The following is a 57,671-nucleotide window of genomic DNA, read 5'->3' on the forward strand; positions in this document are numbered from 1 at the left end:
ATATCAACACATCTTTCATATATAAAGATAGGTCTGATATGCATAGCTTTATTTCTTTCGCATATTTTTAAGGATAAGTATATAGAATATATTGGCGATGGAGACGTTGATCTATATATTTTGCTTTTTATGATATTTTCATTTCAAAAGTATTTAATTTTAATAATAGTTTCTACCATAAGTGCAATAATTGTAAATCTTATTAAAAATTATATCAATAAGAAAAACGATAGAGCAGTTAGACTTGTTCCATATATAAGTTTTGCGTTTTTAATTATTATGCTCTTTGATTTATTTAAGGAGAAGATCCTATGAAAAATATTATGTATATTGATTCATCGTATATTTTACTAAATAATAATAAAATTAAAATTGCAGAAAAAATTAACTATGATGATACTGATAAAAAAGCTAGCCTTAAGTATTTGTTTAAAAAATTTAAAGACAATAAATATTTGAACAAGGACACATCTTTATTAAAAATCAATGATTATGATGAAGATTTATCTGAATATATTAGCAGCTTAAATAAAATCGATTTATTAGCATTAAATTTGAAAGATTATAAAATTTCGAAAATCATCACAGATGAGGCTCTTTACAAGTATGATGAGATAAGTGCTTCTTATGAAAGAACAAGTTTTGATATTAATTTATATAATTTAGATAAGGAGCAGCTTGAGAATTATTTATTAAATCAAGCAAATAATACAGATGGCAAGGTTCTTGTACTTTTAAAGACAAAAAAATTAGAAGAAGCAGAAAATCTTGGATATCTTAGAGATTTATTTGAATTAATAAGCCCAAAATATAAGAGCAAGTTTAATTCATCTTTAATTATAAATATTGCGCTAGATATCATTATTCTAGCTTTAATTTTATTGTTAATTTTGAGGTTTATTAGATGAGAAAGTACATAAATAAAGGCATAATTATAACATTACTGATAATAGCAAATTTATTTTTACCTATAAATAAAGAAAAGCCTAATTATAAGAAAAGTGAGATTAAGAAGAGATTTACTCTTGCTAGCGAAAAGAACGAATCACATCTTAAAAGAGCTAAAAAAATAAATATTGCAAAGCATGATGGCGCGCTAAATAATATAAGCAAAAATGAAATAATTAATAAGGTCTTAATGTCTACAAGCACTAACTTTATTCCAAACTATCAAGATTATGACGAAGATCCTTTTGATTTAATGGATGAGGGTAGCATATTTACTGATGATATAGATGAAAATGATTCTGAGGCTATAGTACTAGATACAGGTAAGGAAAATTCATTAAAAGATAAGTGGTCATACACCAATGCTAGTCTTTATTATGAAGATGAAAAGAATATTATTTATTATAATAATGACGGTTCTAATATAATTTTAAGTCCTAAAGGCTCATCTGTTATAAATAAAGAATATGTTAAAATTGATTTTAATGGCTGCAGCGATGCAAAATTAAAAGTTATTAAGGATGGGCAAATAAAAGAAATAAACTTAAGCGGCGCATCAGATTTTAAATATTTTTATATTGGAGATGATCTTAAGGGTTCAAGCATTGTATCAATTGAATTTATTAGCAATGCCAAGAAAGCCTTTTATCTATCGATAGGTGATATTAATTATGAATAAAAAAGGGTTTACATACATCGATACAGTTATTTCTATATGCGTAGCAGCTGTAGTCATATCGATGTTTATACTTGCTTATTCACATTTTACAAACTATAGTGAACTAGCTGAGATGAAAAGTATTGTTCAAATCATCAAAAAATCAAGACTTAGTGCAATAATGCAATCGTCAGAAATTGATCTAAGTTTGGACGATGACAAAATAATTATTTTGGATACAAATGATATTAAAAAAGAATATAAGCTAAAGCACCTTAAATTTAAGACTAAAGAACATTTTGTTTTTACAAGCGAAGGCGGAACAAAGAGTTTTATGGATAAATACTATGTAATTATATTGTCTAATAAATCTAAGAAGCAATATAAGATTGTGCTTGCTGCAGTTGGAGGACAGGTTAGATATGAAGAAATATAAAAAAGCGCTTACAATGTTAGATATTGTGGTTTCCTTTGCTATACTTTCTTGCTTCATACTTTTTCTGTCTATTTTTTTGAAAAATTTTATGGGGCTAGAAGCAGACAATAAAAAACTTAGACAAGCTGATAATTTTGCAAGTAATGCTATGGAGATACTTAGATCAGATGAAAGTAACGATGTCTACGCTATAAGTGAGAAGATAAAAACAAATTTAGGCGAAGAAACTAAATTTAATCTTGTTAAAGAGGCATACACAGGCGGCTTATATACATTTACTTTATACATTAATGATAAAGAAGGAAATACTTATGAAGAATGTCAGATTATCAAATAAAAAAGCTGAGTCATTAATCGAGCTAGTGATGGCACTATTTCTTTTATCACTAGTGCTTTTTGAGTCAAGTTCACTTTTAAAAAATTTTACAAGTTTTTCTCAAAGATATGAAAAAAATCTTGAGAGCGAAGATGATATTAATCTATTCTTTTCATTTATGGAAAATGATTTTACTTTATATAGCAGGGTAAGTGTAAAGAGTGACTCAATATATTTTGAAAATAAAGATAAAAGCAAATTAAAGTCTTGTGATTATTATTTAAGTGATTCTAGAGTAAAAAGAATTGCAGGCGGTCAATTAACAGGTATAACATATTTTTTAAATGATGTTAAAGATTTTTCATTTGAGTATAAGAAAGACGATGGAATTATCATTATGAATATAAAGCTCAATGAAAAAGAGTACAAAAAGATATTTAGCACTAATGACGTAGAGGTGATAGAATGAAGAAGGGCAGCGCAAGTTTAGTAGTTTTGTCTATAATGTTTCTAATTACAGCTCTTTTAATTTATCTTTTTGAATACGTCAGTATTGAAAGAATGATGTATGTCAATAGAATAAATATGAAGCAATTTGAATACAATAGCGAATCGCTAGAAAATATAATTGCTAAAGATATAGAGGCAACTTATTTAAACGGCGGCGACATCAATGAGATTGCTGCTAAAGATTATCAAGTATTTGAAGGACAAAAAGTAAGAATATATTATAATGGCATAGCAAAAAAGAACGCAATAAAAATACATTATGCTGAGCTTATGAATAACGAAAAGGAAAGAACAAAAGATACAGAATTTTCGCTTTTAAATAGAATATTTTTAAAAGACCAGATTGGAAGTAAAGAGAAAGAAGATTTTTTAAATTTAATTAAAGAAAATCAAGTTCAAGAATTTACTATAGAAGAGATAAATAATTATTTCTTAGATGCAAAGGATGGCGAAAAGACCTTTGATTTTGGCAATGCCATAGTCAAAATTAATAAAGATGCTAATATGAATGATATTAAGGCAAATATTAATGGCTCTGGAATATTAATTATAGATGGCGATATTACTATTCATGGTGAAATTGATTTTTCTGGTTTAATTATCATAGATGGTGAGTTAAAGATTGAAGGATCAAGCGATATATATGGAACTGTTATTGATATTAAAAACAAATCAAGAATAAATTATACAAAATCACTTCACACAATGTATGCAATGTGTAAAAATTACAAAGGAATAATTAAATTAAGTAAGTCGAACTATTAATGCTTCGACTTTTTTATATAAAAATATTAATATTATTAAAAAAATACTTGTTAAATTACAAAATTACTGATATAATAGACTTAGATTATTATATAGGAGGAAATATATGTTATCAGCAAGTGATTTTAGAAATGGCGCCACATTCGAATGGGATGGAGACGTTTATCAAGTTTTGGAATTCCAACATGTAAAGCCAGGAAAAGGAGCAGCTTTTGTTAGAGCAACTATCAGAAGCGTTCTTAGTGGTGCTACAAAGGAACTTACATTTAACCCAACTGAAAAATTTAACGACGCACAATTAGAAACAAAGGAAATGCAATATCTTTACAATGATGATGCACTTTACTATTTTATGGACAATGAAACATATGAGCAACTTCCACTAAACAAGGACGAAGTTAGTGAAGCAATTCAATTCTTAAGAGAAAATGATACAGCAGTTATCAGATTCTACAAGGGAAAAGCATTTTCAGTTCAAGCACCAAACTTTGTTGAACTAGAAGTTACTCAAACAGAACCTGGTGTTAAAGGTAACACTACTACTGGAGCAACTAAACCAGCTACTGTAGAAACAGGCTTTACATTAAATGTACCACTATTTGTTAATATTGGTGATAGAATTAAAATTGACACAAGAAGTGGAGAATATTTATCAAGAGTTTAAGGAGGTAGAAAAATGTACGAACTATCAAAGAGAGTTTCTTATTTAAAGGGACTTGCAGAAGGCTTAGGCTTGAATGAAGAAAGCAAAGAAGAAAAGATTTTAAGTGAGATCATTGACATACTAGATGAGATGGCTGAAACAGTTTGCGACAACGAAGTTGCAATTGAAGACCTAGAAGACTACATCTTCGAAGTTGATGAAGATCTTTCATACTTAGAAGATGATGTATATGGCGATGATTACGAAGATTATGATGATGAAGATGACTACGATTTCGATGATGATTATGACTTCGATTATGATGACAATGATTATTTCGAATATCCAGATGAAGATGAGGAGGAAGACTCTAAGTAGAGTAAGATATGGAAAATAACAATATTGGAAAGATTAATATTTCTGATGATGTTATAGCAACTATAGCTAGCAAGGCAACTTGCGAAGTTGAACATGTTTGCTCATTATCAGCAGGTATTGGATCGAACATTACTGATTTATTAGGAGTAAAAAATTTTAATAAACCAATTAAAATTGAAAGCAGTGAAGAAGGATGCATAATTGACATATATGTTGACATCGAATACGGCTCAAAGATTGACAAGGTTGGATACGATATTCAATCAAGTGTTAAAACAGCTGTTGAAGAGATGACTGACATACATGTAATACAAGTTAACGTTTATGTAAAAGGCGTTAAAGAAGCACCAAAGGCTAATAAATAATTTGATTAAACTCCAGTAATTGCGCTGGAGTTTTTTTAAAGACTAAGTGAGGGATAATATGTCATACGACAAGACAAGATTAAACTTAATGAATTCAATATATCAACTTGATCTTAATAAATACAGCTCGGTTAATGATTTAGATGGATTTTTTGAAACGCTTGAGATAAGTGATGAGAATAAAATCAAATTAGCAAAGAGAGTAGAAAGCTTTATTGATAATAAAGAAAAAATCGATACAGAGTTAAAGAGTGTTCTAAAAGATGCTAAGCTTGAAAGACTATCATACATTGACAGAAGCTTATTAAGGCTTGCCATCTTTGAAATTATTATAGAACAAGATATTGCTTATCAAATTATTATTAACGATATAGTTGAAATAGCTAAAAATTTCTCAGACGATAACTCATATAAATTTATAAATGCAATTTTAGGCGACTACGTAAGGAATTATTATAATGAATAAATTCACTGTAACTGGCCTTAACGACTACATAAAGGACGTTTTAGCAAATGATTTTCTTTTGCAGGAGATATATGTCGAAGGGGAAGTAGCTGATTATAAGAAAAACAATTCGGGGCACTTATATTTTTTGATTAAAGATGAGAGCTCTAAGATTAAATGTGCATTTTATTGTTATAAAAATGAAGAAGAGATTACGCTTGAAAATGGCATGAAGGTCTTTATCAAGGGAAAGATTTCGACTTACGACCAAAACAGCACTTATCAGATCAATGTTGACTACGTGGAAGAGCTTGGCATAGGTAAACTTAAAAGAGAGTTTAGAAAAACGCTTGAAAAGCTTGAGAAAGAAGGTCTCTTCGATGAAGAGCATAAAAAAGAAATACCAAAGTATCCAAGAAGGCTTGGTCTCATCGCTTCATCAACTAGTGCTGGCTTTAGAGATATAGTAAAGGTGCTAAGACGAAGGACTAATATGATTGACATAATTTTATATGATTCCTTCGTTCAAGGGGATATGGCTGTAGCTAATATCAATAGCGGACTTGATTATTTCAACCAAAAGAATGATGTGGATCTTATTCTTATTGCAAGAGGAGGCGGCAGTTACGAAGAGCTAGCAGTTTTTAACGATGAGAGCATGGCAAGAAAGATATTCGCATCAAAAATTCCTGTCATGACAGCTGTTGGCCACCAGATAGATAGTTTTATAGCAGACCTTGTCGCAGATAAAAGATGCGCAACACCATCAGAAGCAGCTGAAATTATATCAAAGTACTACTATGAACTACCAGATTTACTAGATCAAAGCATAATACAGATAAGTTTTTTAATGAATCACTATATTTCAAGTGAAGAAAGCAATTTAAAAAACAAAAGAGATTTGATTAATAGCTTGAATACCAAGACTCTAATTGATAATTTTTATTCAAAAACAAATAATCTTATGATATTAATTAAAAAAGAGATGGATAAGTACATTTATTCAAAAGAGAAAAAAGTCGATATGCTCGCTTCAAGACTAATTTATTCATCAGTAAGCAAAAGGATAGACGAAGCGAATAACACTATTGACAAGAGGATTACAAGTATAAATCAAGCTATGAACAATAAGCTGAGCGCTATGACAGAGGATTTACAAAAGTTTAAGCTAAGGCTTACCATAAACGATATTTACAAGACTTTAAGAAGAGGTTACTTCTTAGTAAGCGATTTAGATAATAAAACCATAAAAGATGCTAATGAGATAAAGATAGGCTCGGATATATTAATTAAGTCATACAATAGCAGCATTAAAGCTCATGTTTTGGAGGTAAATAATGACATTAAATTATGAAAAAACATTAGATAACTTAGACGATATTCTTGAGAAATTACAAAGTCAAGAGCTAAGTTTAGATGAAAGCATAGATGAATTTGAAAAAGCGGTTAAACTTTACAAAGAATTGAATAAAAAATTAAGTGAAGCCAAGATGAAGATCAAAAAGATCGAGATTGACGACTTAAATCTATCAAAAGAGATTGATTATGACGTTGAAGACAATGACTTTGAAACTATAGACTCATTCAAAGACTTTGGCGAAGTTCATGACGACGGTTTGGACTATGACGATGATGAATATTAATACATTCAAAGAAGGCTTTGACAAGAGGCTTCCTTTGGAGTTAAAGCCTTACCTTAATGATGACGTCATCTCAGAAGCCATCGAATACGCTTCATACGATGCAGGCAAGAGACTTAGACCATTTATACTGTATAGCCTTGGAAGAGAATTGGAGCTTGATAAGAAGCTAGTAAACGCTTTCGCGATAGCACTTGAGTTAATACACAATTATTCTTTAGTTCACGATGATTTGCCAGCTATGGACAATGATGAGTATAGACGCGGCAAATTTACAGTTCACAAGAAATATGGCGAAGCAAACGCAATTTTGTGTGGCGATGCACTTTTGAACTTGTCTATGGAGTATCTAGCTCACAAGCTTAGAGACAATGATAATAAAAACATATTAAAAGCAATGAGCTACATGTATAGATCCTCAGGCGTTAAAGGCATGATACTTGGCCAGTCAGAAGACATTCGTATGGAAAGTGGCGAGACAGGTAAATATACTTATGATGAGTACAAGGCGATGATACTTAATAAGACGGGAAGACTTTTTAATATAGCATTTCTAGTTCCATGTATATTAGCTGATAAAGATGAAGACACAATGAAAAATGCTTTAATCTTTTCAAGACTATTTGCAATGAGCTTTCAAATAAAAGATGATTTAGACGATTTGAAAGAAAATAAAGAGATAGATGGCAACAATATACTTAAGTTTCATTCACTTGAAGAGGCAAAAGAGATACTTGATGAGAATCTTAAGAAGATGAAGACGCTTCAAGCAAAGCTTAATTATGAAACAACAAAGTACTCATTAGAATTAATTAAATAATTATATCTAAAGACATAATAATTTAAAATTACTATGTCTTTTTTTATGATATAAGTTGATTATTAATCAGTATGTGATATAATGATTATAGATATAAGTTGCGTGGAAGGGGATATAAATCATGAAAAAGAATGCTATCATATCATTTTGTCTTATAATGCTATTATTAATAGTATCAATTTTTTCTTACAATTTCTATATTAACACTAAGACTAATGACATAAGGACAATAAATTTAAAAGACTTGGAATATAAAGAATTTAATTTAAGTAAAGAGGATTACATAGAAGATTTTAATTTCGCGTACAATACTTTGAAAGAGCACTATCCATTTTTCGAAGTTAATAAAATATTATATGGTATTGACTGGCTAAATAATAAAGAAAAGTATGAAGCATATATTGCAGACTCAAAAGATGATGCAGACTTTTTTACTAGAATGACTTATGTTTTAGCTGAACTTCACAATGGACATACTCATTTAATGCCAGAAGATTTTGCAATGCATATGTATATGACTTATTATCCTATGCCAAAGAATTCTTGGAGACATGATATTGCTAAAATGTATGAGAAAGATAATGTTAGAAGAAGATACAATATCAATAATGAAACAGTAAAGAAATATGTTGCTGAAAATATGAAGAGTGATGATGAAGTAAATAAGACTTATTCTAAAAATCTTATGACTAAGAATATAATTAAAGATAAACTTGCTTATATCAGAATTAGCTCACTTATAGGTATGGAATACATCAATCAAGATAAAGATATTGTTATTAATTATCTTAATGAAATAAAAGATTATCCATTCTTGATAATCGATATAAGGGGTAATGGTGGAGGTGATAGCAGATATTGGCAAAATTTTTTACTTCCTAAAATAATAGATAAAAAATACGAAACAAAAGATTATCTTTTTATTAAATCAGGAGAATTATATAAAAAAATCTTTGAACAAATGCATTTTAATAAAGACGTAAAAACATTTTTAGATAATTCTTCATTTAGTAGTGATGTGAAAGATATTCTTAAAGATTTTGACGGATATTCAGACGGTGGTAGCATAATAGAGCCAAGTGATGACTCTATTAACTTCAAAGGAAAGATATATCTTTTAGTAGATAATGGAGTCTACTCTTCAGCTGAGATGCTTGCCTCGTTTTGCAAAGAAACTAAACTGGCTACCTTAGTTGGAAGTAGAACTGCTGGTGACGGTATTGGCGTTGACCCAGTTCAAGTAGACCTTCCTAATACGGCTTTTGTTATGAGATTCTCAAATGTAATGGGCGTAACAGAGTCTGGTTCTATAAATGAATTAGATCAAACAGTACCAGATATAATTGTTCAAGAGAGTGAAGAGGACAAGACAGGCTATCTAGAAAATCAAAAGATTATAAAAGCAGTAATGAGAGATGCTGGTCTTAGTAAATAGATAAAAAGCAAGATATAATCTTTATTATAAGAAAATTTATAAAAAATTATAAAAAATACTTGAAATATTGATGCTTATATGATATAATCTAGTGGTTAATGTGATAAGAGAGGTGAAAAAAATGAAAAAGGACATACATCCAGAATTTAAAGAAGTAACTGTTACATGCGCATGTGGCAACACATTTGTTACAGGATCAACAAGAGACGAGTTAAAAGTAGAAGTTTGCTCTGAATGTCACCCATTCTTTACAGGTAAACAAAAGTTTACTGAACGTGGTGGCCGTGTAGAGAAATTCAAGAAGAGATACAAAAAAGACGAAAATTAGCAGACTTTTTTCTGCTAATTTTTCATTATATAGGTGAAAAAATGAAAAAGAATTTTAAAACAAGTATAGGTGGACAAGCTTTAATCGAAGGTATACTTATGAAGGGACCTGAAAAAACTTCTGTTGCAGTCAGAAAACCTGATGGCAAGATAGAGGTAAGTGTTAAAGATGATAGCAAGAAAAACAATAAGCTCATCTTTAAAATACCATTCATAAGAGGTATATCTAAGCTAGTGGACTCAATGTCTGAAGGCACTAAAGCTCTCTATTATTCTGCCTCTTTTTATGACGATGAAGAGGATAAAAAAGAAACTAGTAAATTTAAAGATACTTTGTTTAATATTTTTACTTTTGTTTTTTCTTTTTTTATAGCTATAGCACTTTTTGTTGTAATTCCAACATTCATAGCTAACTTCTTAAAGGATAAAATCAATAATATATTCTTACTAAACTTTGTTGAAGGCTTGATAAGGATATCTATATTTTTAGTATATATAAGTTTAATATCGAATCAAAAAGATTTAAAGAGAGTATTCATGTACCACGGCGCTGAGCATAAAACCATCTTTGCTTATGAGAATGGTCTTGACTTAACTGTAGAAAATGTTCAAAAGATGAATAAGTATCACCCAAGATGCGGAACAAGCTTCTTGTTTATGGTTATGCTTGTATCAATTATTGTTCTATCGTTCTTTGGATGGCCATCGCCACTAATGAGGATAGTATCAAGAATTATTGCTCTACCAATTATAGCAGCAATATCTTATGAGATCAATAGATTCATAGGTAGGTACGATAATGTTGGCGTTTGCAGATTGGTTGCTAAACCAGGACTTTGGCTTCAAAAGATAGCTACAGTTAAAGAGCCTGATGACAGTATGGTCGAAGTAGCGATAGCAGCGGTTAAAGAAGTAATACCTAGTGAAGAAGGTTTAGACGCTTGGTAGTTAAAGATATTATAAGGAAAGCTTTAGCTGATATTGAAGCATCAGGGAAAAATATTCCTAATCCTATGGGCGAGATATATATGCTTTTAGAGCATGTAAGTGGCAAAGATAAGCTATTTTTAACTTTGAACAAAGATTTTGACATGAACGAAGAAGATTTTTTCAATCTACTTAATAAAAGGTTAAATGACACGCCCATGGCCTATATCATAGGCAATAAGCATTTTAGAGATATTATTATAAAAACTGATGAAAGAGCATTGATACCAAGATTCTGCACAGAGAATTAATTGACATTGTTAATGGATTTATAAAGCCAAATGATAGTATATTAGATATGTGCACTGGAACAGGAGCCATAGCTCTTGCTATTAAGGAAGAAAATCCTCTAATTCATGTAGCTTGCTCAGATGTTTCTGAAGATGCACTAAATTTAGCAAAAGAAAATGCTAAATTAAATAATTTATCAATAAATTTCATTTTATCGGATTTATTTGAGAATATTAATGAAACTTATGATATACTTATATCAAATCCCCCATATATTTCAAGTGAAGAATATATGGGACTAGATAAGGATTTATTTAAAGAACCAAAGCTTGCCTTAGTAGGCGGAACTTTGGGCTATGAATACTACGAGAAAATCATTAAACAGGCTAGAGAAAAGATTAAACGCATGATATTTTTTGAGATTGGATACGATCAAGGAAATATTGTAAAAGAAATATTAGAAAAGTATAAATATAAAGATATTAAAATCTATAAAGACCTTGAAGGTTTTGATAGATTTGTTTCTGCCTGCATTTAGGAGATGAGAAAATGTTAGAAAAATTAAATTTTATTGAAGACAAGTACAAAGAACTTGGCGAAAAAGTTATGGATCCAGATCTTTTGAAGGACATGAAAGAATATCAAAAGACTATGAAGGAATACGCTGACTTAAAGCCAATTGTTGATAGATATAAAGAGTATCAAACTTATTTAAGTGAGCTTAAGGATACAGAAGAGATGCTTGGCGAAAACCTTGATGACGAGATGAGGGAGCTTGCTAAGGAAGATTTAAAGAATTTACAAGAAAATATTGAAAAGGCTGAAGAAGACCTTAAGATAATGCTTATACCGAAGGACCCTAATGATGAAAGAAACGTTATTATGGAAATAAGAGGCGGTATTGGCGGTGAAGAGGCTGCACTATTTGCTGGTGACTTATTCAGAATGTATTCGATGTACGCTGACAAGAGAGGCTACAGAACTGAAATTATGAGTACAAACGAAACGGGCATAGGCGGCTTTAAAGAAGTTATCTTCATGATAACTGGTAAAGGCGCTTATTCAAGACTTAAGCACGAATCAGGTGTACACAGAGTTCAAAGAGTTCCTGAAACAGAGGCATCAGGTCGTATACACACATCAGCAGCAACTGTAGCTGTTATGCCAGAAGCAGATGACGTTGAGATTGAAATCAATGAAAACGATATAAAGACAGATGTTTATAGAGCAAGTGGACACGGTGGACAATGCGTTAATACTACTGACTCAGCAGTTAGACTAACACATATACCTACAGGACTTGTTGTTACTTGTCAGGATGAAAAATCACAATTAAAGAACAAAGAAAAAGCAATGAAGGTTCTTAAATCGAGACTATATGATAAGATGCTACAAGAACAAAACGATGAATTAGCAAAACTTAAGAAAGGACAAGTAGGTTCAGGAGACAGATCTGAAAGAATTAGAACATATAACTTCCCACAAGGAAGAGTAACTGATCATAGAATCAACTTAACATTATATAGATTGGAAGACTTTTTGAACGGGGATTTAGATGAGATGATAGACGCTCTACTAACTCACGAACAAGCAGAAAAATTAAAAGAATTGGAGGCATAAGATGAAAGCATCTCTTAGTATTAAGAAATCGATTTTGGCTTTACAACACTTGATTGCTATGTTTGGAGCTACAGTTTTAGTTCCTATACTTACAGGACTTGATCCATCTGTTGCACTTTTCAGTGCTGGCTGCGGTACACTTATATTTCACTATTGCACAAAGAAAAAAGTACCAGTATTTTTAGGATCATCATTTGCATTTATACCAGTTATAGTGCAAGTAGCATCAAAGTATGGCGATCTTAGATACGCTCAAGGCGGTATGTTGGTTGCTGGTTTGGTATATGTATTATTTTCATTCTTTATCAGGGGTATAGGTATAGAAAAAATACAAAAGATACTACCACCACAAGTAATTGGACCTATGATTATAGTTATAGGCTTCAATCTATTACCAACAGCATTTAATATGGCAAAGACATCTTATATAGTAGCTGGACTTACTCTAGCTCTTGCTATAGCTTGGCCATATCTAGTAAAAGGTTTCTTAAAGCAAATATCAATACTCGTTGCAGTTATATTTGGCTATGTACTATCAGTTGCTTTTAAACTAGTTGACTTCACAGCGATAAATAACGCTCAATATTTTGCAGTGCCAAACTTTACTTTGCCACTATTTGATATTGAAGCAATTATAATTATAGTTCCTATAATATTCGCAGTATTTATGGAACACTTAGGAGACATAACTACTAACGGAGCAGTAGTTGGACAAAATTTCATAGAAGATCCAGGCCTTAACAGAACTTTACTTGGCGATGGCCTTGCAACAGTATTCGCTTCACTTATAGGCGGACCAGCTAATACAACTTATGGCGAAAACACAGGAGTTTTAGCGATTACAAAGAATTATGACCCATCAATATTAAGACTTGCAGCAGTATTTGCAATCATCTTAGGTTTTGTTGGTAAGCTTGGCGGCTTCTTAAGAACTATACCACAAGCAGTTATGGGTGGTATATCAATTATGCTATTCTCAATGATAGGTTTCATTGGAATTAGAAATATTAGAGATAATCATGTTAAATTTAATATTAAAAATATAATAGTTATGGGATCGATTCTTTTTATAGGATTCTCAGGCGGTTTATTTAAAGAACTATTTGGTTTTTCTATAGAGCTTCCAATAACAGCTAATATCAGCCTTAACGGTCTTAGCTTAGCAGCTATAGTTGGTATTTTATTAAACGCAATTTTAAACGGAGTAAAGAGGGATGCTTGATATTGATCTTCTAGTAGAAGAGGTAAAAAGATCAAAGCACATGGTATTCTTTGGAGGTGCAGGTGTATCGACAGAGAGCGGTATACCTGACTTTAGAGGATCTGGTGGTCTTTATACAGAAAGACTTTACGAAGGATATGAACCAGAAGTAGTTTTAAGCAATAAATTTTATCATGCACATCCAGATATATTTTTTGACTTCGTTAGGGATAAAGTTATTTATGAAAATGTTAAGCCGAACGAAGGTCACAAGGCGCTTGCTAGACTTGAAGAGATGGGTATACTTAAGGCAATCATCACTCAAAACATAGATAATCTTCATCAAGATGCTGGCAGTAAGAGAGTTATTGAGCTTCATGGCAATATCAACAGATCTTATTGCACACATTGCCATAAAGAGTTTGATGCAATGTATATCAAGCATTCAAAAGGTGCTTGCACTTGTGATGAGTGCGGTGCATTGATTAAGCCTGATGTAGTTTTATATGGAGAGGCTCTAGATAATAATGTTATGGCTGAGGCTATAAGCGAAATATCTAAGGCAGATTTACTTTTAGTCGCTGGAACATCACTTAAGGTATATCCAGCAGCTGGTTTGATTAGATATTTTAATTCAGATAATCTAGTAATTATAAATAAAGATAAAACATCTTATGATAGATATGCAAAGCTTGTGTTTAATGAAGGCTTTGGAAAGATATTAAAAGAAGTGGTGGATAGAATTGATATATGATGCTATAGTCATAGGAGCAGGTGCAGCGGCACTATTTTTTGGCGCTCTTAATAAGGATAAATTAAATATACTTATGCTTGAGAGAAACGATAGAGTCGGCAAAAAGCTTCTAACAACTGGCAATGGTAGATGCAATTATACTAATACTAAGCTTAATGAAAATCCATACAACGATAAAGATTTTACTTTATATATGATAGAAAAGTATGGTTATGAAGCTATAAAAAATAAATTCCAAGTCATGGGTATATATCCTTATATGGAAGAAGATAGAGTTTATCCCATGTCATTGCAAGCATCGAGTGTTCTTGATGTTCTTAGATATGAAAACGAAAGAAACAATGTCAATATAAAAACTGATGTATTTGTAAAAAGTTTTCATAAAGATGGTGATATATTTATAATTAAGGATCAAAACGCAAATATTTATAAGTCAAAGAGCCTTGTAATTGCATGCGGAGGCGCGGCTATGCCAAAATTTGGCTCGGACGCAAATTTATTTAAGCAAATAAAAGAGCTAGGTATATCAGTAATTGATACAAAGCCAGCTTTAGTTCCATATGAGTGTGATTATAAATATTTAAAACACCTAGACGGGCTTAGAGTAAAAGCAAAATTAAGCTTAAAAAAAGCAGGTAAAATTATAAAAGATGATGTGGACGATGTTTTATTCACAAAATATGGCCTATCTGGTCCAACAGTTTTTCAATTATCTAGATATATTAGTGGGAAAGAAAGTGCTTACAAATTTAGCGTAGACTTTTTTTATACTTTTAATGAAGATGAATTATTTTCAATTTTAAGCGATAGAAGAAAAGATATGGGATATAAAAGTCTAGATGATTTTTTCATTGGCTTAATTCACAAAAGACTTATAATTCCTGTACTTGATAGACTTGGATTTGTAAAAGAAACTAACGCAAAAAACTTAAGCGATATAGATTTACATAAAATAATAAATATTTTAAAAGATTTTGAATTAGATATTATAAAGAATAAGGGCTATGGAATTGGTCAGATAAGCCTTGGCGGAGTAGCTACTAAAGAGATAAATGCTAAGACTATGGAATCAAAGAAAATTAATGGCTTGTACTTTATTGGAGAAGTTATTGATATTGATGGCCCATGCGGTGGCTATAATCTAAGCTTTGCTTGGCTATCAGCTATGGCAGCTTATGACGATATAAAATTGAGGTGTAAGGCTTGATAAATTATCAAAAGAAGTTTTATGAATATAAAGAAAAAGGTAAAAAGATAAACGTTTCCTTACTAGGAGCAGGCTTCATGGGCAAGGCACTAGTGAGTCAATATATACAAAGCAAAGTTTTAAATCCTTTACTAATATCATCAAGACACATAGAAGATGCGATTGATGCTTATCTTGCAGCGGGTATTGCTAGAGAAGATATAATTAAAATTACAAATGCTGATGAAATAAAAGATTTAAATAAATATTATATATGTGAAGACAAAGAGCTTTTATACAAATCAGAGCACATTGATTATGTAATTGATGCGACAGGAGAGCCAATAGTCGGCACAGAAATAAGTTACAATGCTTTAATGAATGGTAAAAATGTAATTACATTTAACTTAGAGAGCGATGTTTGTGTTGGAACCATACTTTCAAAGATTGCTGAAGAAAAAGGACTTATATATACAGGCATAGATGGCGATGAGCCAGGAACGGTTCTTGAGCTTTATAATGAAGCTAAAATTATGGGCTTTGATGTTCTAGCCATTGGCAAGGGAAAGAATAATGAAGTCGATTTAGAAGCTAATCCAGACACGGTTAGTGAATCTGCTAAACAGAAGGGCATTAAAAAAGAGATGCTTGCAAGCTTTGTAGATGGCACTAAGACCATGGTTGAGATGGCGACTATGAGTAATGCAACTGGATTTAGAGTAGATGTCGATGGCGGACACGGAATTAAATCTGATATCAAAACCCTAGACAAAAAACTTTGTCTTAAATCAGAAGGCGGCGTGCTTAATTCGTACGGAATTGTAGATTATGTCAATGGTATTGCTCCAGGCGTCTTCGTCATAGTAAAGAGCGATTTAAAAAAGATTGATCACCTAATGAGATTTTTAAAGATGGGTGACGGACCAAACTATGTTTTGTATAGACCATATCACTTAACTAGCATAGAGACTATAAACACAGTATTAAAAGCGCACTTCGACAAGCTTGAAGCAATAAAGCCTATCTCTGATTTACCTTATTCAGATGTAGTAGCAATTGCTAAGAAAGATATGAAGAAGGGCGATAAACTTGATTATATCGGAGGATACACTTTTTATGGAAGCTGTATAGACTTTGAAAAATCAAGAGAAAAGAATTTAGTGCCTATATCTGTAATTAACGAAGGTGCAATCCTTAATAGAGATATAAAAAAAGGCGAAAGTATTGATTATGATAGCGTAGAACTTGATGAGACAACGCTTGTATATAAACTTAGAAAAGAAATAGAAGCAAAATACGAAGCTTCAAGGAGGTAATTATGGACTTAAAAGCTTTATCAAATGATCGCGTAGCCGATAGAGAACACAAAATATCTGAATATTGGAACAGTATTGATTTGCTTAAACTAACTAACGAAAAAAGAGATAAAGACAATAGATATGTTTTCTTTGAAGGACCACCAACAGCTAATGGTAAACCTGGTATTCACCATGTCAGTGGTAGAACTTTAAAGGACTCTGTCTGCAGATATAAGGTTATGCAAGGCTATTATGTAAACAGAAAAGCTGGTTGGGACACACACGGACTACCAGTAGAAATAGAAGCAGAAAAACAATTAGGACTTCATAACAAACAAGATATAGAAAAGTATGGCGTAAAAGAATTTAATGAAAAATGTAAAGAGTCAGTATTTAAGTACGAGTCATTATGGAGAAAGATGACTGAAAAGATGGCTTATCTTATAGACCTTGACAATCCATATATAACTCTTGACAATGATTACATTGAATCAACTTGGCACATTCTTGATAAGATGTTTAAAGATGGACTTATATACGAAGGCCATAAGATTATGCCTTACTGCCCAAGATGCGGTACTGGACTTGCTTCACATGAAGTTGCTCAAGGCTATGAAATGATAAAAACTGAATCAGCCTATGTTAAGTTCAAAAAGAAAGGCACTGATAATGAATATTATCTTGCATGGACAACAACACCATGGACACTACCTTCAAATGTAAGTTTAACAGTTAATAAAGATTTTGATTATATTAAGATAAAACATAAAGAAACAGGCGAGATACTTTATCTAGCTAAGTCACTTCTTAAACAAGCACTTGAAAAAGACGCTGAAAATTATGAAATTATTGCCGAAATGAAAGGCTCAGACCTAGTTGGTGAAGAATACGAACAATTACTACCATATTTACCATGTGATAAAAAAGCTTTCTATATAACAGAAGCTGACTATGTTACTATGGAAGACGGTACTGGTATAGTTCACACAGCACCTGCTTTTGGTGAAGATGACTACAATACATCAAGAAGATATGATTTACCAGTTCTTAACCCAGTTGATGAAGAAGGTAAATACACTGATACACCTTGGAAGGGCATGTGGGTTATGGATGCTGATCCATTGATTATTGAAGAGCTTAAAAAAGAAAATAAATTATATAGAAAACAAAAAATTGAACACAATTATCCACATTGCTGGAGATGTCACACACCACTACTATATTATGCAAAACCATCTTGGTATATAGAAGTAACTAAGTTTAAAGATAAAATTGTTGAAAATAATAAAACAGTTAATTGGTATCCAGACTATGTTGGTGAAAAAAGATTTGGTAACTGGCTTGATAATCTAAAAGATTGGGCTTTATCTAGATCAAGATATTGGGGAACACCACTACCAATTTGGAAGTGCGAAGAATGCGGCCACATGGAAAGCGTTGGCTCAAGAAAAGAGCTTAAAGAAAGAGCAATTGAAGATATCGATGAAAATATCGAGCTTCACAGACCATATGTTGACGATGTTCATCTAGAGTGCCCACATTGCCATGGCAAGATGACTAGAGAAAAAGATGTTATTGACGTTTGGTTCGACTCAGGCGCAATGCCATTTAGCCAATGGCACTATCCATTCGAACACACTGAAGACTTTGATCACAAGTTCCCAGCAGATTTCATCTGTGAAGGTATAGACCAAACAAGAGGCTGGTTCTACAGTTTACTTGCTATATCAACATATATGACAGGAAAGTCACCATATAAGAACGTACTTGTTAATAACTTAGTACTTGATAAGTATGGCAAAAAGATGAGTAAGAGTAGGGGCAATACTATTGACCCATTCGAATTATTCGAAGAATATGGCGCAGATGCTGTAAGATGGTATCTATTATATGTTTCACCAGCTTGGACAACTAAGAAGGTCGACGTTGATGGACTTAAGGATATTAGCTCGAAATTCTTCAACACATTAAGAAATGTATATAATTTCTTCTATATGTATTTACAAACTGATGGCATTGATCCAAAAACTTTAGATGTGCCATATGAAAAGAGAAGCGATATTGATAAATGGATACTTGCTAAGTATAATAAGCTTCTTGAAAGAATTGAAGAAGAGATGGATAAGTTCGAGCTAACAAATGTTGTTAGAATGATACAAGACTTTGTAGTTGAAGATATATCTAACTGGTATATAAGACGTTCAAGAAGAAGATTCTGGGCTACAGAGCTTGATGATGATAAAAAAGCAGTACTACAAACAACTTATGAAATACTTCTTGGGGTTTCTAAGATCATAGCACCATTTGCTCCATATACAGCTGAAGAATTTTATCAAAGACTAGGCGATTTGGAATCAGTTCATATAGACTATTATCCAAAGGCAAATAAAGATTTAATCGATGAAAAACTTATATTCAAGATGGATCTTGTTCGTACACTTGTTAAACTTGGCAGATCATCAAGAGAAAATGCTAAGATTAAGGTAAGGATACCTCTTAACGAAATAGTTATAGACGGTAAGTACAAAGAAGACCTTAAGGATTTAACTGATTTAATCAAAGAAGAGCTTAATGTTAAGAACGTTTATTACGAACATGATTTGAAGAAGTATATGAACTTTAGCTTAAAGCCAAACTTCAAAGTTGCTGGTTCAATACTTGGTGCAAAGATAAAAGATTTTACAAAATATCTATTAAATGTTAATAGCATGGACTTTGTAGACAAACTTGATCACGCTGATCAACATGTTGAGCTAAACGGAGAAGATACTGAAATTAAAAAAGATTATGTTGATGTAAGAATCGAATCAAAAGAAGGCTTTAACGTTGAAATGGAAAATGGTGTATTCATCATACTTGATACTAAATTAACTAAAGATCTTCTTGATGAAGGTTATTTAAGAGAATTTATATCAAAGGTACAACAATTAAGAAAGCAAAATGATTTTGATGTTCTTGATAAGATAAAAATTTCTGTTGAAGCAAATGATGATTTAAAAGAAATTTTTGATAAATTCAAAGACTTTATATTGAAAGAAACTGTTGCTGATAGTATTGAGTACAAGAAACTTGGTATTGAAGATACAGACTTAAACGACAAAACTATAAAGATATTTGTTGAAAGAATATAAATATTAAGACTAGGGCAGATGCTCTAGTCTTATTTTATGCATGAAAAAGCCAGGGCAAATGCTCTGGCTAATTTTTATATGCGGGCATTATTATAAAGATATTATAATAATTTTTCAATAAAACGAAATATTTATGCAAAAATTATTGACAATTTAAAGCTTCAGTTGTATAATAACATCAGTTAGCATATGCTAACTATATCTATTTTCAAAAGTTGTCAAGAAGAATTTATAGAAAAACAATCGGAAATCTCATAAATCCCATCTATAATCTTTTATTATTGTTTATTGTCAACAAACAAATTCTTCCGCTTACAACAATACTAGCCTTAAAATTTTTTGACAAAATTATATAGATATTCTTCATTAATAAAATAAAGATTTTATATTATAATTATACATACAATAATTATTGCTATTAAGAAAGGAGAAAAAAATGGAAAAAAATAAAATTGTTTTTGGACATGATTTTTTAAAGATGCTTGGAAGAACAAGACTCAGACCAGGCGGCGGTCTTATGACTGATTGGTTACTTGATCAGGTACAGATTGATAAAGATATGCAAGTTTTGGAAGTTGCTTGCAATAGAGGAGATAATCTTATAAGAGTTTATACTAAATATAAATGCAAAATAATAGGCATAGACAATGACCAAGTTGTCATAGATCAAGCTTTGGAGAATATAAAGCTTTTAGGTCTAGACAAAGAAATTGAAGTTATGAATATGGATGCCTTAAAGTTGGATTTCGAGGATGAAACATTTGATTTAATAATTAATGAAGCAATGCTTACTATGCTTCCAAATGAAGAAAAAGCAAAGGCTCTTAAAAATTATCACAGAGCTTTAAAAAAAGGCGGTTATTTATTAACTCATGATGTGGCAGTGGAAAATGAAAGTGAAGATATAAGAAGACAACTTTCAAGATTTACAAACATGAATGTATATCCTCTAACCGTAGAAAATTGGAACAAACTGTTTATAGAAAATTCTTTTAGACCTTTTTCACAAAGGACTGGCAAGATGATTCTCTTAGACAGGGATACAATCATAAAAGATGAGGGACCAGTAGGGGCTGCAAATTTTTATAAAAAAGCTTATGCAGAAGAAAATAGGGAAAGATTTGTAAAAATGTTAGAGAACTCTAAAAATGCAAAAAATTCTTATATAGTTTTAGCAAGTAAAAAGGAGGATTAGATGAAAGCTATTAAAAAAATATCATTAATTTTATGCTTGACAGTGCTTGCCTTAACAGGTATGACTGCTTGTGGCAATAAAAAAACTGGACAAAATTTAGAAAGTAAGGAAGTAGCTCAAACCGAGAAAAAGGAAGAAAAGACAGAAAAGACAGAAGAAACTAATGATGAAAATAAAAAAACAAGGACAATCACAGACCACGCAGGTAACACGATAGAGGTTCCTGAGAAAATTGAAAGAATAGTAATAGACCAGATTCCTATTTTATCTACTTATATGGCTTATCACCATGGAAAGGCTCCGTATATTGTTGGTTATGCGGGTTCTCTTAAGCAAGTAATCTCAAATACAGTTTTAAAAGATATAGCTCCAGAGCTTCTTGATAGCCAAAATACAGTTCAAAGTCAATCTGATATAAATATTGAAGAAATAATGAAGCTTAAACCAGATGTTATTTTTTACAATGCTTCGAATAAAGAACACTATGAAACTCTTAAAAAGACAGGGATTCCGTGTGTAGGATTTGCTACAGTTGGTACAAATGGGCCAGCTGACCCAATAGATAGGTACGCACAATGGTTAAAGCTCTTAGAAGATGTATTTGGCGAAAACGGAAAGACAGATGATTTTATAAAAGCAGGTCAAGATATTGTAAAAGATGTTGAAGATAGAATTTCAAAAATAGATGATAGTAAAAAACCAACTGGGGTAATTTTATGGAAGTATGTTCAAGGTGTACCAATGGTTGCTGGCAAAGGCGTTTTTGGGGATTTCTGGCTAAATAGAATTGGTGTTAAAAATTTAGCTAATGAAACAAAAGGGTTCGCCAAAGTTTCTATTGAACAATTTTATCAATGGAATCCAGATATACTTTATCTTGATGGACCTGGCCTTCTTGATATTACAACAAAAGATGTATTTGAAAATTCAGTAGAAGGTATCAATTTTTCAAACATGAAAGCTGTTAAGGATAAAAAAGTATATAATACTAAGCTTGGTATGTGGAATTGGTTCACACCAAATCCAGACGGACCACTTGTACTAGCTTGGCTTGCAAAATCAACTTACCCAGAAGAATTTAAAGACTATGATCTAAAAGCAATGATTAAAGATTACTATAAAACATGGTATGATTATGAATTAACAAATGAACAAATTGAGGATATGTTTGATATATGATTAAAGAAATCTTTATCAAAGATAAAAAGATAACAGCAAGCTCATATGTGATACTAATTAGTCTACCTATATTGATCTGCGTTTTGGCACTTGCTATTGGGAGAATGCCTCTAAGCATCAGACAGATTGTAGATTTTTTCAATGCTTATTTAAGCGGGAGGGATTATGACCCTATGCTTGAATCAGTAATAATAAATGTGAGATTACCAAGAATTATTACTGGTCTAATAGTGGGAGCTGGTCTTTCCACAGCTGGTCTTGCCTTTCAAGGGGTTTTTTCAAACCCCTTGGCAACTCCTGATATATTGGGCGTAAGTTCAGCTGCAAGTCTTGGAGCTGTAATTGGTATACTTTTATCGCTTTCAACCTTATCTATTCAAGTCTTTGCTTTAGCTTTTGGATTAATTGGAGTAGTTTTAACCCTTTATATTGGCAAGAGTAGAACTAGATCATCAACGATAATGCTTATACTAGCAGGTCTTGTAGTTTCATCATTATCAAATGCTCTAGCGTCTCTTCTAAAATATACAGCAGACCCGACAGATAAGTTGCCAGCCATCAGTTATTGGCTTATGGGTTCTTTTGCAAGATCATCTTATAAAAACTTGATGTTATCTGCGCCCCTAATAATTTTGGGAGTCATCATAATAAGACTATTGATATTTAGGCTAAATATCATGAGCCTATCAGAAGATGAAGCAAAAAGTCTAGGAGTTAATGTAAAAAAAACCAGGCTTATTTTTATATTTGCATCAACACTTATTACAGCTTCATCTATATCAATGTGTGGTCAGGTCGGATGGATTGGCTTGATAATTCCTCACATGGCAAGGATGATGGTAGGAGCCAACAACACTCACACCCTACCTTTTAGTATATCCTTAGGAGCAAGTCTTATGGTACTAATAGAAGCTTTATCAAGAACGGTTTCTGTAATAGAGTTGCCGATATCGGTTCTTACAGCAATAATTGGAGCTCCCATTTTTATAAGTTTAATTAGAAAAACCGGGGGTGGTTTCAATTAAGTTAGAAGTAAAAGATGTAGGATTTTATTATGACGAAAATAATGTATTATTTAAGAATTTGTCATTTTGTCTTAATCAAGGTGAAGTTTTTTCCATTTTAGGCCCTAATGGAGTTGGCAAGACTAGCCTTATAAGATGTATATGTGATTTTGAAAAATGGAAACTAGGAAATAGTTTTATGGATGGAAAAGATATTTCAAGTTTTAATAGAAGAGATTTATGGTCTAAGATATCATATGTTCCTCAAAAAAGATCATTTTCTTTTGAATATTCTGGAATTGATATGGTAGTGTTAGGGCTTTCTAGTAAACTTGGGCCATTTGCAAAACCTGGTGCAAGAGAATATGAAAAGGCAGAAAATCTTATGAAAAGCTTAGCTATAGAAAATCTTAAAGATAAGTCATGTTCAGTGATGAGTGGAGGAGAACTTCAGATGGTTCTCATAGCCAGAGCCTTAATTTCAGATCCAAGCTTAATCATATTAGATGAGCCAGAAAGTGGCCTTGATTTTAAAAATCAGCTAAAAATAATTTCATTAATCAAAAAACTATCCAAAATAGACAATATCAGTGTTATTATAAATACTCATTACCCGGCACATGCTCTTGAAATAGCGGATAAATGCTTGATGTTAATGGAAAATGCTAGACATAAAATAGGCAAAACGTCTGATATTATATGTAAGGAAAATATGAAAGACGCCTTTGGGGTAGAGGTTATACTCGAAAAAATAAAAAAACATGATAAAGAATATGAGGCTGTAATACCAATTAGAATTGTAGGAGATTAAAATGAAAAATATTATCAAGGGAAAAATATTGACACCAGAAGAGGTCATACCCATAAAAGAAAATCAAACTATAAGCAAGAAACTCTTAGATTTATGCGATCGTCATATCTTACTTATGGGTCTTGACCAAAACACGGACATTTCCCCAGAATTCTATGCTGAAGAAAGAATATATTTTATTTTAAAAGGCGAGATTAACTTTAATAATGAAAAACTTATAAATAATGAATTAATAATTTTTGAAAAAAACAAACTTTTTGACATAAAGACAAATAAAAAAAGTATATTTTTAGAAATCGCCATTAACTTAGAGGAGGATGAAATGAAAAATATTGAAAAAGGAAAGAAAATCAAATTAATTAACTGTTTAGATTATGTAGAGGGAGCAATCGTAAATATTGACCTTGTATCTAAAGACGAGTTTAAGGTATTTTTAATGGCTTTTGATGCAGGAGAAGGTCTAAAACCTCACAAGGCTCCTGGAGATGCTCTTGTCATGGCACTTGAGGGCAAGGCAAAGCTTCTTGTTGGAGACAAAGAAATCGAGATTGAATCTGGAGAACAAATAGTATTTCCAGCAAATGTAATCCACAATGTAACTGCAATTACAAGATTTAAAATGTTATTAGTCTTATCTATAGATAAATAAAATAACGAATGAGTTTTTATATGTACCCTCTTTACTGGACAAATTACTAAGGAGGGTACATATCATTGTGCTCTGGACAATTTTATCTTAATTATAATTTTTTCTTCAAAGTATTCATTATGTCTCTTGCAACAGTTTTACCTATTTGATAAGTAAAAGCGCTGAAAACTCTTTTTATGACTTTATCAGCCATGCCTTCATTTCTTTTCTTTTGATTTTGTTTTGTTCTATATTCTTTTTGAGCTTCTTTTTCAGCTTTTTCTGCTTCCATCTCTTTATTAATTTGAATATATCTTTCACTAAGTATTTCGTAAGCAGATTCTCTGTCTATCGGTTCTTTATATTTTTTATTAAAATCAGAATTATTTACAATATCATTAAACACAGCACTATCAATCATACCAATCTTTGACATAGGTGGTCTTATAAGAGTTATCTCAGCCATACTTGGTTCGCCATCCTCATTAAGTGTTGATACTAAAGCTTCACCAGTTTTTAAATTTAATATAGCTTTTTCACTGTCAAAATTTGGATTCTTTCTAAAACTATCTGCAGCGTATTTAACATTTTTAATTTCGTTTGGAGTGTAGGCTCTTAAAGCATGTTCAATCCTATTTGATAATTGACTTAAAACTTCTTCTGGTATATCCTTAGGATTTTGTGTAACGAAGAAGATGCCAACACCCTTTGATCTTATAAGCTTGATTATAGTAACGATATTTTCAAGCATCTTTTTATTTAAGTCCTTAAAAATTAAATGAGCTTCATCTAAAAATAGTACTAATCTAGGTTTATCAAGGTCGCCAACCTCATCAAGACTAGTAAATATTTGACTAAGTAGATATATTACAACCGATTGATACATCTTTGAGTTAAGGTAAAGCTCAGTACAATTTAGTATATTAGCTGTACCTTTTTCACCATTTTTAAGAAGTAAATCATCAACATCAAAGGATGGTTCACCAAAGAAATCTATCGCACCTTCATTTTCGAACCTAATTAGATTTCTTTGTATAGCGTTTATACTTTGCTTAGCCACATTGCCATATTTATTTGAAATATCACTAGAGAAGTCTGCCATATATTTAAGCATAATCTTCAAATCTTTAAAATCAATAAGCTTAAGACCATTCTCATCGGCAATTTTATACATAACATCTATGACGCCGCTTTGTACTTCGTTAAGACCAAGCATTTTTGATAAAAGTACTGGACCTATATCAGTAACAGATGCTCTAAGCGGAACACCTTTTTTATATATATCAAAAATTTCAACAGGGAAGCTATCAACTAGATAATCATCTAAGCCAAGTTTTTCGATTCTTTCGTCAATTTTGTCGTTTCTCTCGCCATTTTCAGCAAGACTCATAATATCGCCCTTAACATCAGTAATAAATGTATTTATGCCGTCATTATTAAGCATTTCACTAATTACCTTTAGAGTTATAGTCTTGCCAGTACCAGTGGCTCCAGCTATAATTCCGTGTCTATTTAACATCTTTGAATGTAAATAAACTTTTTCATTTTCTCCACCTAGTAAATACTTCATAAAATCACCTCTCATAACTATTATAACACATTTACAAGAATAAAAATAGTCTTGCAAAATAACAATTTATATGATAATATAAATATGTGGAAGATTATAATTTAAGGAGGATATTTTGGAAATAAATAAAGAGATTGTCGCTAAAGTTTGCGGCAAAGAAATTAAAAAAGAAGATGTTGTTAACTTTGCAAATATGCTTGGACCACAACTAACTATGCAGTTCCAATCAAAGGATGGAGTTAAAAAACTAGTTGAAGAGATGGTTAATCAAGCTATGTTATATAATCAAGCTATTAATGAAAAGCTAGATGAGAGCGAAGAGTATAAGAGAGAAATTACCAAAGCTAAAGAAAATATCTTAACTAATATGGCATTTAAAAAAGCTCTTGAATGCGATGAAGCAACAGATGAAGAGCTTAAGAACTATTATGAAGAGTTTAAAAATGAATTTTCTGAGCCTGAATCAAGATCAGCAAGCCACATCTTAGTTGATGATGAAGCTAAGGCTAAAGATATCAAGGCTAAGATTGACAAGGGTGAAGACTTTGCAAGTCTTGCTAAAGAACACTCTGCTTGTCCATCAAAGGCTAATGGCGGCGATTTAGGAACATTCCATAGAGGACAAATGGTTAAGGAATTTGACGATAAAGTTTTCTCAATGAATATTGGAGAAATTTCTGAACCAGTTAAAACTCAATTTGGATATCATATAATCAAGCTTAATAAGATTAATGAAGCAAAAAATAAATCATTTGACGAGGTTAAAGATGAAGTGCGTGCTCATGTTATGCAAATTAAACAAATGAACGCATTTAAAAAAGTTATAGACAGTTTAAAGGATAAATACAAACCAGAAATATTTGTTTAATGAAAGGATATGAGAGCTGATGAGGCTTGAATTATTTGATTTTATAGATGACACTATAGATTTACTAGAAAAGAATAACGATAAACTAGAAGAAATATTAGAGATTTTAGAAAACTTTTTTGCTAATACCTTCTGTGCTAAGGACCACTTTCTTACTGCAAGAGGAAGAGTAAAAGAAGCTACATCACTTAGAGAGAAGATACTTAGAAATAATCTCTACACTATGTATAAGACGCCTGAGAATCTTATGGAAAATATCTCAGATATCATCGGTGTTAGAATTGAGTGTAGATTTATTGATGATGAAAAAAAGATTTACAGAGATTTATTAAATTTATTCAATTATAAAGAGGACAGAGGATACTACTCTAGTCATATCAATAAAAAGATATTTCTAAAGTTATCCGAAGAGCAGCCACAACTTCAAAAGAATGGTTTTGAGATCTACAAGATTGACGGCAAGTATGTTGATGATGACGGCAAGAAAATTCATTTTGAGCTTCAAATTAAATCACTTGTTAATGTGTTCTGGGGAGATATAGACCACAAAGTCTTGTATAAGAATTATAACTATGTTCTTACAGAAGATTTCTTTATTGACATCATGGCGACTATCAAAGATAACTTAACTATGGTTGATAGACAGCTTATGAGTGTTTACAATCACTTGAATAGGACTGACTCTACTGTACAGGTAAATAAGAAGAAACAGCTTGTAAAGCTTGTATCTAAGTCTATTCACGATATATTTAAATCTAAAGTAAAGAGCGATTTAGGATATATAATTGATTACAAAGACTCTTGCGACATGATAAGCGAATACTTGTTTATGAAAGCAAGAAAAAAATCAGCCAAAGATATATCTCAGGAATTTGTTGATTTAGTGGGAAGACTATCTGATATACAAGAAAATCTTGGACCACTAACTAATTATATTGAGTTTGAGAGAAAACCTATATTTAATGATACATTTACACAAAGTTTAGGTAACGAGATACTTAGTCTTATTAATACAGATTTTAAGTGGAACCTATTCTTTAGAATAATATTTATTATCGAAAAGGGAACAAATGTTGAAGATTTTGAAGGCTTTATTATATTCTTAAGATATAAATTCTATGAATCAGTTGCTTTAAGCGTTAGAAATAAGGATATGTCTAAGGAAGAGAAGGAGTTTTTGATTAATTACTACCTTGATCAAATTTCTTATGATTTTAAGAAAAATCCTCAGCTTTCCTTTATAACTGATGAAAATATAAATGAAATTAATAAAAATATAAGTTTGGAATTGGTAAATATATCTAATTTTGAAGACTTTTCCGAACAAATTTTAGAAAGAGGAGATAAAGATGAGTAAAGATAAAGATTTTATCGATGAACATGATTGCTGCTGCCACGATGAAGGCTGCGGCTGTGGACATGACCACGACCATGACCATGATGATTGTGACTGTGAAGACACAATGATCATCACTTTAGATGACGGAACAGAGCTTGAATGCGCTGTACTTGATCTATTTAATTACAAAGGAGATGACTATATATTCTTATTTCCACTAGATGTGGAAGAGGAAGAAGAGTATGTTTATCCATATAAGTACATTGAAAATGAAAATGGTGTAGATGTTGAACTAGAAGTGGTTGACGACGCTATCGTAGATGAACTTATGGAAGAATTTTACAAGAAAAATGAGGTAGATGAGTAATATTATTAGCTTTGAGGATGAGAAAAAACTCTATAGAGTCTACTCAGAATACTTAAGGAATAAATTTCACACTAAAGTTTATAAATTACCTATCAGTCTAAATATAACTTGTCCGAATAGAGATGGTTCAAAGGCTTATGGCGGCTGCATCTTTTGTACAGCAGAAGGCGGCAGCTTTGAGAATTTATCTAATAAACTATCTGTCAAAGAGCAGATTGAGCAAAATAAGATAAATATCACAAAAAATCATAAGGCAACGAAGTTCATAGCGTATTTCCAAAACTTTTCTAATACTTATATGCCACTAGATAAATTCAAGGAAAATATAATTAACGCTATAGAAGAAGATGTTGTGGGTATAAATATATCAACGAGACCAGATCTTATTTTTGATGATTACATGAAATTTTTAAAAGATGTTAAGGACGAGTATAATCTTGAGCTAACAGTTGAGCTAGGCTTACAAAGCTCAAACGATGAGACGCTTAAGATATTAAATAGATGTCACACAACTAAGGACTATATAGACGCGTGTGAAACATTATCTAAGTATGGCATAAGAAAAGCAGCTCACTTGATACTTGATTTACCGTGGGATAGTCTTGATGATGTTTACAATGATGCTAAACTCATTAACATGACAAAGACTGATGAGGTAAAGCTACATAGTTTATATATCATGGAAGGAACTAAGATAGCCAAGATGTATAAAGCTGGCGAGTTTAAACTATTAAACAGAGAAGATTATGTAGACAGAGTAGAAATTTTCTTAACTCATATTAAAGATGATATAATTATACAAAGATTGGTCGGCAGATCTGATGAAGAGGGAACTATTCATTGCAACTGGGGCGAATCTTGGTGGAGAATAAAAGATTCCATATTGGAACAGATGAAAAGAAAATCAAATTACCAAGGTAAATATTTTAAGGAGGATGATTTTTATGGTTAAATTAATCTTAGGAGCAAAAGGCGCAGGAAAAACTAAGTGGTTAATCAATGGTGCTAACGATGACATTAAGTCAGGTAACGGCAACATTACGTTCTTAGATGTTGAGGACGAACACATATTTTCTTTAGATACTAATGTTAGACTTATTAACTTAAGCGACTATAGTATAAATACTATTGAAAAGTTCTACGGCTTCTTGCTTGGCATGCTATCAATGGACTTCGACCTAGAAAAGATCTATATAGACAGTGTTTATAAGATTATTGATATTAAGAAAGAAGATTTAAAATGCTTAGTAAAGAATTTGGAAGAAATTTCTGAAAAGCATGATGTAGACATACTTATCAACGTTAACTACTTAGCTGAAGATGTAGATAGTGACTTAAGGAGCTACGTAGAAGAAGTTAAATAATTAGAAAGTGGTATTTAATGCTTTATGTAAAGAGGAAGAATCTTTTTGAGGTGTTTTTTGAGAAGAGACATTCTTTGATTATACAGTTCAATAACGGTGACTTGACAAAGAAAGAATTTCTTAAAGAAAATTTTAATTTTATTACTAGCTTAAACATCAAACCTTTTATTAAGATTGATTCATTTGAAAAGGGCATGTTTAACTACCAATACTACAATTCACTTGCTAAGTATTATTTAATGCTTGCAAATGAGATAAAAAATACAAATAAACACAGAAAGTATTTTGTTGAATACAAAAATACTGGATTAAGTTTGTACCATCAAAAAGATTTAACAACTATAAGCATACTAAGGCTGGTTGACTTTGAGAATGTTGACGCATACTACGTTAAAACGAATTCAAAGTTCTTAAATGGTAAGCTTTATGAGATAGTCTTAAGTGATTACAAAGAAGCGATATTTCATTCGAAAGCTTTGTGGCTTATAGATATTTTGAGAGAGAAGAACGTATTTAGTGAAAAGAAGAAAGAGTCGGTAATAGATTCGTATATAAATAAACTCTACTAGTTTTAGTAGAGTTTGTTTTTTTATTAAAATAATATTTGCTCTCTCTTATTAAAAAAAGCTTTATAAGCAAGCGATGTAAATATACTTGTAGTTATACCAACAGTTCCGACTATGGCTATCATTATCGTTATTTGATAAAGTATAGCGGACATCGGATCTGTGCCTGATAGTATCTGACCTGTCATCATACCGGGCAATAGTACTATGCCCATGCCAAGCATTGAGTTAAGCGTTGGTAGTATGGCAGAACTAAAGGCTTCTCTAGAAATTTTTGAAACGGCATCTTTTGGTTTAGCACCAAGCATCAGCGCTGCTTCGATTTTATCTCTTTGATCATGAAGTGCATTTTTATATGAATTGATAGCAAGGCTCATACCTGTCATGGTATTACCTATAAGCATTCCGCATATTGTGATAAAGTATCTCGGATCGTACCAAGGCTTAACGGCAAGTACAATTATTATGTAATAAAAAATTGAGACAAGGCTCGAGCCGATAAAACAAATTGCAACAATCTGTTTAAGCTTATTTTTATTTACCTTGCTTCTCTTATATACATTAAATATTGCAAATGCTTCCATTATTACTAGTATCAATAGAGTTATCCATGGACTATCACTCTTTAGTATGTACTGAAGAAGATAGCCTGTTATTAGTAGCTGTACTGTCATTCTTAGCGAAGCAATTATGATTAAGACTTGATTTGACAAACCTTTTAACTTTGATATTATTAATAAAACTAATATAAAGGCAAAGGATAAAATTAATTGTGTTGTTGAAATATCTCTTAACATACTAAGACTCCTTGATAGATGCTGTATTATTATTTATTTCTATAACTTGCTCAGCAAGGGAAAATAGTTTTTCTGAGTGCGATACCATAACTATCTTTTTATTTTTTCTTTTAGATATTGAATCACTTTATTTATAAGATTAAATTCAGTTTCATCATCAAGAGACGATGTTGGCTCATCAAATAGATAGACTTCAGCATCTATCGCTAAAACTCTAGCAATTGAAAGCCTTGTTTTTTCTCCGCCAGAAAAATCTTTTGGCTCGTCATCAAGTTTTTTATCTAGTAAAACTATATTAAGCAGTTCTTTTAGATTTTCGTCATCAAGAGGAGATAATCCGCTGAATTTTCTCGCTATATTTAAATTAACTCTTACATTTCCTTCAAAGATGGCAGGGAATTGCGATTGCATAATAATTTTTCTTCTTAGCTCATGCGCTTTATATGAACCAATATTATCACCTTTATATAAAATCTCGCCGCTATCAGGACTAATTATATCATCAAGCATTTTAAGAAGAGTTGATTTACCGCTGCCGCTCGGTCCTATAATCATAGTAAGCCCACTATCATTAATAATTAAGTTATCTATATTAAGAATATTTTTAAATTGTACATTTTTTAGCTCAAACATCTTATTCCTCCATATAAATAAGCTCTTCGTATAAGGAGTCAAGCTTTTCATCAATCTCAGTGAGCTTAAAATTCAAATCGTTAACTCTGTCTATGTCATCGTAAATATCAGGGTTTGCTAGCTCATTATGAATATCGTTTTTATGTTTTTCAAGTTCAGAAATTTCTTTTTCAATAGCATCCTTAGCTTGTTTTCTTTTTTTAATCTTTCTTTTTCTTCTCTCTCACGCTTTTTATTAAGTTTTGCTTGAGTCTTTGTGATTTCTTCAGGTTCTTCTAGAAAGGCTTCTTCTTCACGCATACGCTTTTTCTTTTCTAGATAATAATCATAATTACCTAAAAATTCGTGAATACCATCAGCTTTAAGCTCAAGTAGTTTATTTACAACTTTATTTAGAAAATATCTATCGTGGCTAATTACAAGCAAAGTTCCTTCGTATGAGTTAAGAGCCTCTTCCAAAACTTCTTTTGACTCAATATCCAAGTGATTAGTAGGTTCGTCTAAAACAAGGAAGTTTACATCAGAAAGCATTATTTTACATAGAGAAACTCTAGCTTTTTCTCCTCCAGATAGCTCATCTATCATTTTATATATATCGTCATCAATAAATAAAAATTTAGCAAGAGCCTTTCTTAGTTCAAAATAAGTAAGTCGAGGGAAGCTATCCCATATCTCTTCGGCAATGGATTTATTCACATCGAGCTTTTCTAGCTCTTGATCAAAGTAGCCGACATTGACATTAGTTCCAAAGCGTATTTCGCCAGAGTCATGACTTTCTTCACCAAGAATTATTTTAAATAGAGTTGACTTTCCAATGCCATTAGCACCTATGATGCCTACGTGTTCACGCTTATATATATTAAAGTTTATATCGTTTAAAAGTTTAAAATCGCCAAAGCTTTTATTGATATTTTCAACAGACAAAACATCGTTACCAGACTCTACCTTCATTCTAAACTTGAAATTAATCTCACTATCATCATTAACATCGCTTAATAGCTCAATCTTAGCAAGCATCTTTTCACGAGATTTTGCCTTTATAATGCTCTTTTCAGTAGCGTAGGACCTATATCTTCTGATAATTTCTTTTTGTCTCTCAATCTCTTTTTGCTGATTGATGTAAGCTTTCTCTTGAATCGCTTCATTTATCTTTCTTTGCTTGATATATAGTTCATAGCCCATATTATATTCGTGAGTACTGTGATCCTTTATAAGTATTACCTTATTGCAAGTAGCGTTTAAAAAATATCTATCGTGGCTGACCATAACAACGGTTTTTGAGAATGAATTGATGTAGTCTTGAAGGAATTCCATTGAGTCAATATCAAGATGGTTAGTCGGCTCGTCCAAAAAAAGTATGTCAGACTCTTGTATAAGAGCCTTAGCAAGCATTAGCTTAGACTTTTGTCCACCGCTTAGAGAGTTAAATGCCTGATCAAATTGATCTTCGCCAAAGCCAAGACCAGTTAAAACCTTTTTTATCTCAGCATCGTATGTATATCCGCCTTTCTTTTCAAAGTCTTCAAGTAAAAAGGCGTATCTATCCATATTCTCTTGACTAGGGTCCTTGGCAATGATATCTTCAAAATTTCTAAGCTCCTCTTCAAGATCAGTCAAGTGCTTCATGGACTTTTTCATCTCATCGTAAACACTTAGAGAGCTCCTGATAGTTGTATTTTGTTCAAGATAGGCGATTTTTGTATCTTTGGAAATAAATATATCGCCTTCATCATAATTAAGCATACCAGATAATATGTTAAGCAGTGTTGACTTGCCAGTACCATTCATACCAACTATAGCAACTTTTTCGCCTTCATTTATATTAATAGAAACGTTTTCAAAAATTAATTTGTCTATAAAAAATTTTTTTATATTATTACACGCTAGTATAGTCATAAAAACACCTCGTTTATATTATAACATAAAAGAAAAAAATATTGCTAAGAAAATCTCTATATGTTATACTATATTTGTTCTGATAATGAAAGGTGTGGACATATGGCTCGTGATATTACAATTAATGCAATTAAAAGATTACCTATCTACTATGTGATTTTTGAAGATCTATACGCAAGGGGCGTACATAGGGCCTCTTCGAGTGAGCTATCAGCGTACACTAAATTTACCGCCTCTCAGATAAGAGCTGACTTAAACACTTTCGGCGCTGAGGGCAGACAAGGTTATGGTTATCACGTTGAGACCATATACATGGACTTAAAAGGCGTTCTAGGTCTTGATTATAAGAAAAACTTAATTTTAACTGGTGTTGGCAATATTGGTCAAGCGATAATACAGTCTCGTGAGTTTGAATCAAGCGGCTTTAAATTTATTGGCCTATTTGATAGCAATCCTAATATGATTGGCCTTAGCTTTAATGGTATCAAGGTTAGAAATATTTCTGAGCTTGAAGATTTTGCTAAAAACAATACTATCGATATAGGTGTAATTGCTGTTACAAGTAATAGTGCGAGGGACGTTGCTAGAACTTATGAAAAAATTGGTATAAAAGCGATTTGGAACTTTGCTCCAACTGTGCTTGATTTAGATACGGACATCATAGTTGAGAATGTACCTTTATCAGAGAGTTTATTCACGCTAAACTATTTACTTAAATGCAAAAATGACGGTACTTTTACAAGTGATGACTATGTCAATAGAGCAAAAAATATTGTTTATGATAAAAAATTAGGACTATACAGGGAGTCAAAAAAGAGGGGCAGACCCAGAAAGGAGGATAATTAATGAAACTTGAATTAATTGATATTAAAAAATCCTTCGCTGGAAAAGAAGTTTTACATGGAATTAACTTAGAGACAAGTTCCGGTAGTTCAACTGCTTTTTTAGGAAGGAACGGTGCTGGTAAGACGACTACCATAAGGATACTTATGGATGTATTTAAAGCTGATAGCGGAGAGATACTGATTGATGGCTCGCCAATTGACAGAAAAGAGATTAAACTTGGATATTTACCTGAAGAGAGGGGCATGTACGCAAAAACTGCCATACTTGATCAGCTTATTTACTTTGGCAGAATAAAAGGACTTTCTAAAAAAGAAAGCCATGACAATGCTATAGAGCTGCTTGAAAAAGTTAAGCTAAGTGAATATAAGGCAAAAAATCTTGATACCTTATCAAAGGGTAATCAACAAAAAATACAAATCATACAAACATTTATAAACAAGCCAGACATCATTATTCTTGATGAGCCATTTTCTGGTCTTGACCCAGTTAACTCACAAATACTTATTGATTTAATCAAAGAGGCCGTTAATGAAGGTACTTTACTAATATTCTCATCTCATCAAATGAGTCATGTAGAAAATTTCTGTGACAATATTGCTCTTATTAAAGATGGCAGCAATGTTTTGACTGGTAATCTTAAGGAAATCAAGAAAAATATGGGTGAGGGAAGATTAAGACTAAGTTTTTACAATGATGCTGTAAATTATTTACAAGATATTTTTGATATGGTCGGACAAGATAATGTCAAGATTACTGACAATGACATAATTGTAAGAACTTCTGATAAAGCTAGTGAACTAGCTAATTACGCTATAAATAAAGATAATTTTAGAGCTATAGCTAAATACGAGCCAAGTCTTGAAGAGATATTTATAGAAGCGGTAGGTGATAACGATGTTAAATAAGATAAAACTAATAAGTTCATTTGAGTTTAAACAGCTTATAAAAAATAAATCATATAAAATAACTACTGCTATATTCTTTGCTTTAGCCTTGCTTGCAGCTTTTGCACCAAGACTTATTCAAGGTAATTTATTCAAATCCATCACTGAAGAATTAAATAAGACTCAAAAGCTAGGTATAATTATAGATGATGATAATATTGACGAAAGTGAATTAAAATCATTTTTAAGTAATTATGAAGTTCATTTATATACTGATGAAGAAAAGCTAAAAGATGATGTATTAAGTAAAGAACTTGATAGAGGGGCAATTATCGATGCTGACTCAATTCAAAAATTTGTATTAAACTCTAAACTTACTGATATGGGCGATAGCTTAGATGGGGCTTTAAATGAATACAGATATAAAAAACTTATTGAATCAGAAGGAATTGATTATACAAAGCTTAAATCAATAGAGGCAAATCAATACCAAATAAATGAAGTAGTGCTAGGAAAGGACTCAAAGCAAAACTATTTTATAATTTATATCTTGTTATTCTTATTATATATGATTATATTAACTTATGGTCAAATAACAGCAACATCTGTAGCTAAAGAAAAGAATGACAGAACTATGGAGCTTTTAATCACGTCAACTAAACCAAAGTACTTGATACTAAGCAAGGTTTTAGCAACAGTATTTAGCGCTGTACTACAAGTTTCAGCTATATTTATAGGTTTTGCTGTAGGATACTTATTTAATAAAGAATACTGGTCTGATATATTTAGCATTACAAGTGCACCTATACAATTGGTTGTAACATTCATCTTGTTTATGATAGCGGGCTTCTTCTTATACTTGTTTATATTTGCAACACTTGGAGCACTAGTTAATAAGATAGAAGAAGTTAGTCAATCAATATCATCGGCGACTATTTTGATAGTACTTGCTTATTTTGGAGCTATATTTGCATTAACTACTGGATCAGAATCAAGCTTTGTTACATTCTTATCATACTTCCCACTAACATCACCATTTGTCATGTTTATTAGGGCAGGTATGCTAAATATATCAATCGCTGAGGTAGCTCTATCATTTGCAATACTAGTAATATCAGCATATTTAATTTATAAATTAGCTTGTGACATATATAGATTAGGTACACTTCAATACGGAAACAGAATGACACTAAAGCAAGCGTTTAAAGCATTAAGAGAGGATAAGAAGAATAAAAATAATGAATAAGATAATATTAAAGGGACAGACTAGCTTTGTCCCTTCTCATATATTTGAGTGCGGCCAAGCATTCAGATGGAAAAAGCTAGATGACGAGGCATATAGGTTTATATTTAGGGGCATGGTTTTGGAAGCGCATGCTATAGATGATAGTATCGAGATAGTTGGCGATTTTTCAGACAAAAACGAAATTTTAAATTATTTTGACTTAAATACTAATTATGATGCGATAAAAACAAAACTATCTCTTAACGACGAAGTAATAAGCAAGGCAATTGACTTTGGCGGAGGTATGAGGATACTTAAGCAAGATCCATTTGAAACATACATATCCTTTATAATAAGTGCTAATAATCAAATTAAGAATATAAAAAACACAATAAAAAAACTTTCACAGATGTATGGTGAGAAACTGAATAATCCTTTTGATGATGAGGAGTACTATGCCTTTCCGACTCCACTTGCACTTTCTAACGCTAAACCTGAAGACATAAAAGAGTACGCAAGAGCTGGCTTTAGATCAGAAAGAATTGTAATTGCTTCAAAGATGGTTCAAGAGGGTATAATTAATTTCGATGAGCTGAAAGAAAAAAGTATTGATGATATTAGAAAGACCTTATTAGAAGTGCCTGGCATAGGCGAAAAAGTATTTCAATGCATTTTGCTCTTTGGTTTAGGCAGAACTGATTCATTCCCAGTAGATGTTTGGGTAAAAAGGGTCATGGAAGAGCTTTACTATGGTGGAGAAGAGAGAAATAAGAAACTTATACAAGAAGATGGCTTAAGAAGATTTGGCGATTTATCTGGCTATGCTCAGCAATATCTCTTCTATTACATGAGAGAAAATTTCAAAAAGATGAAAAAAGAAGAGAAAAACGTAGATAATAAATAAAAGTATTAAATAAAAGCATTTAAATTAAATTATATTATCTTGTATATTTACTATATATTGACTACAATATAATTGTTAGCACTCAATAGTGACGAGTGCTAACAAGAAAATGATAGATATATATTTAAGGAGGAATAGATTATGAAATTAAGACCATTATCCGATAGGATAGTTATCAAAAAACTAGAAGCAGAAGAAAAGACTAAATCAGGCATAGTACTACCAAGCGCTTCAAAGGAAGCACCTGTTATGGCTGAAGTTATAGCTATAGGCGCTGACATTACAAATGACGAGAAAAAAGCTAAAGAAATTAAAGTAGGAGATAAGGTTATATTCTCAACTTATGCAGGAACAAACGCAAAAATCGACGGAGTAGAATATACTGTACTAAAATTTGCTGACATCGTAGCAGTAGTTGAAGACTAGGAGGTATTAATATGGCAAAAGAAATAAAATTCAATGCAGAAGCAAGACATAAAATGGAAGAAGGTATTAACATTCTTGCTAATACTGTAAAAGTAACACTTGGACCAAAAGGAAGAAACGTTGTTCTTGACAAGTCTTTTGGCTCACCATTAATCACAAACGATGGTGTTACTATTGCTAAAGAAATAGAACTTGAAGATAAATTTGAAAACATGGGAGCACAATTATTAAAAGAAGTTGCTACTAAGACAAATGATATCGCAGGTGACGGTACTACAACAGCAACACTTCTTGCTCAAGCAATAATTAGAGAAGGACTTAAGAATATCGCTGCAGGTGCTAACCCAATGATATTACAAAATGGTATCAGAAAAGCTGTTGAAAAAACTGTTGAAAGCATCAAATCATATTCAAAGAAAGTTGAATCATCTGATGCTATCGCACAAGTTGCTTCAATTTCAGCTGGAGACAAGGAAATAGGTAAGCTTATTGCAGATGCTATGGATAAAGTTGGTAACGACGGCGTTATAACTGTTGAAGAATCAAAATCTATGGGCACAACACTTGAAGTTGTTGAAGGAATGCAATTTGACAGAGGATACGTTTCAAGCTACATGGTAACTGATACAGATAAGATGGTAGCTGAACTTGACAATCCTTACATTTTAATCACAGATAAGAAAATTACTAATATACAAGAAGTACTTCCTGTACTTGAAGAAATTGTTAAACAATCAAAACCATTATTAATAATTGCTGAAGACATTGAAGGCGATGCAATGGCAACACTTGTTGTTAACAAGCTTAGAGGTACATTCAACTGCGTTGCAGTTAAGGCACCAGGCTTTGGCGACAGAAGAAAAGAAATGCTACAAGATATAGCTATATTAACAGGAGCTAAAGTTATTTCTGAAGAACTTGGTTATGATCTAAAAGAAGCTACAATCGATATGCTAGGAACTGCTCAAAAAGTTAAAGTTGACAAAGAAACAACTGTTATCGTTAACGGAGCAGGAAGCAAAGATGAAATTGAAGCAAGAGTAAAACAAATCAAGACTCAATACGAAGCATCTGACTCTGACTTCGATAGAGAAAAACTACAAGAAAGATTAGCTAAATTAACTGGCGGCGTAGCAGTTGTTCAAGTTGGTGCGGCTAGTGAAATTGAATTAAAAGAAAGAAAATTAAGAATAGAAGATGCTCTATCAGCTACAAGAGCAGCTGTTGAAGAAGGTATAGTACCAGGAGGTGGAACTGTACTTGCTGACTCAATCAAAGCACTAGAAGCTATAGTTGATGACTTTGAAGGAGACGAAAAGACAGGCGTTAAGATTATATTAAGAGCACTTCAAGAACCAGTAAGACAAATCGCTGAAAATGCAGGTCTAGAAGGATCAGTTGTAGTTGAAAACGTTATGAACGAAAAACCTGGCGTTGGTTTTGACGCACTTAACAACAAATACGTTGATATGATTAAATCAGGTATAGTTGACCCAACAAAGGTAACTAGATCAGCTCTTCAAAACGCAGCATCAGTAGCATCAATGATACTAACTACTGAAGCAGCAGTAGCAGACATCCCTAAGGATGATGCCCCTATGGCTGGCGGCATGCCTGGCGGAATGCCAATGATGTAGAATAAATAAATAAATTATAAAATAACTCATAAAATAACTCATGGCATTGACTGTGAGTTATTTTTATGTGCAAACTTTCAAAACATTAAAAAGTTAAAATAAATAATTTTTCATTTTGCTTTAGCACTGTTATTTGAATGCACCTAACAGCACTAACAATAATACTTTACAACGTTACAAAATGCTAAAAATATATTTACTTTACTTAAGAGATATAGTATAATATCTATGGTAATGGAGGGATAAACGTGAAAAGAAAACAAATCATTGACACTATGGTAGTAGGTTTTGCATTATTCGCAATGTTTTTAGGTGCTGGAAATTTAATTTTTCCACCAACATTAGGAGCCATATCCGGAGATAAATGGTACTTAGCGATGATAGGATTTATGATGACAGGTATAGGCTTGCCAATACTTGGTGTAGTTGCAGCGGCTAAAGCAGGAGGAAGACTTGAAGACGTTGCGGGTAAGGTAAATAAAACATTCTCGATTCTATTTGGTTCATTAATAATGATATGTATAGGACCATTACTTGCTATACCAAGAACATGTGCCACTACATACGAAATAGCGATTCAACCATTATTTGGAAACATTAGTCCAATACTTGTTTCAATAATTTTCTTTGGTATCACGCTATTCTTTACATTAAATCAATCAAAAGTAGTTGATAAGATCGGTTCAATTCTTACGCCAATACTACTAGTTATATTATTTACTATAATAGTATCATCTATAGTTAAGCCTATAGGCACACCAAGAAATACAGGCGTCGCACTTAATTTTGTTAACGGCTTTAAAGAAGGTTATCAAACAATGGATGCCATCGGCTCTATAATCATGGCGACTATAGTAATCAGCAGTGTTAAGAAAAGAGGTTATACAAGCCAAAAAGACATGTTTAAGATGACGGTCATATCTGGTATTATAGCTGCATGCTGCCTAGCTTTTGTTTATGGCGGACTAGTTTATATCGGAGGAACTGGCAGCGAATATCTTAATATAGATGTAGAAAATCCAAATAGAGTTGCTAATTTAATATTTATGGTTGATAAGATCATGGGTCAATATGGAACTGTGGCTCTAGCCTTAACAGTTGCTTTAGCCTGCTTAACTACATCCATAGGCTTAACTGCAACAGCTGGAGAATTTTTCTCAGATTTAACTCATGGCAAATTAACATATAAGTCCATAGTTATATTTACATGTCTTTTCAGTGCAATAGTCGCAACAAATGGCGTAGACTCAATTATAACATTCTCGGGTCCAATACTTTCAGTTTTATATCCAGTTGCTATAGTAATAATCTTATTAAATATATTTGACCATAAGATTAAATATAAGGCAATATATAAAGGAGCTACACTTGGAGCTTTCATGGCAAGTTTATTAGATACAATTGCAAATATTGGTAAGTTTGAGCAAATCAGAAGCTTTCTTGACAGAATTCCTCTTGGATCAGAAGGTTTTGCTTGGGTAATACCAGCAGTAGTATTTGGTTTTGCCTTTATAGTGCTTGAGATGGCTCTTAACAATAGTTATCAAGATGGTGTTCTTTAGTGAAAAAGTTTAAAAAATTTTTAGATCCAATATATTCCTTAGAAAATTGGCTTAATAAACAAGGCGAGGAAAATTATAAATTAACTAGCCTAAGAGGTTCGTTTTTTGAATTTGATAAAACAGAAGCAAAATATGAATATAAAGTTTATTATTTTAAAGGACCTGAAAAAGATGTTAGATCATTTTTAACTTATGCCAGAAAAAATGATATAGAAATTTTTCAGTACCCAATAAGTGCTTCTCAAATATCATTATTTTCTTTCATGGCTGCTACATTTGACAGTAATTCACAAGATATTAATTATAAGGCAAGCTTATTTGCAACACATATCTATGTACTTATGAAACCAAAGGTGGCTGAGAGCATTGAAGAAATTTTAGGCGAGGATGATAATCTTTATTATTATAAAAGACAGATGGAAAATAAACTAATACTTGCAATAATACTAATGATACCATTGTTACTATCTTATTTTAGACTGCTTGGAGGAAGTTTTGAACAAAATAAATTTTTTGTTCAAGTTATGATAGCGGTTGAAGCATTGATTTTATTGTTTATATTATTTTTAAACTTCAAGAGGAATATATATATTAAAAGTAAAAAAGCTAAATAAAATAATAAAAAAATTAGGCTCATAAACATGGGCCTATTTGCTTTTAAATATTGAAAATTTAATTGTTTTGTGATATTATATACTTATATTTAAGTACTTAAATTTATTTTTAGGAGGGATTTAAAGTGTACGAAATTATTGAAAAAAAAGATATTGCTTTAAATACATTTCTTATGTACATAAAAGCTCCAGATATTGCTAGAAAAGCAGAACCTGGACAATTTTTAATTATTATTATTGACGAAAAGTCAGAAAGGCTGCCTCTTACTATTTGTGATAGTAATCCAGAAGAAGGCACAGTTATGATAGCTGTACAAATGATTGGTTCAACTACAAAAAAGCTTGGAGCGCTTAATGTAGGTGACTCACTAAAGGATGTTTCTGGTCCACTTGGTAGACCTAGTGATTTTATAAATATTCCACTAGAAGATCTTAAAAAAGAATCAATCATATTTTTAGCAGGCGGTTTAGGAACTGCAGCTGTTTATCCACAAGTTAAGTGGATGCATGACCATGGTGTTGATGTTGATGTTATAATCGCTGCAAGAAATAAGGATTTGATCATACTTGAAGATGAGATGAAAAAAGTTGCTAAGAACGTTTATGTAGCAACAGATGACGGAACTTATGGCTTTAGCGGACTTATTACAGACTGCCTTGAAGATTTAATTACAAATAAAGGCAAAAAATATACTTATGCGATTGTTGTTGGTCCTATGATAATGATGAAGTTTGCTTGTTTAAAGACTAAGGAGCATAATATTAAAACTATTGTATCAATGAATACAATTATGGTTGACGGAAGCGGTATGTGCGGTGCATGTAGATTGACTGTTGATGGCAAGACTGTATTCGCTTGCGTTGATGGACCTGAATTTGATGGTCATTTGATTGACTGGAACGAAGCTTTAAGAAGATCTAGACAATATTCTAAGATAGAAAAGGAAGGTAAACACTTCTGTAATTTGATAGGGGGATTGAGATAATGGATAGATTTAAAAGAACTGAAATTAAATATCAAGATCCTAATGAAAGAATCAATAATTTTAACGAGGTATGCTATGGCTACACTGAAGAAGAATGCATTATAGAAGCAAAAAGATGTCTTCAATGCAAGAATCCTCAATGTGTTAAGATGTGCCCGGTAAATATTGATATACCAGCCTTTATACATAAACTTGCTGATAATAATCCAAAGGAAGCCGCAGAAGAATTATTTAAGTACACTACATTGCCAGCAGTATGTGGAAGAGTTTGTCCTCAAGAGAGTCAATGCGAAATGACATGTATTCTTGGAAGAAAGGGTGAACCTATTGCTATAGGTAAACTAGAGAGATATGCTGGAGATTATGCTTTGAAAAATGGCATTAGACTTACAAAGAATGCTAAAAATAATGGCAAAAAGGTAGCTGTAGTAGGTAGCGGCCCTTCTGGAATCACTTGTTCAGCCGATTTAGCTAAACTTGGCTATGATGTGACTATGCTAGAATCTCTTCATGAAGCAGGAGGAGTATTAACTTATGGAATCCCTGAGTTTAGATTACCTAAAGATGCAGTTGTTAAGAGAGAGATAGAAAATATTAAGTCCTTAGGCGTTAAGATTAAACTAAATACTATAGTTGGAAGAACAGTAACAGTTGATGAATTATTAGATGAATACGACGCTGTATTTATCGGCACAGGAGCTGGACTTCCAGTATTTATGAACATTCCAGGTGAAAACTATAACGGAGTTTTCTCTGCGAACGAGTATTTAACCAGAACAAATCTAATGAAGGCGTATTTAGAAGATACAGCTACACCTATAAGAGTAGGTGTTAACACAGTTGTAGTTGGTGCAGGTAACGTTGCGATGGACGCTGCTAGAACAGCTAGACGTTTTGGCTCAAATGTAACTGTTGTCTACAGAAGAGAAGATAAAGACATGCCTGCTCGTAGAGAAGAGATTGAAAATGCTAAAGAAGAGGGCATCAATTTCATGTTCTTAACTAATCCAGTAGAAATTTTGGCTGATGAAAACGGTGATGTTAATAAAGTAAGATGCATTAAGATGGAGCTAGGAGAACCTGATGCCTCTGGTAGACAAAGACCAGTTAAGATTGAAGGATCAGAATTTGAAATAGAAGCAGACGTTGTAATTATGGCGCTAGGCACAAGACCTAATCCGCTTATTAAAGAAACAAGTACTGGAATTAAATTTAACGAAAAAGGTGGCATCATAGTTAATGGAGAAGAAAAAACTTCTCGTGACTATGTATATGCTGGCGGAGACGTAGTAACAGGTAGTGCTACAGTTATTGAAGCCATGGGTGCTGGTAAAAAAGCTGCTAAAGCTATTGACGAGGCACTTTCAAAATAATTATTTAAGGTAGTGGTGAGAAAATGTTTGTAGATGTAAAACACATGTATAAGAGATATAAGATGGGTGATAGCGTTATTGTTGCTAATAATGACATCAATTTTTCATTCAATAAAGGTGAATTAGTTGTTATAGTTGGTCCATCAGGAGCTGGTAAATCAACTCTATTAAATATTATCGGAGGTATGGATACAGCTGATGAAGGGGAAATTATAATTGATGGCAAAGACATACAAAAATACAACGAAAAAGAACTTACCACTTACAGAAGATATGATATAGGCTTTGTATTTCAATTTTATAACTTAGTTCAAAATTTAACTTGCCTTGAAAATGTTGAACTAGCTAGTCAAATAGTTAAGGACGCAATTGATCCAATGCAAGTATTGAGAGACGTTGGTCTAGAGGATAGAGCAAATAACTTCCCATCGCAAATATCAGGTGGTGAGCAACAAAGGGTTGCCATAGCAAGAGCTATTGCTAAAAATCCGAAACTATTGTTATGCGATGAGCCTACTGGAGCGCTAGATTATCATACAGGTAAAAAGATATTAAAATTATTACAAAGAAGAAGCTTGGAAGATGGCAATACTGTAGTTATAATAACTCACAATAAAGCCATCACTCCAATAGCTAACAGAGTTATAGAGATAAATGACTCAAAAGTAAGAAATATGTATGTGAATGAGAATATTCAATCTATAGATGAGATAGAATGGTAGTGATTTTATGAAGAAAAAAGCATTATGGAAAGATATATTTAGAGAGATAAAAAATTCTACTGGTAGATTCATTTCTATAGTCCTTTTAATCACTCTAGGCGTTTTTGTTTATACTGGATTAAAATCTGTTGGACCTCTTATGAGAAAAACAGCAGATACTTTTATAGACGAGTCGAATCTTGCGGATATTTATTTAAATTCACAATTTTCTCTAGAAGATAAGGATAAGGATATAATAAAGTCTGAAGCTGATATTAAAGACATTGAATATGTTTATAGCGAGGACGTACTTGAAAAAGGCAGCGAAGCTATAATAAATCTTGAATCACTTCCTGAAAAAATTTCTATGCCTAAACTTATTGAGGGCAGAATGCCAGAAAATAATGAAGAGATAGTTGTTGATGCCTATCCTATAAAAAACGCTTTTAATATAGGCGATGTAATTGAATTTGATAGCAAAAAGTCAAAATTTGATTTTGAAAGCAAAAAAATTCTAAAAAATTATAAATTTAAAGTAGTTGGTAAAGTTGTTTCTGCTGAGAATATGTCAACTGTCATGAAAGGTACAAGCAAAAATGGCTTAGGCGACTACGATTCGTTTGCCTATGTACTTAAGAGCGCTTTCAATGATACTGATGAGAGCAAAGCAAGAATCATTTTAAATGGTTTAGATGGTTTAAAGACAACAGATAGAAAATATAAAGACATTGTTAGTAAAAACAGAAGAAGCTTAATAAGCGCTTTTAATGAAAGATCTATAGAAAAATTTGAAAGCATTAAGGCTGACATCAGAGAAAAAATTGATGACGCTGATGAGAAGATAGCAGATGCTGATAAAAAACTTGCTGATGCTAAGAAAGAGCTTGACGATGCTAAAGTAAAACTTGCTGACGCAAAAAAATCATACAACGATGGCAAAAAGAAATATAATGACTCCATTAGTGAAGCCGAAAAAACATTATCTGACAATAAAAAGACTTTAGATGAGAGCAAAGAAACACTTGATAAAAATAAAGCTGATTTAGACGACGCAAAGATAAAATTAGATGAATTAAAATCTAAATTAGATGAACTAAAAGAAACTTATGAAAGCTCTATGGCTGAGTATACAGCTAAAAAAGAAGAGATGGACAAGGCATTAGAAGCTATGTCTGAATTACCTCAATCTAGCATCCCTGCTGATAAGGCCGAAGAGTTCAAGAAGGGCAAAGAAGAGCTTGAAAAAGCAAAAGCTCAATTAGACGAATTAAAAGAAACAGTAGATAACCTTGAAATAACTTATATACAAAACAAAGCAAAATATGATGAAGGCATAATTAAGTTAAATGAAGGTTATGATAAATATAACGATGGACTCGAAAAATATAATACTGGTCTTAAAGAGTTCGAAGATAAAAAATTATCAGGATTAAAAGAATTAAATGATGCTAAGAAGAAAATTTCTGATGGTCAAAAAGAATATGACGATGGCGTAGAAAAATATGATTCAGAAAAAATTAAAGCTGATAAAAAGATAAAAGATGCTAAGAACGATTTAGATGAAGCTAAAAGAGTTCTTAAAAACATGAAGAGACCAACCTTCAATATTATAGACAGAGAAAATATTGAAGGCCTTCAATTGTTCTACGATTCAGGATATAGAATGGATATACTTGCCTTAGTATTCCCAGCGTTTTTCTTTCTTATCGCATCAATCGTTGCTTTAACAGCGCTTATGCGTATGGCAGAAGAAAGAAGAACTCAAATTGGTACTTTTAAGGCACTTGGTTACAATAATTTTGATATTTATAAAAAATATCTATTCTATGGTTTTGTAGCGACTACCATAGGCGTAATCATAGGTATTGCTCTAGGACAAAATATATTAACTAAGATGGTATTTAGAACGTATTCCGCATCGTTTACGCTAAAAAAACCAATTCCATATTTTAATATCAAATTCCCATTGATAAGCGTTTTTATATCATATTTCTCAATAGTGGTTCCTGTGAGCATAGTTTTATCTAAATATTTAAAACAAAACTCAAGTGAACTTATGAGACCAAAGGCACCTAAAGCTGGATCAAAGATATTCTTAGAAAAAATTCCATTCTTCTGGAAGAGATTAAGCTTTTTATATAAGGTTACATTTAGAAACACATTTAGATACAAGTCAAGAATGTTCATGACACTTCTTGGCGTTGCTGGATGCATGAGTTTGTTGTTCTTTGGCTTTGCCATACAAGGAGCTGTTGCTCAAGTAATTGATAGACAATATGGACGCGTATTTAATTATGACCTAATCGTTAACTATGATAAAGATTTTTCTAAGCATCAGCTAAAAGAATATACAAATTTTATTGATGGCAATGAAGATATCAAAGATAGAATGACACTTAGAACAGAAAATTTGGTTGCTGATACAGTTGATATGCCAGATCAAAATGTAGTTGTCATGGTTATCGAAGATGAAAAGAAATTTGAAAATTATGTTCATTTATTAAATAAAAATAAAAAGATTGATCTACCTAAAGAAGGTATAGTAATAAACAGAAAATTATTAGACTCAGTTCACAAAGAACCTGGCGATGATATAGAGCTAAGAGATGCTTATAATAAATATTACTCAATGAAGGTTATAGATACAAATGAAAACTATTTAGGTCACTATGCCTACATGAGCAAAGATTATTATGAAAAAATATTTAATAAAAAATATGAAGATAACTCAGATATAATAAAATTAAGCTCAGATAGTAAAGAGGCGAAAGATACTTTTATTAAAGAATTAAATAGAATTGACAGCGTTATGTATGTCTTTGATGTATCCAAGACCATAAGCGTTGCAAACGATTGGTTATCTAATCTAAATTATGTAATTATCTTGATTATATTAACATCGGCTACACTTGCTTTTGTAGTTTTATATAATCTAAATAATGTTAACATATCTGAAAGAATTAGAGAGGTAGCTACACTTAGAGTTTTAGGCTTCTACCCAAGAGAGCTAACAAGTTATATTTATAGAGAGACGATACTTTTATCAACATTAGGTATTTTGCTTGGATATGCAGGTGGTGTTGGTTTAACACATCTTATACTTAAATACATTACACCAAGTAATATACAGTTAGTATCGAATATCCAATGGTATAACTATATAGTTTCAGCCGTTTTAACTTATTTATTTATATTCATGGTTATGATTATAGTTCATAAAAAGTTAAAAGGCACAGACATGGTTGGAGCACTAAAAGCATACGAATAAGGAGAAATTATGATAGAAAAACTAAAACCTTTAGCCTTAGTTGGTCAAATTGGCATAGACATAGTATCGAGTATAGTTATTTCCTATCTAGTTGGCTATGGATTGGACAAATTATTTAAGACAAATGGAGTTTTTTCTATAATTTTTATCATCATAGGAGTATTGGCAGGTTTTTATAATTTTTACAGAAGTGTTAAATATTATTTTAAGAAGAAAGACAATAAAAAGTCTGAGATAGATAAAAATGAAAAAAGATAAAGATTTTACGTATAAGTATATAAGAGTAGCTATAATTTTAGCTATACTTTCTAGCCTTATTATTGTAATTTTTTTCGGATTCAAGAAGGATTTATTATTAGGCTTGTACTTAGGAACACTTGTAAGTGTCTTGTTTTTCAGGCTTATGTATAGAAATGCTATAAAGGCTGTAGAAAAAGATGCCAACGCTAGTAAAAGATTTACTTCAAATAATTATTATCTAAGACTATTATTATATGGTATAATACTATATGCGGCATATAAAAATCCGAATTTTAATTTTTATACTACTGCAATCGGTTTTACCATGATCAAATTTTCAATAATCATAGTTGAAGTATTTGGCATAGGTAAATAAATTCACAAATCAATCGATTTGAATATAAAAGAAGGGGGTAATAAGATGGAATTGTCGATAAGCTTTCAGATAGGTAAGAATGTGTATTCACTAACACCTAGTGTTATCAACTCAGTTATAGCTGTTTTTGCTTTAGTCATATTTATCTTTATTTGCTATAGTAAGATAAAAAAGACAGATTACAAAGCAAGACCAAGTGGCTTAGTTAATGTTTTAGAAATTTTAGTCACTTCAATTGATTCACTAATCGAACAGACTATGGGCAAGAACAGAGAAGGCTTTGCACCATACATTCTTAGCTTGATGATGTTTTTATTGACAGCGAATCTGATGGGATTATTTGGCTTTAAACCACCAACATCAGATCTTAATGTTACACTCACATTAGCGCTAATCACTTTTGTCTTGATTCATTACAATAAGATAAAAGTTAACGGCTTAAAAGATTCCATAAAAGGTTATTTTGAACCAATCTTTATACTATTCCCAATAAACATCATAGGCGATATTGCTCTTCCAATATCACTTTCATTCCGTTTATTTGGTAATATAGTAAGTGGTTCATTAATCATGGCACTTGTATATGCTGCGCTAGGCTTTGTAAGTAATTTACTTACACCAATAGTTGCACCATGGTTTCACATCTACTTCGATGTATTCTCAGGTGTACTGCAAACATTCATATTCGCAATGATAACAATGATCTACATTGCAATGGGTATGGGACAAGAAGAAAATTAAATTTGAAAGGAGAAATTTTAAATGCAAGGAATTTCAGGTCACGATTTTATTTTAGGTATGTCAGCTTTAGGAGCTGGTATAGCAATGATAGCAGGTTTAGGCCCTGGTATTGGTCAAGGTATTGCAGCTAGTAAAGGAGCTGAAGCAGTTGGTAGACAACCAGAAGCTAAAGGCGATATCATTCAAACAATGATTTTAGGACAAGCTGTTGCCGAAACAACAGGTATTTATTCACTAGTTATTGCCCTAATTCTTATCTTAGTTAAACCTTTAGTATAGTTTATATGGAAGGCTTAAATGTAAGCGTTGACTTTAATTTAGTCAATATGCTTGTTCAGCTTACAGCCACTCTCGTATTGTATTTTATTTTACGTAAATTTTTATATTTTCCTATAAAAGATTTATTAAATAAAAGACAAGACTATATAATGAAGAATGTTGAAGATAGCGAGAAAAATAATTTGAAATCTCAAGTAGCACTAAGAGACTACGAGCTTAAATTAAAAGAAGCTAAAAAAGAAGCAAACGAAATCGTTGATCAAGCGAAGAAGAGAGCTGACGATATCGTTAATAAGTCTGTTAGCGATGCTAAAGAAGAGTCAAGAAAAATTATGGAAAAAGCTGACAAAGAACTTGCTAATAAAAAGTCAATGGCAATGGACGAAATGAAAGGCGATATGGTTAATATTGCCATTTTAGCTGCTGAAAAACTAATTGGTGAAAATATTAGCACAAAGAAAGACAAAGAAATCATAGAAAAATCTATTGAAGAAGTAGGTAAAGAACAATGGAAGAACTAGCTACTACTTTATATGCAAAGTCTATGTTTGATGCATCTAAAGAAGATGATTGTCTTAAATTAGTTTATGAAGAGCTAAATTTAGTAAAAGAAACTATCGATTCAAATCCTAGGCTTATGGAAGTATTTAAACATCCATTGTTATCAAACAATGATAAGAAAAATGCAATTAAAGATATCTATGAAAAAAACTTAAGAAAATTAACAATGAACTTTTTATATGTTTTAATTGATGCTAAAAGATTTGACATGATATCATCTATTATTGATGAATTTAATAATTTATATGATATTGATAATAATATTTTGAATGGAACAATAATTACTAAAAATAGCCTAAGCGATGATGAAATTAGTAAATATGAAGAAAAATTGACTGTGTCTTTAAAATCTCATGTAAAGCTAAAAAATGTTTTAGATGATACTATTATAGGCGGCGCAATTGTTAAGATCGGTGATAAACTTATCGACTCAACACTAAAAGGTCAATTAAACGAATTAAGAAAAGAATTAATAAATAATAGTGAGGTGAGTATCTAAATGGGGTTAAAACCAGAAGAAATTAGCTCAGTTATAAAAGATTTAATAAAAAATTATGACAAAAAATTAGATACGGTTGAAGTTGGATCTATTATTGAAGTTGGAGACGGTATAGCTAGAGTTTATGGACTTGACAATGCTATGGCTGGTGAACTACTTGAACTACCTGGCGGCGTTTACGCTATGGCACTAAACCTTGAACAAGATAATATAGGTTGTGTACTTTTAGGTAGTGATAAGAACTTAAAAGAAGGAGACCCAGTTAAAAGAACTGGTAGAATCGTTGAAGTTCCAGTAGGTGAAGCACTTATTGGTAGAGTAGTTAACTCACTAGGACAAGCTATCGATGGCAAAGGTAAAATTGAAAGCAATAAGTACAGACCTATCGAAGCTAATGCGCCAGGCATTATTGACAGAAAGTCTGTTTCTGAACCGTTACAAACTGGTATCAAGACTATTGACTCCATCATCCCTATAGGTAGGGGCCAAAGAGAGTTAATTATAGGTGATAGACAAACAGGTAAGACAGCCATCGCCATAGATACAATAATAAATCAAAAGGATCAAGACGTAATATGTATATATGTTGCCATTGGTCAAAAGAATTCAACTGTAGCTCAACTAGTTAATGTACTAGAAGAGCATGGTGCGATGGACTACACTATAGTAGTAAGTTCATCAGCAAGTGAGCTTGCACCATTACAATACATTGCTCCATACGCTGGAACAGCTATGGCTGAAGAATTTATGTACGCAGGTAAAGATGTACTTATAATCTATGATGACTTATCAAAACATGCGGTTGCTTATCGTTCAATGTCTTTACTACTTAGAAGACCACCAGGACGTGAAGCTTACCCAGGAGACGTTTTCTATCTACATTCAAGACTACTTGAAAGATCAGCAAAACTTTCTGATAAATTAGGCGGAGGATCAATAACAGCTCTTCCTATCATAGAAACACAAGCTGGAGATATTTCAGCTTATATACCAACTAACGTAATATCAATTACTGATGGACAAATTTTCCTTGAAGGACAATTATTCTTCTCAGGACAAAGACCAGCTGTTAACGCAGGTCTATCAGTATCACGTGTTGGTGGAGCTGCACAAATTAAGGCTATGAAGAAGGTTTCAAGCGGTATTAAACTAGAACTTGCTCAATATAGAGAATTATTAGCATTTGCTCAATTTGGTTCTGAGCTTGATAAAGATACTGCTGACAAGCTAAATCATGGTCAAAGAATTATGGAAATACTTAAGCAAGCACAATATAAACCTTTAAAAGTCGAAGAAGAGGTTATGATTTTATTTGCTGTTACTAATAGATATCTTGATGATATTCCTGTAGACAGAGTTAAGGCTTTTGAAAACGATTTTCTAGAGTACATGGAAAACACTTCTAGTGGTACAGCTAAGAAAATTTTAGAGAAAAAAGAATTAACTGATGAAATAAAAGAAGAGCTAAAACTAAAGATAGAAGAGTTTAAAAAGACTTTTAATTAGAGGTTTATTATGGCTGAACAAAGTAAAGAAATTAAAAGAAGAATAAAAAGTGTATCTAATATAAAGCAAATTACTAGAGCTATGGAATTAGTGTCTACTTCAAAACTTCGTAAATCAAGACAAAAGCTTGAGCTTACAAGACCATATTATAACACTGTTGAATCAAGTATTAGAGAAATACTCGCAAACACTAAAGGTGTTAAGTATGATTTGCTTGAAAGAAGAGAAGTTAAAAACAGACTCATAATTGTTTTAACATCAGATAGAGGCTTAGCTGGCGGATATAACATAAATGTTATAAGAAAAGCTGAATCATATATCGATGATAAAGTAGGAACAAAGTTTATACTTGTTGGTGTTGAAGCAAGAGAGTACTTTAAAAGAAGATACGATGGCATAGTAAAAGAATTTTCATATATTTCAGAAGAACCTTCATTTAACAATGCTGCTAAGATTGGTAACATTTGTTATGATTTATATAGAAAAAAAGAAATTGATGAAGTTCTATTAGTTTATACTCATTTTTCTACAGTACTAAGCTTAGTGCCTAGTATGGTTAAACTATTGCCAGCCGAATCTATTGAAAAAGACGGTAATATGGAGAACAGACTTATTGAGTATGAACCATCTGCTGAAGAAGTATTAAACAGATTAGTTAAAGATTATATATCCATAACTATATTTGGAGCAATGATTGAATCAGCAGCTTCAGAGCAAGCATCAAGAAGAAATTCTATGAAGAATGCTACTGATAATGCTAACGATATGCTTGAGAGCTTGTCACTAAGATTTAACAGAGCAAGACAAGCTCAAATCACACAAGAAATTACTGAGATAGTCTCAGGTGCAAATGCATTAAATTAGAAGGGGTGAAATTATGGAAAATCAAAATATTGGTAAAGTTGTACAAATAATTGGACCGGTTCTTGATATAAGATTTAAACAAAATTCTCTACCAAACCTTCTTAACGCGATTAAAATTGATTTAAATGGTAAAGCTCTTATAGCTGAGGTAAGTCAACACATAGGTGATGATATAGTTAGATGTATATCGATGTCATCAACTGACGGACTAGTTAGAGGCGCTGAAGCTATAGATACTGGAAGCCCAATAAAGGTGCCTGTTGGGGATAAAACTTTAGGTAGATTATTCAACGTTTTAGGTGAAAACATTGATGAAGACGCTAAAGCTAAGTATGATAGATACGATCCAATCCATAGACAAGCACCAAGCTATGATGAACAAGTTACAAGTAGAGAAATCTTTGAAACTGGTATCAAAGTTATCGACCTTATAGCTCCTTATGCTAGAGGAGGTAAGATAGGTCTATTCGGTGGTGCCGGTGTTGGTAAGACTGTATTAATACAAGAGTTAATCAACAATATTGCCAAAGAACATGGTGGACTTTCAGTTTTTGCAGGCGTTGGAGAAAGAACAAGAGAAGGTAATGACCTTTATTATGAAATGAAAGAGTCTGGCGTTATTAACAAGACTGCTTTAGTATTTGGTCAAATGAATGAACCGCCTGGAGCAAGAATGAGAGTTGCTCTAACAGGATTAACTATGGCTGAATACTTTAGAGATGAAAAGCATCAAGACGTTTTGCTATTCATTGACAATATATTCAGATTTACTCAAGCAGGTTCAGAAGTTTCTGCACTTCTTGGCAGAATGCCATCAGCAGTAGGTTATCAACCAACACTTGCTACTGAAATGGGTCAATTACAAGAGAGAATCACATCTACAAAGAATGGATCCATCACATCAGTACAAGCTGTTTACGTGCCTGCCGATGACTTAACTGACCCTGCACCAGCAACGACATTTACACATCTTGATGCAACGACTGTACTTTCACGTTCAATTTCAGAATTAGGTATATATCCAGCTGTAGACCCACTTGATTCAACATCAAGAATTTTGGATCCACAAGTAGTTGGAGAAAAACACTATGAAGTTGCTAGACGTGTTCAAGAAATACTACAAAGATATAAAGAGCTTCAAGATATCATCGCAATACTTGGTATGGATGAATTATCAGAAGATGATAAATTAACTGTTGCAAGAGCAAGAAGAATACAAAGATTCTTGTCACAACCGTTCTCAGTTGCTGAACAATTCACAGGAATTCAAGGTCAATACGTTCCTATAGCTGAAACTATCAGAGGTTTTGAAGAAATTCTCGATGGTAAACATGATGATTTACCTGAATCAGCATTCTTATTTGTTGGAACAATTGATGATGCTGTTAAAAAAGCTGAGAGTATGAGGCAAAATAATGACTAGATTATATCTTAAGGTTGTTACACCTGATAAATTGTTTTTCGAAGGCGAAATTGATATGCTTGTCGCTAGAACAATTGAAGGAGACGTAGGAATACTTCTTAATCACTCTCCCTTGGTAACAATACTTGATATTGGTAGACTTGTTATTAAAAATGGAGATGAAAGAAAAGTTGCTGCCTGCGCTGGCGGTTATATTGACGTGAGAAATAATAATATAACAGTTGTTTCAGACGCTTGCGAGTGGGAAGACGAGATAGATATCAACAGAGCTGAGAGAGCTAAAGAAAGAGCAAGTAAAAAACTTGAAGACAAAGATACTGATACATTCAAGGCAGAGCTTGCACTTAAGAAGGCAATCAACAGAATTAATATTGGAAATAAAAATTATTAAAAGAAGGTAGCGATTTGCTACCCTCTTTTTGAAAGAGGAGGAACAATATGAAGTGGGATTTATCCGCATACTATAAATCATTTACTGATCCTAAGTACAAAGAAGATTATGACAATATTTTAAAAGAAATAAAGAATTTAAGCTTATTTATAAATGAAAATTTTGATGATAAGAAGAAAGTTTTAATTAAATATGTAGATAAGGCAAATATCATTGATAATTATGCTGCAAGACTATTTGGATACGTATCCTTAAATTTAAGCGAAAACGTTAATAACAAAGAAGCACTTGCAGAAAAATCTAAGCTTATCGCTGTTCGTAGAGAGTTTATCGAACTTGGAGTAAGTTTTGATAAATTTTTAAAGAGTATTGATGACATAAATAAGATTATAGATGAAGTGGACGCTCTAAAAGAATATAGATTCATTTTAAATGAGGGCTGTGATAATGCAAAGCACTCGCTTAGTGACGATGTAGAGATAGCTGTTGCTCGTATAAAAGAAACAGGTTCATACGAATGGAACAGACTTCATTCAAATTTAACAAGCAAAGTTACTAGTAAGGTAGAATTTTCTGATGGAGAAGTAAAAGAAATAAATTTACCAGCTATTAGAAACTTGCAATATGAAGACGATAAAGAACTTAGAAGAAAAAGTTTTAAAGCTGAAGAAGAATGCTACGATAAAATTAGAGATTCAATTGCAATGTCACTTAGCTCAATTAAGGGCGAAGTTATTAATGAATGTGAATTAAGAGGCTATGAAAGCCCATTAGCAAAAACATTAATCGATTCAAGATTTGATAAAGAAATTCTTGACGCTATGTGGTCATCAGTTAGAAAATATTTACCTGATTTTGTTAAATATTTCAAAAGAAAAGCAAAATTACTTGGATATGATAAGCTTCCATACTATGAAACATTTGCTCCAGTTGGCAAGGGAAGTATCACTTATACATTTGATGAAGCAAAAGACTTTGTTATCAAGCAATATTATTCATTCTCAGATAAATTAGGCGATTTTGCTAAACACGCTTTTGAAAATAATTGGCTAGATACAGAGCCAAGAGAAGGCAAGGTTGGCGGAGCATTCTGCTCAAGCTGCTCAGCCATAAAAGAATCAAGAGTTTTAGCTAACTTTGGTGGTACATTTGATTCAATGATAACCTTTGCTCATGAGCTTGGTCATGCTTATCACGGAAGAGTTATTTTCCAAGAAGAACCTATTAATCAAGACTACACTATGCCTATAGCTGAGACTGCATCGATATTTGCAGAGACAATAACATATAACGCTGCACTAAAAGATGCTAAGAATGACGATGAAAAGATATTTATACTTGAAAACATTATTTCTGGTGCTGCTCAAACAGTTATTGATATATATTCAAGATTTTTATTTGAAGATGAAGTGTTTAGAAGAAGAAAAGATGGCGCGCTTGATGCAGATGACTTCGATGAAATTATGATGAATGCACAAAAAGAAGCATTTAAAGATGGACTAGATCCAGAAAAGCTTAATAAAGGCATGTGGATATGCAAGTCCCACTACTACAGTAGCGGTCTTGGATACTATAACTTCCCATATTGCTTCGGACTATTATTTGCGAGAGGCTTGTATAGTATATATAAGAAAGAAGGAGACGCCTTCATTGAAAAATATGATACACTTCTTAGAAACACAGGCAAGATGAGCATTAAAGATTGCTGCAAATCAGTTGGCATAGACGTTACTAAAGAAGAATTCTTTGACGCTTCACTAGAAACTATAAAGAAAGAAATTGATGAGTTCTTAAAATTAACTGAATAAAATTATTAAATAAATATTATTAAACCTCTTTACAAAATTAAGTAGAGAGGTTTTTTACATAAAATTTACGCAATATATATTTTTATTTAACATATAATAATTATAATAAGCACAAGAAAGGGGAGAATTCCATGAAAAAAAATTTTAAATTTCTTGTATTATTTTTAGCACTTCTTATGTTTGTATCAAGTTTTTCATTCTTGGGCGGAACAAGCTTTGCTGAAAGTAAAAAAGCCAAAAAGGCTA

General features: G+C 32.0%; 65 protein-coding genes (1 of these 65 running past the window's edge). 60 read left to right on the plus strand and 5 right to left on the minus strand.

The window, feature by feature from the left end; all coding sequences use genetic code 11:
* The 30 genes from BN30_RS10195 to BN30_RS00145 all read left to right on the plus strand — a co-directional run.
* On the plus strand, positions 1–315 hold a 315-nt coding region (locus BN30_RS10195), incomplete at its 5' end, for a hypothetical protein (RefSeq protein WP_019213469.1).
* Positions 312–908 (plus strand): hypothetical protein, encoded by a 597-nt coding sequence (locus BN30_RS00010; protein WP_019213470.1) that lies wholly within the window; start codon positions 312–314, stop codon positions 906–908. The genes BN30_RS10195 and BN30_RS00010, both read left to right, overlap by 4 nt.
* On the plus strand, positions 905–1,627 hold the full coding sequence (locus BN30_RS00015; protein WP_019213471.1) for a hypothetical protein: 723 nt from the start codon (positions 905–907) through the stop codon (positions 1,625–1,627). Before BN30_RS00010 ends, BN30_RS00015 begins: the two co-directional genes overlap by 4 nt.
* Entirely contained in the window at positions 1,620–2,042 is a 423-nt protein-coding gene (locus tag BN30_RS00020) for a hypothetical protein (protein WP_019213472.1), read from the plus strand. Before BN30_RS00015 ends, BN30_RS00020 begins: the two co-directional genes overlap by 8 nt.
* Positions 2,029–2,379: a type II secretion system protein gene (locus BN30_RS00025; protein ID WP_019213473.1), complete on the plus strand. Its 351-nt coding sequence runs from the start codon at positions 2,029–2,031 to the stop codon at positions 2,377–2,379. The genes BN30_RS00020 and BN30_RS00025 overlap by 14 nt, the downstream gene beginning before the upstream one ends.
* On the plus strand, positions 2,354–2,827 hold the full coding sequence (locus BN30_RS00030; protein ID WP_019213474.1) for a hypothetical protein: 474 nt from the start codon (positions 2,354–2,356) through the stop codon (positions 2,825–2,827). Before BN30_RS00025 ends, BN30_RS00030 begins: the two co-directional genes overlap by 26 nt.
* Complete coding sequence (locus BN30_RS00035) at positions 2,824–3,633, plus strand: hypothetical protein (RefSeq protein ID WP_019213475.1); 810 nt, start codon at positions 2,824–2,826, stop codon at positions 3,631–3,633. The genes BN30_RS00030 and BN30_RS00035 overlap by 4 nt, the downstream gene beginning before the upstream one ends.
* Positions 3,634–3,739: 106 nt before the next feature.
* Complete coding sequence (gene efp / locus BN30_RS00040) at positions 3,740–4,297, plus strand: elongation factor P (protein WP_019213476.1); 558 nt, start codon at positions 3,740–3,742, stop codon at positions 4,295–4,297.
* A gap of 12 nt (positions 4,298–4,309) precedes the next feature.
* A complete protein-coding gene (locus BN30_RS00045) occupies positions 4,310–4,654 on the plus strand; it encodes a CD1247 N-terminal domain-containing protein (RefSeq protein WP_019213477.1) in 345 nt (114 codons plus the stop codon).
* Positions 4,655–4,662: 8 nt separating this feature from the next.
* A complete protein-coding gene (locus BN30_RS00050; protein ID WP_019213478.1) occupies positions 4,663–5,019 on the plus strand; it encodes an Asp23/Gls24 family envelope stress response protein in 357 nt (118 codons plus the stop codon).
* Positions 5,020–5,077: 58 nt separating this feature from the next.
* Positions 5,078–5,485 carry a transcription antitermination factor NusB gene (gene nusB, locus BN30_RS00055; protein WP_019213479.1) on the plus strand — a complete coding sequence of 136 codons (408 nt, stop codon included), beginning with the start codon at positions 5,078–5,080 and terminating at the stop codon, positions 5,483–5,485.
* Positions 5,478–6,818 (plus strand): exodeoxyribonuclease VII large subunit, encoded by a 1,341-nt coding sequence (xseA, locus tag BN30_RS09500; RefSeq protein ID WP_019213480.1) that lies wholly within the window; start codon positions 5,478–5,480, stop codon positions 6,816–6,818. Before nusB ends, xseA begins: the two co-directional genes overlap by 8 nt.
* A complete protein-coding gene (gene xseB, locus BN30_RS09735) occupies positions 6,802–7,107 on the plus strand; it encodes an exodeoxyribonuclease VII small subunit (protein WP_019213481.1) in 306 nt (101 codons plus the stop codon). The genes xseA and xseB overlap by 17 nt, the downstream gene beginning before the upstream one ends.
* Entirely contained in the window at positions 7,094–7,924 is an 831-nt protein-coding gene (locus tag BN30_RS00070) for a polyprenyl synthetase family protein (RefSeq protein ID WP_019213482.1), read from the plus strand. Before xseB ends, BN30_RS00070 begins: the two co-directional genes overlap by 14 nt.
* 121 nt (positions 7,925–8,045) lie before the next feature.
* Positions 8,046–9,359 carry a S41 family peptidase gene (locus BN30_RS00075; protein ID WP_019213483.1) on the plus strand — a complete coding sequence of 438 codons (1,314 nt, stop codon included), beginning with the start codon at positions 8,046–8,048 and terminating at the stop codon, positions 9,357–9,359.
* Between the two features lie 121 nt (positions 9,360–9,480).
* On the plus strand, positions 9,481–9,687 hold the full coding sequence (rpmE, locus tag BN30_RS00080) for a 50S ribosomal protein L31 (protein ID WP_019213484.1): 207 nt from the start codon (positions 9,481–9,483) through the stop codon (positions 9,685–9,687).
* A 41-nt stretch (positions 9,688–9,728) separates the two neighbouring features.
* Positions 9,729–10,634, plus strand: a complete 906-nt coding sequence (locus BN30_RS00085; RefSeq protein ID WP_019213485.1) for a DUF1385 domain-containing protein — start codon at positions 9,729–9,731, stop codon at positions 10,632–10,634.
* Positions 10,628–10,924, plus strand: a complete 297-nt coding sequence (locus tag BN30_RS09505) for a class I SAM-dependent methyltransferase (protein ID WP_019213486.1) — start codon at positions 10,628–10,630, stop codon at positions 10,922–10,924. The genes BN30_RS00085 and BN30_RS09505 overlap by 7 nt, the downstream gene beginning before the upstream one ends.
* 5 nt (positions 10,925–10,929) lie before the next feature.
* A complete protein-coding gene (locus tag BN30_RS09510) occupies positions 10,930–11,442 on the plus strand; it encodes a HemK/PrmC family methyltransferase (RefSeq protein ID WP_278244155.1) in 513 nt (170 codons plus the stop codon).
* An 11-nt stretch (positions 11,443–11,453) separates the two neighbouring features.
* Entirely contained in the window at positions 11,454–12,524 is a 1,071-nt protein-coding gene (gene prfA, locus BN30_RS00095) for a peptide chain release factor 1 (RefSeq protein ID WP_019213488.1), read from the plus strand.
* 1 nt (position 12,525) lies between these two features.
* Entirely contained in the window at positions 12,526–13,746 is a 1,221-nt protein-coding gene (locus tag BN30_RS00100) for a uracil-xanthine permease family protein (protein WP_019213489.1), read from the plus strand.
* Positions 13,739–14,479 carry an NAD-dependent protein deacylase gene (locus BN30_RS00105; protein WP_019213490.1) on the plus strand — a complete coding sequence of 247 codons (741 nt, stop codon included), beginning with the start codon at positions 13,739–13,741 and terminating at the stop codon, positions 14,477–14,479. The genes BN30_RS00100 and BN30_RS00105 overlap by 8 nt, the downstream gene beginning before the upstream one ends.
* Positions 14,469–15,686, plus strand: coding sequence for an aminoacetone oxidase family FAD-binding enzyme (locus BN30_RS00110; RefSeq protein WP_019213491.1), 1,218 nt, complete (start codon positions 14,469–14,471; stop codon positions 15,684–15,686). The genes BN30_RS00105 and BN30_RS00110 overlap by 11 nt, the downstream gene beginning before the upstream one ends.
* Positions 15,683–16,981: an NAD(P)H-dependent oxidoreductase gene (locus tag BN30_RS00115; protein ID WP_019213492.1), complete on the plus strand. Its 1,299-nt coding sequence runs from the start codon at positions 15,683–15,685 to the stop codon at positions 16,979–16,981. Before BN30_RS00110 ends, BN30_RS00115 begins: the two co-directional genes overlap by 4 nt.
* Positions 16,982–16,983: 2 nt before the next feature.
* Complete coding sequence (gene ileS, locus BN30_RS00120; RefSeq protein WP_019213493.1) at positions 16,984–20,094, plus strand: isoleucine--tRNA ligase; 3,111 nt, start codon at positions 16,984–16,986, stop codon at positions 20,092–20,094.
* A 436-nt stretch (positions 20,095–20,530) separates the two neighbouring features.
* Complete coding sequence (locus BN30_RS00125; RefSeq protein WP_019213494.1) at positions 20,531–21,289, plus strand: class I SAM-dependent methyltransferase; 759 nt, start codon at positions 20,531–20,533, stop codon at positions 21,287–21,289.
* A complete protein-coding gene (locus BN30_RS00130) occupies positions 21,290–22,468 on the plus strand; it encodes an ABC transporter substrate-binding protein (protein ID WP_019213495.1) in 1,179 nt (392 codons plus the stop codon).
* Positions 22,465–23,493, plus strand: coding sequence for a FecCD family ABC transporter permease (locus BN30_RS00135; protein ID WP_019213496.1), 1,029 nt, complete (start codon positions 22,465–22,467; stop codon positions 23,491–23,493). The genes BN30_RS00130 and BN30_RS00135 overlap by 4 nt, the downstream gene beginning before the upstream one ends.
* Positions 23,480–24,283: an ABC transporter ATP-binding protein gene (locus BN30_RS00140; protein WP_019213497.1), complete on the plus strand. Its 804-nt coding sequence runs from the start codon at positions 23,480–23,482 to the stop codon at positions 24,281–24,283. Before BN30_RS00135 ends, BN30_RS00140 begins: the two co-directional genes overlap by 14 nt.
* A 1-nt stretch (position 24,284) precedes the next feature.
* Positions 24,285–24,932 carry a cupin domain-containing protein gene (locus tag BN30_RS00145; RefSeq protein WP_019213498.1) on the plus strand — a complete coding sequence of 216 codons (648 nt, stop codon included), beginning with the start codon at positions 24,285–24,287 and terminating at the stop codon, positions 24,930–24,932.
* A 91-nt stretch (positions 24,933–25,023) separates the two neighbouring features.
* Here the strand turns inward: BN30_RS00145 and BN30_RS00150 are convergent, their stop codons facing one another.
* A complete protein-coding gene (locus tag BN30_RS00150) occupies positions 25,024–26,481 on the minus strand; it encodes a helicase HerA-like domain-containing protein (RefSeq protein WP_019213499.1) in 1,458 nt (485 codons plus the stop codon).
* A 115-nt stretch (positions 26,482–26,596) separates the two neighbouring features.
* On the opposite strand from BN30_RS00150, the gene BN30_RS00155 reads away from it, so the two are divergent.
* From BN30_RS00155 to BN30_RS00180, 6 genes are read left to right on the plus strand one after another with little or no spacing between them, the layout of a single operon-like run.
* Positions 26,597–27,349 carry a peptidylprolyl isomerase gene (locus tag BN30_RS00155; RefSeq protein ID WP_019213500.1) on the plus strand — a complete coding sequence of 251 codons (753 nt, stop codon included), beginning with the start codon at positions 26,597–26,599 and terminating at the stop codon, positions 27,347–27,349.
* Positions 27,350–27,368: 19 nt separating this feature from the next.
* Positions 27,369–28,706, plus strand: coding sequence for a GTP pyrophosphokinase (locus BN30_RS00160; RefSeq protein ID WP_019213501.1), 1,338 nt, complete (start codon positions 27,369–27,371; stop codon positions 28,704–28,706).
* Positions 28,699–29,055, plus strand: a complete 357-nt coding sequence (locus BN30_RS00165; RefSeq protein ID WP_019213502.1) for a DUF1292 domain-containing protein — start codon at positions 28,699–28,701, stop codon at positions 29,053–29,055. Before BN30_RS00160 ends, BN30_RS00165 begins: the two co-directional genes overlap by 8 nt.
* A complete protein-coding gene (gene mnmL, locus BN30_RS00170) occupies positions 29,048–30,007 on the plus strand; it encodes a tRNA modification radical SAM protein MnmL/YtqA (RefSeq protein ID WP_019213503.1) in 960 nt (319 codons plus the stop codon). Before BN30_RS00165 ends, mnmL begins: the two co-directional genes overlap by 8 nt.
* Complete coding sequence (locus BN30_RS00175) at positions 30,000–30,419, plus strand: hypothetical protein (RefSeq protein WP_019213504.1); 420 nt, start codon at positions 30,000–30,002, stop codon at positions 30,417–30,419. The genes mnmL and BN30_RS00175 overlap by 8 nt, the downstream gene beginning before the upstream one ends.
* Before the next feature lie 17 nt (positions 30,420–30,436).
* Positions 30,437–30,988 (plus strand): DUF6648 family protein, encoded by a 552-nt coding sequence (locus BN30_RS00180; RefSeq protein WP_019213505.1) that lies wholly within the window; start codon positions 30,437–30,439, stop codon positions 30,986–30,988.
* Between the two features lie 23 nt (positions 30,989–31,011).
* Here the strand turns inward: BN30_RS00180 and BN30_RS00185 are convergent, their stop codons facing one another.
* The 4 genes from BN30_RS00185 to BN30_RS08510 all read right to left on the minus strand — a co-directional run bounded on the left by BN30_RS00185 (position 31,012) and on the right by BN30_RS08510 (position 34,311).
* Positions 31,012–31,782 carry an ABC transporter permease gene (locus BN30_RS00185; protein WP_019213506.1) on the minus strand — a complete coding sequence of 257 codons (771 nt, stop codon included), beginning with the start codon at positions 31,780–31,782 and terminating at the stop codon, positions 31,012–31,014.
* 90 nt (positions 31,783–31,872) lie between these two features.
* Positions 31,873–32,415 carry an ABC transporter ATP-binding protein gene (locus BN30_RS08505; RefSeq protein WP_019213507.1) on the minus strand — a complete coding sequence of 181 codons (543 nt, stop codon included), beginning with the start codon at positions 32,413–32,415 and terminating at the stop codon, positions 31,873–31,875.
* 1 nt (position 32,416) lies between these two features.
* Positions 32,417–32,620 carry an ABC transporter C-terminal domain-containing protein gene (locus BN30_RS10515; protein ID WP_084691344.1) on the minus strand — a complete coding sequence of 68 codons (204 nt, stop codon included), beginning with the start codon at positions 32,618–32,620 and terminating at the stop codon, positions 32,417–32,419.
* On the minus strand, positions 32,533–34,311 hold the full coding sequence (locus BN30_RS08510) for an ABC-F family ATP-binding cassette domain-containing protein (RefSeq protein WP_051149403.1): 1,779 nt from the start codon (positions 34,309–34,311) through the stop codon (positions 32,533–32,535). Before BN30_RS08510 ends, BN30_RS10515 begins: the two co-directional genes overlap by 88 nt.
* Positions 34,312–34,413: 102 nt before the next feature.
* On the opposite strand from BN30_RS08510, the gene BN30_RS08515 reads away from it, so the two are divergent.
* The 24 genes from BN30_RS08515 to BN30_RS00315 all read left to right on the plus strand — a co-directional run.
* Positions 34,414–35,157, plus strand: a complete 744-nt coding sequence (locus BN30_RS08515) for a redox-sensing transcriptional repressor Rex (protein ID WP_019213508.1) — start codon at positions 34,414–34,416, stop codon at positions 35,155–35,157.
* Entirely contained in the window at positions 35,157–36,062 is a 906-nt protein-coding gene (locus BN30_RS00205; protein WP_019213509.1) for an ABC transporter ATP-binding protein, read from the plus strand. The genes BN30_RS08515 and BN30_RS00205 overlap by 1 nt, the downstream gene beginning before the upstream one ends.
* A complete protein-coding gene (locus tag BN30_RS00210) occupies positions 36,052–37,287 on the plus strand; it encodes an ABC transporter permease (RefSeq protein WP_019213510.1) in 1,236 nt (411 codons plus the stop codon). The genes BN30_RS00205 and BN30_RS00210 overlap by 11 nt, the downstream gene beginning before the upstream one ends.
* Positions 37,280–38,170 carry a DNA-3-methyladenine glycosylase family protein gene (locus BN30_RS00215; protein WP_019213511.1) on the plus strand — a complete coding sequence of 297 codons (891 nt, stop codon included), beginning with the start codon at positions 37,280–37,282 and terminating at the stop codon, positions 38,168–38,170. Before BN30_RS00210 ends, BN30_RS00215 begins: the two co-directional genes overlap by 8 nt.
* A gap of 141 nt (positions 38,171–38,311) precedes the next feature.
* Positions 38,312–38,596, plus strand: a complete 285-nt coding sequence (locus BN30_RS00220; protein ID WP_019213512.1) for a co-chaperone GroES — start codon at positions 38,312–38,314, stop codon at positions 38,594–38,596.
* An 11-nt stretch (positions 38,597–38,607) separates the two neighbouring features.
* Positions 38,608–40,233: a chaperonin GroEL gene (gene groL / locus BN30_RS00225; protein ID WP_019213513.1), complete on the plus strand. Its 1,626-nt coding sequence runs from the start codon at positions 38,608–38,610 to the stop codon at positions 40,231–40,233.
* A gap of 248 nt (positions 40,234–40,481) precedes the next feature.
* Positions 40,482–41,795 carry a branched-chain amino acid transport system II carrier protein gene (gene brnQ, locus BN30_RS08520; RefSeq protein WP_019213514.1) on the plus strand — a complete coding sequence of 438 codons (1,314 nt, stop codon included), beginning with the start codon at positions 40,482–40,484 and terminating at the stop codon, positions 41,793–41,795.
* Positions 41,795–42,409, plus strand: coding sequence for a DUF2812 domain-containing protein (locus BN30_RS00235; RefSeq protein WP_019213515.1), 615 nt, complete (start codon positions 41,795–41,797; stop codon positions 42,407–42,409). Before brnQ ends, BN30_RS00235 begins: the two co-directional genes overlap by 1 nt.
* A 125-nt stretch (positions 42,410–42,534) precedes the next feature.
* Positions 42,535–43,395, plus strand: a complete 861-nt coding sequence (locus BN30_RS00240; RefSeq protein ID WP_019213516.1) for a sulfide/dihydroorotate dehydrogenase-like FAD/NAD-binding protein — start codon at positions 42,535–42,537, stop codon at positions 43,393–43,395.
* A complete protein-coding gene (gene gltA, locus BN30_RS00245) occupies positions 43,395–44,768 on the plus strand; it encodes an NADPH-dependent glutamate synthase (protein ID WP_019213517.1) in 1,374 nt (457 codons plus the stop codon). The genes BN30_RS00240 and gltA overlap by 1 nt, the downstream gene beginning before the upstream one ends.
* Positions 44,769–44,791: 23 nt before the next feature.
* Positions 44,792–45,490 carry an ABC transporter ATP-binding protein gene (locus tag BN30_RS00250; protein ID WP_019213518.1) on the plus strand — a complete coding sequence of 233 codons (699 nt, stop codon included), beginning with the start codon at positions 44,792–44,794 and terminating at the stop codon, positions 45,488–45,490.
* Positions 45,491–45,497: 7 nt separating this feature from the next.
* On the plus strand, positions 45,498–48,737 hold the full coding sequence (locus tag BN30_RS00255) for an ABC transporter permease (RefSeq protein WP_019213519.1): 3,240 nt from the start codon (positions 45,498–45,500) through the stop codon (positions 48,735–48,737).
* A 9-nt stretch (positions 48,738–48,746) separates the two neighbouring features.
* The gene (locus BN30_RS08525) at positions 48,747–48,995 is read left to right on the plus strand and encodes an AtpZ/AtpI family protein (RefSeq protein WP_019213520.1); all 249 of its coding nucleotides are present in this window, start codon (positions 48,747–48,749) and stop codon (positions 48,993–48,995) included.
* Positions 48,982–49,353 carry an ATP synthase subunit I gene (locus BN30_RS00265; protein WP_019213521.1) on the plus strand — a complete coding sequence of 124 codons (372 nt, stop codon included), beginning with the start codon at positions 48,982–48,984 and terminating at the stop codon, positions 49,351–49,353. Before BN30_RS08525 ends, BN30_RS00265 begins: the two co-directional genes overlap by 14 nt.
* Before the next feature lie 45 nt (positions 49,354–49,398).
* Positions 49,399–50,094, plus strand: coding sequence for a F0F1 ATP synthase subunit A (gene atpB, locus BN30_RS00270; protein WP_019213522.1), 696 nt, complete (start codon positions 49,399–49,401; stop codon positions 50,092–50,094).
* A 21-nt stretch (positions 50,095–50,115) separates the two neighbouring features.
* Complete coding sequence (atpE, locus tag BN30_RS00275) at positions 50,116–50,373, plus strand: ATP synthase F0 subunit C (protein ID WP_019213523.1); 258 nt, start codon at positions 50,116–50,118, stop codon at positions 50,371–50,373.
* A 5-nt stretch (positions 50,374–50,378) separates the two neighbouring features.
* A complete protein-coding gene (atpF, locus tag BN30_RS00280; RefSeq protein WP_019213524.1) occupies positions 50,379–50,894 on the plus strand; it encodes a F0F1 ATP synthase subunit B in 516 nt (171 codons plus the stop codon).
* Positions 50,882–51,433, plus strand: a complete 552-nt coding sequence (gene atpH / locus BN30_RS00285; RefSeq protein ID WP_019213525.1) for an ATP synthase F1 subunit delta — start codon at positions 50,882–50,884, stop codon at positions 51,431–51,433. The genes atpF and atpH overlap by 13 nt, the downstream gene beginning before the upstream one ends.
* Entirely contained in the window at positions 51,434–52,939 is a 1,506-nt protein-coding gene (gene atpA / locus BN30_RS00290; protein ID WP_019213526.1) for a F0F1 ATP synthase subunit alpha, read from the plus strand.
* A gap of 9 nt (positions 52,940–52,948) precedes the next feature.
* Complete coding sequence (gene atpG / locus BN30_RS00295; protein ID WP_019213527.1) at positions 52,949–53,803, plus strand: ATP synthase F1 subunit gamma; 855 nt, start codon at positions 52,949–52,951, stop codon at positions 53,801–53,803.
* Between the two features lie 13 nt (positions 53,804–53,816).
* Entirely contained in the window at positions 53,817–55,226 is a 1,410-nt protein-coding gene (gene atpD / locus BN30_RS00300) for a F0F1 ATP synthase subunit beta (RefSeq protein WP_019213528.1), read from the plus strand.
* A complete protein-coding gene (locus tag BN30_RS00305; RefSeq protein ID WP_019213529.1) occupies positions 55,219–55,617 on the plus strand; it encodes a F0F1 ATP synthase subunit epsilon in 399 nt (132 codons plus the stop codon). The genes atpD and BN30_RS00305 overlap by 8 nt, the downstream gene beginning before the upstream one ends.
* Before the next feature lie 47 nt (positions 55,618–55,664).
* On the plus strand, positions 55,665–57,425 hold the full coding sequence (locus tag BN30_RS00310) for a M3 family oligoendopeptidase (RefSeq protein ID WP_019213530.1): 1,761 nt from the start codon (positions 55,665–55,667) through the stop codon (positions 57,423–57,425).
* A 131-nt stretch (positions 57,426–57,556) separates the two neighbouring features.
* On the plus strand, positions 57,557–57,671 hold the beginning of the coding sequence (locus BN30_RS00315; protein WP_019213531.1) for an alkaline phosphatase. 1,373 nt of this gene lie beyond the right edge of the window; the window shows 115 of its 1,488 coding nt (coding positions 1–115); the start codon lies at positions 57,557–57,559; its stop codon lies beyond the right edge, outside the window.

Source organism: Fenollaria massiliensis, assembly GCF_000312505.2.
Taxonomy (GTDB): Bacteria; Bacillota; Clostridia; order Tissierellales; family Peptoniphilaceae; genus Fenollaria; species Fenollaria massiliensis.

What these genes read in the sequence shown, in the direction of transcription:
- BN30_RS00010 (WP_019213470.1), top strand. Translation starts at nt 312, where the DNA reads ATGAAAAATATTATGTATATTGATTCATCGTATATTTTACTAAATAAT.
- BN30_RS00015 (WP_019213471.1), top strand. Translation starts at nt 905, where the DNA reads ATGAGAAAGTACATAAATAAAGGCATAATTATAACATTACTGATAATA.
- BN30_RS00020 (WP_019213472.1), top strand. Translation starts at nt 1,620, where the DNA reads ATGAATAAAAAAGGGTTTACATACATCGATACAGTTATTTCTATATGC.
- BN30_RS00025 (WP_019213473.1), top strand. Translation starts at nt 2,029, where the DNA reads ATGAAGAAATATAAAAAAGCGCTTACAATGTTAGATATTGTGGTTTCC.
- BN30_RS00030 (WP_019213474.1), top strand. Translation starts at nt 2,354, where the DNA reads ATGAAGAATGTCAGATTATCAAATAAAAAAGCTGAGTCATTAATCGAG.
- BN30_RS00035 (WP_019213475.1), top strand. Translation starts at nt 2,824, where the DNA reads ATGAAGAAGGGCAGCGCAAGTTTAGTAGTTTTGTCTATAATGTTTCTA.
- efp (WP_019213476.1), top strand. Translation starts at nt 3,740, where the DNA reads ATGTTATCAGCAAGTGATTTTAGAAATGGCGCCACATTCGAATGGGAT.
- BN30_RS00045 (WP_019213477.1), top strand. Translation starts at nt 4,310, where the DNA reads ATGTACGAACTATCAAAGAGAGTTTCTTATTTAAAGGGACTTGCAGAA.
- BN30_RS00050 (WP_019213478.1), top strand. Translation starts at nt 4,663, where the DNA reads ATGGAAAATAACAATATTGGAAAGATTAATATTTCTGATGATGTTATA.
- nusB (WP_019213479.1), top strand. Translation starts at nt 5,078, where the DNA reads ATGTCATACGACAAGACAAGATTAAACTTAATGAATTCAATATATCAA.
- xseA (WP_019213480.1), top strand. Translation starts at nt 5,478, where the DNA reads ATGAATAAATTCACTGTAACTGGCCTTAACGACTACATAAAGGACGTT.
- xseB (WP_019213481.1), top strand. Translation starts at nt 6,802, where the DNA reads ATGACATTAAATTATGAAAAAACATTAGATAACTTAGACGATATTCTT.
- BN30_RS00070 (WP_019213482.1), top strand. Translation starts at nt 7,094, where the DNA reads ATGATGAATATTAATACATTCAAAGAAGGCTTTGACAAGAGGCTTCCT.
- BN30_RS00075 (WP_019213483.1), top strand. Translation starts at nt 8,046, where the DNA reads ATGAAAAAGAATGCTATCATATCATTTTGTCTTATAATGCTATTATTA.
- rpmE (WP_019213484.1), top strand. Translation starts at nt 9,481, where the DNA reads ATGAAAAAGGACATACATCCAGAATTTAAAGAAGTAACTGTTACATGC.
- BN30_RS00085 (WP_019213485.1), top strand. Translation starts at nt 9,729, where the DNA reads ATGAAAAAGAATTTTAAAACAAGTATAGGTGGACAAGCTTTAATCGAA.
- prfA (WP_019213488.1), top strand. Translation starts at nt 11,454, where the DNA reads ATGTTAGAAAAATTAAATTTTATTGAAGACAAGTACAAAGAACTTGGC.
- BN30_RS00100 (WP_019213489.1), top strand. Translation starts at nt 12,526, where the DNA reads ATGAAAGCATCTCTTAGTATTAAGAAATCGATTTTGGCTTTACAACAC.
- BN30_RS00105 (WP_019213490.1), top strand. Translation starts at nt 13,739, where the DNA reads ATGCTTGATATTGATCTTCTAGTAGAAGAGGTAAAAAGATCAAAGCAC.
- ileS (WP_019213493.1), top strand. Translation starts at nt 16,984, where the DNA reads ATGGACTTAAAAGCTTTATCAAATGATCGCGTAGCCGATAGAGAACAC.
- BN30_RS00125 (WP_019213494.1), top strand. Translation starts at nt 20,531, where the DNA reads ATGGAAAAAAATAAAATTGTTTTTGGACATGATTTTTTAAAGATGCTT.
- BN30_RS00130 (WP_019213495.1), top strand. Translation starts at nt 21,290, where the DNA reads ATGAAAGCTATTAAAAAAATATCATTAATTTTATGCTTGACAGTGCTT.
- BN30_RS00135 (WP_019213496.1), top strand. Translation starts at nt 22,465, where the DNA reads ATGATTAAAGAAATCTTTATCAAAGATAAAAAGATAACAGCAAGCTCA.
- BN30_RS00145 (WP_019213498.1), top strand. Translation starts at nt 24,285, where the DNA reads ATGAAAAATATTATCAAGGGAAAAATATTGACACCAGAAGAGGTCATA.
- BN30_RS00150 (WP_019213499.1), bottom strand. Translation starts at nt 26,481, where the DNA reads ATGAAGTATTTACTAGGTGGAGAAAATGAAAAAGTTTATTTACATTCA.
- BN30_RS00160 (WP_019213501.1), top strand. Translation starts at nt 27,369, where the DNA reads ATGAGGCTTGAATTATTTGATTTTATAGATGACACTATAGATTTACTA.
- BN30_RS00165 (WP_019213502.1), top strand. Translation starts at nt 28,699, where the DNA reads ATGAGTAAAGATAAAGATTTTATCGATGAACATGATTGCTGCTGCCAC.
- mnmL (WP_019213503.1), top strand. Translation starts at nt 29,048, where the DNA reads ATGAGTAATATTATTAGCTTTGAGGATGAGAAAAAACTCTATAGAGTC.
- BN30_RS00175 (WP_019213504.1), top strand. Translation starts at nt 30,000, where the DNA reads ATGGTTAAATTAATCTTAGGAGCAAAAGGCGCAGGAAAAACTAAGTGG.
- BN30_RS00180 (WP_019213505.1), top strand. Translation starts at nt 30,437, where the DNA reads ATGCTTTATGTAAAGAGGAAGAATCTTTTTGAGGTGTTTTTTGAGAAG.
- BN30_RS00185 (WP_019213506.1), bottom strand. Translation starts at nt 31,782, where the DNA reads ATGTTAAGAGATATTTCAACAACACAATTAATTTTATCCTTTGCCTTT.
- BN30_RS08505 (WP_019213507.1), bottom strand. Translation starts at nt 32,415, where the DNA reads ATGTTTGAGCTAAAAAATGTACAATTTAAAAATATTCTTAATATAGAT.
- BN30_RS08510 (WP_051149403.1), bottom strand. Translation starts at nt 34,311, where the DNA reads ATGACTATACTAGCGTGTAATAATATAAAAAAATTTTTTATAGACAAA.
- BN30_RS08515 (WP_019213508.1), top strand. Translation starts at nt 34,414, where the DNA reads ATGGCTCGTGATATTACAATTAATGCAATTAAAAGATTACCTATCTAC.
- BN30_RS00205 (WP_019213509.1), top strand. Translation starts at nt 35,157, where the DNA reads ATGAAACTTGAATTAATTGATATTAAAAAATCCTTCGCTGGAAAAGAA.
- BN30_RS00210 (WP_019213510.1), top strand. Translation starts at nt 36,052, where the DNA reads ATGTTAAATAAGATAAAACTAATAAGTTCATTTGAGTTTAAACAGCTT.
- BN30_RS00215 (WP_019213511.1), top strand. Translation starts at nt 37,280, where the DNA reads ATGAATAAGATAATATTAAAGGGACAGACTAGCTTTGTCCCTTCTCAT.
- BN30_RS00220 (WP_019213512.1), top strand. Translation starts at nt 38,312, where the DNA reads ATGAAATTAAGACCATTATCCGATAGGATAGTTATCAAAAAACTAGAA.
- groL (WP_019213513.1), top strand. Translation starts at nt 38,608, where the DNA reads ATGGCAAAAGAAATAAAATTCAATGCAGAAGCAAGACATAAAATGGAA.
- gltA (WP_019213517.1), top strand. Translation starts at nt 43,395, where the DNA reads ATGGATAGATTTAAAAGAACTGAAATTAAATATCAAGATCCTAATGAA.
- BN30_RS00250 (WP_019213518.1), top strand. Translation starts at nt 44,792, where the DNA reads ATGTTTGTAGATGTAAAACACATGTATAAGAGATATAAGATGGGTGAT.
- BN30_RS00255 (WP_019213519.1), top strand. Translation starts at nt 45,498, where the DNA reads ATGAAGAAAAAAGCATTATGGAAAGATATATTTAGAGAGATAAAAAAT.
- BN30_RS08525 (WP_019213520.1), top strand. Translation starts at nt 48,747, where the DNA reads ATGATAGAAAAACTAAAACCTTTAGCCTTAGTTGGTCAAATTGGCATA.
- BN30_RS00265 (WP_019213521.1), top strand. Translation starts at nt 48,982, where the DNA reads ATGAAAAAAGATAAAGATTTTACGTATAAGTATATAAGAGTAGCTATA.
- atpB (WP_019213522.1), top strand. Translation starts at nt 49,399, where the DNA reads ATGGAATTGTCGATAAGCTTTCAGATAGGTAAGAATGTGTATTCACTA.
- atpE (WP_019213523.1), top strand. Translation starts at nt 50,116, where the DNA reads ATGCAAGGAATTTCAGGTCACGATTTTATTTTAGGTATGTCAGCTTTA.
- atpF (WP_019213524.1), top strand. Translation starts at nt 50,379, where the DNA reads ATGGAAGGCTTAAATGTAAGCGTTGACTTTAATTTAGTCAATATGCTT.
- atpH (WP_019213525.1), top strand. Translation starts at nt 50,882, where the DNA reads ATGGAAGAACTAGCTACTACTTTATATGCAAAGTCTATGTTTGATGCA.
- atpA (WP_019213526.1), top strand. Translation starts at nt 51,434, where the DNA reads ATGGGGTTAAAACCAGAAGAAATTAGCTCAGTTATAAAAGATTTAATA.
- atpG (WP_019213527.1), top strand. Translation starts at nt 52,949, where the DNA reads ATGGCTGAACAAAGTAAAGAAATTAAAAGAAGAATAAAAAGTGTATCT.
- atpD (WP_019213528.1), top strand. Translation starts at nt 53,817, where the DNA reads ATGGAAAATCAAAATATTGGTAAAGTTGTACAAATAATTGGACCGGTT.
- BN30_RS00305 (WP_019213529.1), top strand. Translation starts at nt 55,219, where the DNA reads ATGACTAGATTATATCTTAAGGTTGTTACACCTGATAAATTGTTTTTC.
- BN30_RS00310 (WP_019213530.1), top strand. Translation starts at nt 55,665, where the DNA reads ATGAAGTGGGATTTATCCGCATACTATAAATCATTTACTGATCCTAAG.